The following is a 57,522-nucleotide window of genomic DNA, read 5'->3' on the forward strand; positions in this document are numbered from 1 at the left end:
GATCAATGTTGTTGAAAATCGATATTTTTCCTCTATATTCAAAACTGACATTGGGTATTCCAAGGACCCCAGAGGGGTCAAACCTTTATAGGAATGTGAGACATCCCGGTTTAACGACCCAGCGGGGGTCGCACATTCTCCGCTAAAATTTGAAAACAATATGGCCAACACCTTTTCCCAAATGTATATCCACTTCGTCTTTGCCGTCCAGAACCGTGAAGCGTTGATTCAACCTTCATGGGAGGCGAGACTCCACAAATACATCACAGGAATCGTGCAGCAGCAAGGCCAAAAAATGTTGGCCATCAATGGCATGCCCGACGACCTTCATTTCCTTATCGGAATGAAACCAGATTGTCGCCCATCTGATTTGGTGCGCGATGTTAAGAAATCCATAGCACATTCATCAAAGACGAGCGATTGTCCAATTTCCAGTTTAGATGGCAGGAAGGATACAGGTGTATTTTCTTCAGCCATTCACTTGGACAACATCGTAAAATATATTCTGAACCAAAAGGAGCATCACAAGAAAATGACATTCAAACAAGAGTATTTGGGGGTTTTTGAAGAAATATGAAATCGAATTCAAGGAGGAGTATGTTTTCAATTGGATTTCGGATGAATTGTGAGGATCGGTTGAAGGTGCAAGGTTCGACCCCGCTGGGGTCGAGTCATTGTGGGCGCTGGTTTTCTATAAAGGTGAGACCCCTCTGGGGTCCTAGGAGCGCTGCCTACATGCCCAATACGAACACAAAATGGTTCATCGAACCCAAATTCGACGCACCCTTCCATTTCGAAAACGGTACAGCAGATGTCCTCTACTACGGCCAACGAAGAAAAATCAATGAGAATCTTCAGATCAGCGAAGCTAAAGGAGAGTTTGTGGAATGAATCGGTCAGATAATGAATTCACTGCTTGCACCAAAGCTGACATTCTCCCTCTCCCTGAAAAGTAGAACAATTTCAAAAAAGGTAGATCATTGAATATGGAAATCGATATCTTTCTTCTATCTTTCAGATTACCATAGGGTATTCCAAGGACCCCAGAGGGGTCAAACCTTTATAGAAAAGTGAAACATCCCGATTTAACGACCCCAGCGGGGTCGCACATTCTCCGCTAAAATCTGAAAACAATATGGCCAACACCTTTTCCCAAATGTATATCCACTTCGTCTTTGCCGTCCAAAACCGTGAAGCGTTGATTCAACCTTCATGGGAGGCGAGACTCCACAAATACATCACAGGAATCGTGCAGCAGCAAGGCCAAAAAATGTTGGCCATCAATGGCATGCCCGACCACCTTCATTTCCTCATCGGAATGAAACCAGATTGTCGCCCATCAGATTTGGTGCGCGATGTTAAGAAATCCAGTAGCGCATTCATCAAAGACGAGCGATTGTCCAATTTCCAGTTTAGATGGCAGGAAGGATACGGTGTATTTTCATACAGGCATTCACACCTGCAGAACATCGTACAATATATCCTGAACCAGAAGGAGCATCACAAGAAAATGACATTCAATTATGAAATCGAATTCAAGGAGGAGTATGTTTTCAGTTGGATTTCGGATGAATTGTGAGGATCGGTTGGAGGTGCAAGGTTCGACCCCGCTGGGGTCGAGAAATTGTGGGCGCTGGTTTTCTATAAAGGTGAGACCCCTCTGGGGTCCTAGGAGCTGCCTACATGCCCAATACGAACACAAAATGGCTCATCGAACCCAAATTCGACGCACCCTTCCATTTCGAAAACGGTACAGCAGATGTCCTCTACTACGGCCAACGAAGAAAAATCAATGAGAATCTTCAGATCAGCGAAGCTAAAGGAGAGTTTGTGGAATGAATCGGTCAGATAATGAATTCACTGCTTGCACCAAAGCTGACATTCTCCCTCTCCCTGAAAAGTAGAACAATTTCAAAAAGGTAGATCATTGAATATGAAAATCTATATTTTTCCTCTATATTCAAAACTAACATTGGGTATTCCAAGGACCCCAGAGGGGTCAAACCTTTATAGAAATGTGAGACATCCCGATTTGACGATCCGCCGTGGCGGATCGCACATTCTTCGCTAGAATCTGAAAACAATATGGCCAACACCTTTTCCCAAATGTATATCCACTTCGTCTTTGCCGTCCAGAACCGTGAAGCGTTGATTCAACCTTCATGGGAGGCGAGACTCCACAAATACATCACAGGAATCGTGCAGCAGCAAGGCCAAAAAATGTTGGCCATCAATGGCATGCCCGACCACCTTCATTTCCTCATCGGAATGAAACCAGATTGTCGCCCATCAGATTTGGTGCGCGATGTTAAGAAATCCAGTAGCACATTCATCAAAGACGAGCGATTGTCCAATTTCCAGTTTAGATGGCAGGAAGGATACGGTGTATTTTCTTACAGCCATTCACACCTGGACAACATCGTAAAATATATCCTGAACCAGAAGGAGCATCACAAGAAAATGACATTCAAACAAGAGTATTTGGGGTTTTTGAAGAAATATGAAATCGAATTCAAGGAGGAGTATGTTTTCAATTGGATTTCGGATGAATTGTGAGGATCGGTTGAAGGTGCAAGGTTCGACCCCGCTGGGGTCGAGTCATTGTGGGCGCTGGTTTTCTATAAAGGTGAGACCCCTCTGGGGTCCTTGGAGCGGTGAATGGAGCATCGTCACTGTTGCTATGGTGATCATTGACAATCATGACCATCGGCTTATTCCACCCAATTACGATGCCTCGTTCAAATTCAAGGACGGCACTGCCGACGTCATCTACCACTGCCAAAAGCGCAAGATCAATGAGAATCTTCAGATCAGCGAAGCTAAAGGAGAGTTTGTGGAATGAAGAACCCTTCTGAGAAATGGATGTTGCCCTTGTTTTCATTGGTTTTAGCATGTTGTCTGCGGAGCACTACCTTTTCCCAATGTGCCAGTATTGAACCTCGAGCCGAATTCCCATCGGAGCCATCGCGCTACCAATGGCATTTCAGCGATCCTGCGAAAGATGCTTGGGTCTATAATGGGATCAAATGGAAAAAGGTGACCATCGCTTTTTGCGATAGTCTCTTCCGTTGTGGACAATTTATGGTCACCAAAGAAAGAAGGGCATTGTCTGCAAAGAGCCGAGTGTATATCTATGATACCACTGGCAAGACCTTACTGTCAAATATTGATACGTATGTTGTTGGGGAAGGCTATGCTTTGGCTTGGAGAAGAATGGCAATAGGTTTCTTGATTGCGGCGAATGGCGATACCCTTGCTACTTTTTCTGGTTGCTATGCAGGGCCTCCAGAAATCGTGGATGGTAGGTTGGCTGTCTCTGTGGCAGACCTCCCGAAGGAACTGCCAGGTACGCTTTGCTGGGAGCTCACAACTTGGGGCATGATTGATGAAGTTGGTCATTGGGTGATCCCCCCGAAATTCGACGGCCCATTCCACTTCCAAAATGGATTTGCAGAGGTGATCTACTACGGCCAAAAGCGCAAAATCAATGAGAAAGGAGAGTTTGTGGAATGAAATTGAATCGCCGCAATCTGGGACTAATGTGTGTCTGGATGATCTTACATGGTCTGGCATTCAGTCAGGCGGATCCTCTCATCCTCTTGGGCAGCGGCAAACCAGCCGTGAAACGTGGTGCTGAACCTTGGTATCTGGACACCTTGAATCAAATCGCCTGGCGCCGCGAGGGCCGCGCTTGGACACAAGTTTCCGAGGATACGGTTCAAGAAATGCTGCCCTGCCATGGATTCCTGCATATCCGCAGTGGTGGGATCGGCACGATCTGGGACGCCTCTGGCAAAGTCGCCACCGAATATCACCATTGTTCTTGCAGCGATTCCTTGCGGATTGTGTGGTATTCAGGCATTACCGTATTCTATGAGCCCGATGGAGCAACATTGCATGCAACGCATTGTGGCGCCAATTGGAAAGCCCATGATTCAATCCAAGGCATGGCGTGTTTCTGCCTGCCGCAACGGGAAGCCACTGGGAATCAGATGCTGGACTGTGAAGAAATCAGACAATGGGGCATGCTGGGTGCCAATGGGAAATGGCTCATCGAACCCCGATTTGACGGGCCATTCCGTTTCCAAAATGGATTTGCAGCGGTACTGTATTACGGCCAAAAGCGCAAGATCAATGAGAAAGGAGAATTCGTAGAATGAAAACAACAGGAAAACAGTCTTTTTGCACTTTTTTGGGCGCTTTGATTGCCGTTGTGTTGACTTTCGCTGCATCTCCGTCCTACTCCCAAGGGCCCATTCACCTTGCCGAAGGCAAGAAGTTGCCCAATTCGGCAGCGGAAAATGATTGGTTTTTGAACACCAAAGATCAACGTATTTTCCGCTACACCAATGCAAAATGGTCGATGTTTCGCGTTGCACGTTGCACCCGCACGGCCATTTGTCACAAGTTTTTGCTGCTGCATTTTGAAGATGGCAGTATGGAACTTGTCAAAGCCAACGGCAAATCCGCAAAGCCCAATTATCAAGCTCGGTTTCAGTTTCAATGTTATGATTCGATTTCCACCATGGAAGTCGGCGACAATTTCATTCTTTTTGACCACCAAGGAAGAACGTTGGCCGAGATCGATATGCGAATGTGCAAGGGCCAAAAAATCATTGAATTTCAAGGAAAAATCGCATTCTGCGTCCCTGAATTCGTAAATTCCTTCGAATCTGGCCCGATCCCCTGTAGCGAACTCAAAAACTGGGGCATGATGGATACGGACGGTAAATGGCGAATTGAGCCCAAATTTGATGCATTTTTCCAATTCATCAACGGTACCGCAGATGTCCTGTACTACGGCCAACGCAAAAAGATCAACGAATCAGGAGAATTCGTAGATTAGGACAGTGAGACGAAATCCGTGGAATAGCGCCTTCAGGAATTGGGTCAGTGGAATCTGTCTCTTGCTCGTATTATGGACCTGTGGCATTGAAGTTAAGGCACAGCAACCCAAGCCCTCCCCCGAATTTCCCAAGCATCCCAAAGAAGGCGAATGGCTGTTCAGCAGGGAAGCCCATGGCGTTTGGATTTTCCAAAATGAAGATTGGAAACGCTTGGACATCAAGGATTGCCGTTCTTTTGTGCAATGCAACAACCATGTCATCATCAAAGACGGGAGCACTTACCTGCTCGCGGATTTACAAGGCAATATTTTGTCCAGCAAAAGCCCGGACATTCGGTGCTTCCATGATTTTATCATCGTCGGTGGACGTAGCCATCTGGACTACTTGCTCAATGACCGCGGCGACACGCTCACTCCCATGGTGAACAATTGTAAAATTTTTGCAGATACTTTGGCGGGCGAACCCGTTTTCTGCTTTCCCGCCTACAGTCCCGGCTTGGAAAACTATTCCTGCCTGGAACTCCGCAACTGGGGAATGATGGATGTCAAAGGCAAATGGGTGATCGAGCCAAGATTCGACCGCCCCTTCAACTTTCAAAATGGCAAAGCGGAAGTCAAAGAAAAGGGAATTTACCGCTGGATCGATGAAAACGGAGAAACAATGGAGAATTAATAATGGAAAATGGAGAATCGAAGATCGGCGAAGCCAATTGCGAAGCAATCATGCAGAAAACCCGAACGGTTCAGCGCAGCTAATCGAGTGCCCCGAAGCGCTTATCAACGTTCCTTTGGGAAATTTGCTGATAAGGAATTTCCGACCTCTATGTCACCCAGAGTTGTCTCGATAATTGCTATTTTTCATTAGCTTCGCTGATTTACTCAGTGTTGTCTTTTTTGAAAGGTCTTCGTGATGTGCTGCGCAGTTGCTTCGCAGTTCTCAATTTTGAATTCTCAATTCTCAATTCTCAATTCTCAATTCAATAGGATGGTTTCTAAACAAGATATGTTGTCGGCCCACGCGCGCATCGCGCCGCTGATTCATCGCACGCCGGTGATGACATCGACTTTGGTCAATGCGACGTTGGGCGCGGAATTGTTTTTCAAATGCGAGAATTTGCAGAAAATCGGCGCATTTAAGATTCGGGGAGCGACGAATGCTTTGCGTTCCTTGTCGGCGGAGGAATTGCGCGGAGGGGCCTGCACGCATAGCTCGGGCAATCACGCGCAGGCGGTCGCGTATGCAGCGCGCGCACTTGGAATTCCTGCTTATATTGTGATGCCGAGCACGAGTTCGGCAGTCAAAAAGGCTGCTGTGGCAGCCTACGGTGCCCAAATCTTCGAATGTGAACCCAATCAAGCCGCCCGCGAAGCGATGGCTGCAAAAGTCATGGCAGAGACCGGGGCGGCCTTCGTGCATCCTTACGACGATGACCGCATCATCGCCGGTCAAGGCACTGCAGCCATGGAATTGATGGAGGATCAGCCTGATTTGGATTTCATCCTCGCCCCGATTGGCGGCGGCGGATTGATGGGCGGGACTGCCTTGGCAGCGGCCTATTTTTCACCAACGACCAAGGCAATTGCCTGCGAACCCGACGGCGCCGACGATGCCTTCCGTTCGTTTCGGGACCGCGTTCCGTATCCCAGCCAAAATCCCAAGACCCTCGCCGATGGCTTGCTCACCTCCGTCGGCGAACGCAACCGGGAAATTCTGTTTCAGTATGTCGATCAGGTGATTACCTGTTCCGAAGAAGCCATGGTGCAAGCCATGCGTCTCGTTTGGGAACGCATGAAAATCGTGATCGAACCGAGTTCGGCGGTGCCTTTAGCTTGTTTGCTGGAGGGAAAGCTTGATGTCAAAGGCAAACGTGTCGGCATCATCATATCTGGCGGGAATGTGGATTTGTCTCGGTTGCCGTTTTGAGCAACCCCAAAAGGCACCTACTCCTCCAACAACTGCAGCAAATACGCTTCAAGGTTCACAATCAGTGTGCGCCCCGAACAACCAATTTTCTTTTTTTCTTTTTTCTGGCGTTTAACTTGGTCCCCCTCTAGGAACACCCCTTTTCTTTCGGGTTGTTTTTTCAGATGAGCCATGAAGTTCAAATCAGCCCCCGAATCTACAACTGTTTGTGGATTTTCAATGCAACATCTCGTAGCTTGCAAAGCGGGGAAATTCATCGTCCTTGACCCGGTTGCCGATCAGGAGCTCCTTTGGATGGGCCGAATTGGTGACTTCGAAAAACACTTCGGCAAAAGGTTCATTCAGTCCCATTTCGATCTCGGTTTCTACATCAAGTTTGCCGAAGTCCTTGTCATAGAGCATTCTCGGAAACGCATGGTACATCTCCGATGTGATGCTGATTTCAGACTTTGGCGCTTTCCTCCCGTAAACTATGCGAATCGAACGTACACCGTCCAAAACAAGCAAACGTCGCAATTGGCTCAGTTTTCGCACCGTTTTCCCACCATAAGCCGAAATATAATCTCCCCAGGCTTGGAGTACATTCGGCCCCATGTATTTTTCTATTAAATCAGGGTCGCTTGTCCTGATTCGGACTTCAATCGCAGAAAACAAGCCCAAGCCCAGCAACGAACTGACTTCGATATTTCCCTTGTATTGCGGAATCAAGGTTTCCAACGTCGCAAAGACATTTCGAATGACTTGTAAATCCTTGCCATGCGCGAGGTTGTAGGCCATTTCGGAACCGATGTCCATCATGGGCATGTAGGCGCCTTCCCAATTGCCCCATTCCAGCAGAGGATCAATGTAGCGTTTCGTCCATTCAGGAGAATGGTCACAAATCGCTTTCAGAATGATTTGATCGGTCGTCATTCAAGAATTTGCGCTACGTATTTTCTGGTTGATACCAAAGCCTGGTAAAGGCGAATTAGGAAAGATTGACCCTGTTAAGACGAGTTGCTTTGGAAATATTTCAGTGAATGGAGGCTGCCAGCTCTGAATTTCCAGTTTACCGATCCGTTTTTCAAAGACAAGCATCCCAGCCACCCTTTCGAAGCTTGACGATCAAGGGTTTTTGCCTATTGAATTCATTTCCAGAATGATGCCCCAAAGAAACCTGCGTTGCAAGTGAGCTAGCGTACGGATTCCAGCACCTGCCCAGCCTTCCAAAAAGTCAGCAAACAGTTCTTTGAGCGTGGCCCCATCCACGACAGAATAGCATCGGGATTTTTTCCGTTTTGTGTCGGACGCCGCCCATCAGCGCTATTGCATCCGATCTTTTTGAAAGGTGACTTGGTGCAAGGCTTTGGCGTGGCATCACTTTTCCAGATCTTCCTTTGCCCTAAGCAATAGATCACTACGACCACAATCGCCGTCCACTCAGAGAATGCTCACAATCGCTTTCAGAAGATTGGCCACATTCGGAGAATTCGAACCTGCGAAACGCAGACTTTGGAGTCAAATTTTGCTATTGAAACTGCACCGATCGGGCTGCCTTGTGTTCGCCGGCACGGACTTCCAAAATGTAGACACCCGCGGCAAGTTTCAATTTTGCGCCATCCACCAAAATGGATTGTCTTCCTTTTTGGAGTATTCCTTCGAAGACCAACAAACTTTTTCCGGTCGCATCGGTCAACCGAATGGCGGTATTTGCAGGCTCAGCAAGCTCAAAATTTACCTTCGTCGTGTTGGTAAACGGATTCGGGCCTACGGTCATATCCATTGCCGGTTCCGGAACTTCGGCCGTTACAGGACCAAAGGTTTTGAGGATGGTGAAGTGGTCAATGACATTGCCATTCATGTCGATATGCCTGCCATCCAGGCGGTTACTGTCGACGTCGAGGATGAAGGATCCCGCACAAGTATCGCAGCCATATTCGGCGACCATGTAGGGGTGGGTAAAGCCAGGCGCATCATCGACGCTCGCCGAATTGCCCTGTACCACATAGACTGTTCCAGTATTTGCGCCCGGACCTTGGGTATATTTTGTATAGGCTTCGCCAATCGAATCCACGCCGCTTGTGCCTTGGATGATATTGGCTTGTGTGATTTGAGAGGCATCGCTGTATGCGCCTTTAACCAAATAACTGCGTTCGTAGACGTGCGAGTGTCCGCAAAGGACCAAATCCACACCATATTGCTCCCAAATCTCAGCGAAATTTTCGCGCATCGCTTGCATGAAAACTTCCCAAAACGAGCCTGCATCATGTGAACCGTCGGTATAAGGTGGCTGATGGAAATAAACGACGGTCCAAGGTTTCGTATTGGCCGTCAGATCCTGATGGAGCCATTGCGTCATCGGAGAACCATTGAAGCTGCCGAAAAGATAAATTCCGATCCAATCATCTGCCGAATTAAAAAGAGAACCCAATTCGGAGTTGAGCGAGACAAAGTGGACATCGCCGTAATCGTAGGAATAGAACAATTCGTGGCCGGAAGCGACGCCACCGGCTTCAGCATTTTGATACACATCCACCAAGTCATAATAAGGCCCCGAATGCGTCAACGGCGGGGTAGGGGACTGCACGGGAGAAATCGTATTGTAGTCGTGATTTCCTGGGCATGGTTCGAACGGAAGCCGTTTCATCATGTGTTGATATCCCCAAACGGAGTCAAAAACCTTAGTCAGGTACTCGGATTCGAGGCCGTCGTCATAGACATTGTCGCCCATCCAAAGCCACAAGTCGGTTTCTTCCGTTTGATTGGCTTCGAATGAAAGATAGGAATCACGTACACGCTGCTGCTTGTCGTTTCCTTTGCCAAAGTCGCCGATGACCCATGCGCGTACGTGCTCGTCGCTGCCCGATGTCGGGAAAGTCCTGAATGTGTGCTCCAAATCACCGCCTTCCGCGAAGGTCGTATCGTTGTAAATCGCGTAATAATAGCGCGTTGCAGGCGACAACCCCGTGACGGTAACGGTATGCCAAGTGGTTGAGGCGGGATCGGTTGCAGTTTGGGTAAGGCTCGTAGGCGAAGTTCCGTACATCACCTTGGAGGTCGCCGCCACATCACTGCGCCACTTGATCTTGATCGAATTTGGCGTGGGCGATTGAAGGTAAGGACCGACGGTGACCACCGTCTGTGCGCCAAGCAGGAGGCAAGCGAAGAGAAACCAAAACAGCAGGACAAATTTTCTCATAACCCAGTATTTTCGAGCACTAAGATATGGAAAACCAGTGAAATTCGACACATTTGTATGTTAACGGCATAAGAATGAAACATGTACTGCTGCTTTTCTTCCTTGTTTTGATGAATTGTTTGCCAGCCCAAGTAGTTCTTCATTCGTTCGGCAATGGCGAATTCATTGGACGGGACTATCAATGGTCCATGGTCTTGGATTGGCACGACCTTTCGCCCACCTATTTTTACTCGGTGCAATATGTGACGGCGGATTCCGGTGCCTTTGGAGCTTACGATGCGATCATCATGGATGTCAATGGCGGACCGCATCAGGTTTTAGTGGATACCGCATTTCCGCATATGGCCAAACTCTTGAGCGTGGGGGACACCGTCGGCCCCAATAGCGGCTATTGGGCGACCAATCCAGACAACCCACTTTGGGGCGCCATACGTTACGAAGGATCAAATTATGCAAGCTACAATGCACAACCATTTGATTGTAAGTACGTTTGTTTGCGATATGCCACTTTCAGTGAGACGTATTATGCTTGGGTGAGTGTAGAAAGCGACACAGTGGGTGCAATGAAACTCAAACTGAAGGCCTATACCTTCCAAGCGACCGATGGCGTGCCAGTCCTCATCGATGAAAACTGCACCGTTCTAGGAGGAAACGAGGACGCTCGGGCAGCAGATGTATCGATTTCGCCCAATCCATTTCAGGACGAGTTGTGGATCGATCTTCGGGATTTGAAGGGCAAAGTGACTGTGGAACTGTACGATATGATGGGGCGCTTGCTCCATTCGGAATCCACACACGGAAATTCGGAATGGCACTTTGAAATGGGAAACTTCGAAGCTTCTGTCTATTTTGTCGTGATTCAAAACGCGGGAAAGCGGATGGTCAAAAGGGTGGTTCGGCAATAGTGATCGATACCTTGGTGAAAGAGCGAATCGTGTAAAGCTCTGTGGATTCGTGCTTTGATATATCCGCGGAGTTCATTAGTTTTGAATTTGCAAATTGCGAATTGATATGAGAAAGCACAACGGAATGCGACCGCAGGACATCGTGATCTTATTGAAGATTATGGCTTTGAACGTTCCAGATTGGAAAATGAAGGATATCGCATTGAGTTTGGCGATCAGCCCTAGCGAAGTTACAGAGTCGTTGGAGCGGAGTTCACTTGCAGGCTTGATCGCAAAGGACAAGCGACGCGTGATGCGTGACAATGTCCTCGAGTTCTTGGTGCATGGCTTGAAATATGTTTTTCCAGCCGTTTTTGGCCCTTCTGCTGGCGGAATTTCCACAGCGCATTCTGCACCTCCTTTAGACAGCTTGGTTGCGAGCAATGTGGTTTATGTTTGGCAATACCCAGATGGAACAAAGTTTGGCCCTTCCATTATTCCGCTAATCCCATCTGTGCCACAAGCAGCGATGAGAGATTCGAAGTTGTACGAATTGCTCGCGCTTGTCGAGTCTTTGCGTGTTGGACAGGTCCGAGAAAGAAACCTCGCGGCTCAAATCCTAGAAAAAGTGATATGGAACATCCCAACCATCGCATGATTTTGAGGGTTTTGGATGCTCTTGGTAGCCTCGCAAATAGCGTTGTGCTCGTTGGAGGAGCGGTAGTGGAATTGTATTGCGACCGAACGCTTTCACATCAGGAGATACGGCCAACGAGGGATGTCGACATTGTTATGCATGCAATAACCTTTGGTGAGCTCGACGCCTTTGCAAACGAATTATTTCGAAATGGATTCTACCAATCCATGGAGGATGACGTCGTTTGCAGGTTTAGATTGGATGAAGTGATTGTAGATGTGTTGTCAACAAATGCCATTGGTTGGGCTCCAAGCAACCGATGGTTAGCATTGGGTTATCCGCGAGCTGAACTAAAGGAAGCGTATGGTCGCCAATTTAGAATTCTTGAATTTCCATATTTCCTTGCGGCCAAATTCGCAGCTTTCATTGACCGAGGAATGAAGGATCCCAGACTTAGCCATGATCTTGAAGATATTGTTACGATGCTCGATAGTCGTTCAGATTGGCCAGAATTGGTCCTCTCTGCAGAAGATGAGGTACGCGAATATTTGACGGGACGGTTCTTTTCAATCTTGAACGATATTCGGCTTCAAGATGCGATGATTGGAAATCTTCCCTATTCCGACCAAATGAGCCGTTTTAGCCGAATTATCGCAGGTGCTAGGAGGGTATGTTCGGTTGAAAAGTGACTTTGGATTACCTAATTGGTTCGAATGAGAATGGTACTCATTTAGTTTCTGTTGCCGAATTGATCCAAGCCTATATGAGCTTTGGTCCATTTATTTTTCACCCATCAATTTGGTCAAGCCTTCTGGTGAAATGACATTAATACCTCCGTTTGGCGACTGAAGCACGGCTACCTTAGTGAACTTGCCATCGAAATACCAAAAATAATCTGGAGAAATACCTTGTGGGTGATCCTTATAAGAGGCTTGAATCACAGGCATCGTTTTCTGAATGAAGTTGACAAAGTCCACAGGTACTTGAGGGCTGATTTTGCAAACGTTGACGAGCCCTTTGTTAGGAATTGCGACTACCGATCCCCATTCTCCCACCAACTCCGGCATGGTATGCACAAGGTCCAGTGCAAAGCTTGCTGCGTAGTCCTCGTTGCCGAGGAGAGTCATTTCAAATGCTGCACCATTGTTATCGAAGGTTTTAGTGACCTTGTCAATTTGCTTTTCGTTGACATGTCCTTGGGCAATTTCAAATGCTGTGTCTGCCGATTCTTTCCATTCTACAAATGTCTTTTGCATGACAGGCGCGAAAGTCGTCGGTAAATCCAACATCAACAAGGTATATGTTCCTTCCAAATCCACTCGCGTCACGAAAAGGGATGGACCTCCACGCGAATCTATCCAAAGCTTTGGGTAAATTCGCAAGCTGAGATGTGGCTTCATGGACTCAAAGTCTGTCAAATTCAATGCATTCTGATTGTCAAGCGATGCGAATCCTTGCTCAAAATGCGTTTGGACAATGGCCTTCCATTGATTCCTATCGGTTTCGGCAACACATTTCAAAACTAAATTGTCAAGATTGATTGCCTGAAGGGCCTGGCCTGGTTTGAGCGTAATCGTTCCGCCTTTCAAACTCTTGATTTCAAATCGTTTCGTAATGATCGGAAGGGCGAGTTCAGCAATTGTTTGATAGTCCTTTTTACTGACTTCGCCTTTGCAGCTCGGGGGAATCGAATACTCAAGCGTTTGAGCCACCATTTGAATCGGAATTATCAGAAGGAAAATCAAAAATGGGCAAAGTAATCGCATCTTGTGAATTTTTATATTGCTCTGAAATTTAGTCCAAAACCACCCCAAACACCTTCTCCATCGCCGTTTTCGTCGATACAAATTCATCGATTTTGCCATAGTTGCTGTTGACGGCATAGACGATCGTGGTGCTGTCTGCCGGGAAATGAACCATGTTGGCGTAATACCCGATGGCATCGCCACTGTGTAGGTAGGCTTCTCCCCTAGGGGTGTCGATTTTGAAGATGCCAAGTCCGTAGGAAATGGGAAAGAAGGCCGGATCAAGGTCCTTGGGTGCTGTCCATGTCATCATTTCCTGCATGGTAGTCGGACTGAGCAAAGCTCCACTTGTAACTGCTTGTAAAAACAGGTTCATTTCGTACGGATTTGAAATCAAGCCACCGTCGGCGGTATAATAATCCCATCCGCTGAAATAGGTGCTTTCAATGACTTGGAGATTGCTGTAAAAGTCCACATAGCCACGGGCAATGCCGTCGGGAACAGGATCTTTGGCTGCGAAACGCGTTTGGTACATGCCAAGCGGCGCGAAGATTTTTTCTTCGAAGACATCGCCAAATGGCTTTCCTTCAATGGCTTCGATCAGCATTCCCAGCATAATATATCCCGTGTTCGAGTACCGCACATCCTCGCCGGGGGCAAAGTAGGCGGATTGACCGTAGGCATAATGCAGCAGGTCCTCCGGTTGCCATTCGCGGATCAGGTCATTGAGCGATGCCGTCTGAAACGTCAGATTCTGAATGTAATTGTAGATCCCGCTCGAATGGTTGAGCAATTGTCGGATCGTCGCTTGATCTGCATTTTCAATTTTGTCGATGACGTCTCCCTGCAAATAGTCCGAGATTTTGTCGTCTAGCCCCAATTTCCCCTCTTCCATCAGCATCAAAACCGTCACGGCCGTCACCATTTTTACTGTCGAACCCACGCGCAAGCGATTGCAGGGTTGTAGCGCGACGTCATTGTGCAAGTCAGCTTTGCCGCTGCTGCCGGTCCACATACCCGTTTGCGGTTGATACACTGCCATCGAAATTCCGACGACGCCTTGCGCTGCAATGTCGTCCAGAAGTGCCTGATATTGAATGTGGGAGGGATGAACTTGGCTGCTGTCTGCAAAACCCAATTGGCATTCGTAGAAATCAGGTTGAAGGTCTTCGCCCTTTTCGCAGGAGGCCAAAACCAACAAGCTTACCAATAGGAGTAAGAGGTACTTATTCATGGGAATTGGCTTTGGAGAACAGGAAAAATTTGGCTCCCAAATGCAGGTTGATATGGGTCATCACGGGAATGAAGCCCGGCGAATACGGAAATTCCACCCAAGACTGATAGCGCAAGAATATTTTGGGCGAATGGACATTTTCTTTTTGCAAATAATACCCAATATCCATTGACAATGAAGGATATAGCCGCGCACTTCCCGCGTCTTTTTTGGTGACATATTCACCATTGACGAAATCAAATTCCGGTGCTGTGCGAAAAGAATGCATGTAGCCGATTCCCAACATTCCTTGAAGGGCAATCCCCGGTTTGAAACGGTATTCATACGCCAATTCGCTATGAACGCCGACGGCTTGGGCTAGGTGGCGGTGGTAGAAATAAAAGACATTCGCAGTTTGGAAAAGCCTTCCATGTGCGCCCTGTTTGTAGTTCCATTCGGTACCCAATTGAATCCCAGGATGAATGGGCGTCGTGAAAAACCGCGTAAAGGGGAGGGCGGTGGCTTCATTGAACACCGAAATGGTGACGGGAATTGGCTTGGACTGGGCGAATGTCGGTTGGGGCATCGAAAAAATGGCCATCAGAAGCGAAGCGATCGCTGCATTCAGCAAAGGTCTTCTCCCCAGTTCCTTGATTTTTCCAAAGCATTTCATCATGCAAGTTTCGGTAACAATCGGTCGAGGTGCAAACTGTTGAAAGTGAGCGTCATTTTCTATGTAGAGGTCTAACGAATCCTTTCACCATGAACGCGATGTCCCTCTTGCCATCCATTACCCCCCATTCCGAAATCGAAATTCACAATATCTATTCCAAGAAAGGTTCCGCCAAATGTACTGTGGTTACCGCACATGAATTCGGGATATTTTAGAATGCCATCAGGTTGAACCGTGGGATGAATAAATGCATCAACAGGTGCGTTAGGGCACGGTATTCGACCATTTCCAGATCGGTAACGGATCTTTAAAAGGCTGCCCAATCTTTCCAATTTGGAGATTGTTCCAATGTAGGTCACTGTATCTCCGAAGTAGTAATTGCCCTCGGAGGTAATCCAAGGACAGGAAGTAAAGACAAAATCCCCACAAAATTTGCTGCGGAAATCCTCGACCGGAATGATCGTGGTATCGGGTGGAACGATAGGTGTTTCTTTCGGAATAAACGGAGCCTCTTCCAATTCGCAAGAAGCAAAAGTCGTCAAAGCAAGCAAAAGCAAAGTCAGATAGGCAATTCGATTCATTCCAAACAAGTTAATAAACCCGATTGAATTTACCAATCAAAATTTCCGGATGGCAAAATGCGCAAGCCTTAATTTTTAATTCTCAATTCTGAATTATCTCAATTCATAACAGCGCTCCGCACATCGCTCCCCATCCATCGCCGCCGACATGATCCCGCCCGCATAACCGGCGCCTTCGCCGCAAGGAAACAAGCCCCGCACCTGCGGATGCATCAGCGTCTCCGCATCCCGCGGGATGCGCACCGGCGAACTCGTACGCGACTCGGTTGCTACCACAACGGCTTCATTGGTCAGATAACCGCGCATTTTGCGGCCAAATTCGCGGAAGCCTTCCTTGAGTCGCAAACTGATTTCTTTGGGCAAAACATCCTCCAATTTTGCGGCATTCAAACCCGGCAAATAGCTGCAATCGGGCAATAAAGACGAGGCTTTTCCGCTGACGAAGTCTTGCAATCTTTGTGCAGGTGCCACTTGTTTTCCGCCACCCGCGACAAAACAGGCCTTTTCGACCATCGATTGGAACTCCATGGCTGCCAAGGGATTGTCGGTGCCAAATTGTTTCCAGTCCTCCGGCGTGACCTCTACTACCATCCCCGAATTGGCAAAGGGCGAATCGCGTTTGCTGGGAGACCAGCCATTCACCACCAATTCGTCATTGGCTGTGGAAGCCGGACAGATAATTCCACCCGGACACATACAAAAGGAATACACGCCGCGACTGTAAGCCTGCGTACTCAGCGCATAAGCAGCCGCAGGCAAGCCATCCGGCCGCACATCACAATGATATTGCAGGCTGTCAATCAACGGTTGCGGATGTTCGACCCGCAAACCCAAGGCAAATGGCTTGGCGAATATTTCAAGTTTCTTGTCGGCCAGCATTTTGAAAATATCCCGTGCGCTATGCCCTGTCGCAAGGATCACGGATTTGGCCGCAATCGTTTCACCCGAATGCAATTTGACGCCTTCGACTTGCCCGTCGGTGATTACAATATCCTCGACCCGCTTCTCGAAATGCACTTCGCCGCCATGCGCTAGAATCGTTTCGCGAATCGAACTGATGATTTGCGGCAATTTGTTGGTGCCGATATGCGGATGCGCGTCGATCAAAATTTCACGTGTGGCGCCGTGCTGCACCAAATTTCGAGGATGCGACTTGTATCGCCGCGTTTTTTGCTGCGGGTGTACAATTTTCCGTCGGAGAATGTACCTGCACCACCTTCCCCGAAACAATAATTGCTGTCGGCGTCCACAAATCCTTCCTTGTTGATGGCTGCAAGGTCGCGCCGCCGCGCACGTACTTCTTTGCCGCGTTCGATGACGATCGGTTTGAGCCCCAGCTCGATCAAACGCAAGGCCGCAAACATTCCGCCGGGTCCGAATCCAACGATCACCACAGGTGCAGCATTCGTCACATCCTGCAGCGGAAAGTCCCACAAAGGCTCCGGTTCAGGCTTTTCATCCACCCAAACCTTAAATTGCAGCAGGTACATCGGCGGACGTTTGCGCGCGTCGATCGAGCGGCGCACGAGTTCGATGCCGGAGATTTGTTTTGCCGGAATGCCGAGTTTTCTGCTGATCAATTGCAGGTGAACGGCAGCCAAATCGACTTCCTGTGCTGCAACATTGATTTCAATTGTATGAAACATGCTGCGAAGCTACGGTTTTTGAGGCTGGATTTTCCTTCGAATGTCTTCATCCGCAAGGCTTGGACCTCAAATTTGTGGACATCTTCGTGGTTTTTCCAGAATCGAGGGCTTTGATATGCCGCAAAATTTCGACAGCTTCGCAGAAGGAAAGTCTAAAAGCCAAAATTGCGATGAAAGGTTCGACCGGTAAGATCAGTCAGCTCAAAAAGCCCGAAAACAAGGAGCCTGAGACCACAGGTGGTAAAACGATGACGCCACCCGCGTTTTCGTTGAAAGCAGGTGGTGCGGAAGGGGAGGGCAATGCGCCCGTCGCCAAACTCAAATTGCATTCGGATACGGAAACGGTTGATCGTACAAAATTGACGTTCAGTGAATTGCAAAATGCGCAGGTGGGTCACTCGTGGGTGAGTCTGGAATACAACGATCCGACGGCTGTGCCAGATGAAATTAATCCGCTGACAAAAGCATTGTTGCAGGCTGGCTACGCTTCCTTCGGATTTTGGCCTTTGATCAACCGCACCGGCGATATGACCTATCCCGACGACAGCCAACAGCGCGTCGACGCCGGATTGACGCCGGGCAACGGCACGAGCAACGATACTGCACACCGGGGATTTTCCTTGAATCCTTTTAAATGGGTTCCTGGTCGTGTGGAAGAGCCCGATTTGGCGCACGCACCGAAAGGCACCGTGGAGTATTCCTTGAATTTGCAGGAACTCAAAAACATGTTGGCCTACGTCGAAGGCAAAAAGAACGCAGATTACAATTTGTACCGTTTCAATTGCACAACCTTCGCTGTGGATGCTGTGAAAGCTGCCGGCAAGAGTGCACCGGGCGGTTCGATGATGGGCGTATGCTTGCCAAATGCCTTGTACGCCGACATGGACAAAATGAGCAAAAAAGGGGACAAAAGCGTGACGCTCGCACCCGAGGAACCCGCCAAGGAGGTCAAAAAGCCCGAGGTTGCAGGAAATTGATTCCCTTTTGCCGTTGAGCCCTTTTCTTCGAATGAAATCCAAAATTTGGGTGGTACTTGGCGCAATCACCGCATGGGCTGGATGCCATTCGCAGCGATCACCCCAATCACAAATGCCTGACAATCGCATATTTACCGTCACCGCAGAGGTTGTCGGCTTTCGGCAACATGACCTCAGTAAAATGAAGGGCAGGGTGCTGATGTACAGTTACATCGACCTGCATGTGAAGTCCGCCATCAACAAATCCGATCCCAAAATCACATTCTTGGGCGACACCATTTCCATTACCCGCCCGGCAGAGAAAGGCGATGAAAACCTGAAGGTCGGCATGGTTTTGCAAGCTGAAATCGGCGTCGACAAATTGGAGGACCCGCGGCAATTTTACTGGATGCGGCGGATCGAATAGAATTTTCTCGCTTCTGATAGGATTAGATACCCACATTCCTTGCCTTCTTCCTTCGAATCGTTATCTTTAGCCATTCATCAGTCTAAAAATGTCTATTTGCCATGGAAAAAGATAAGTTGCAGCCCGTTCTGACTTCGAATGACAACAATAGCCTTATGTGTACGCCCGAAAATGCCGGCCAATCAATGGCCCCACCTGCATTTTCGTTGACGGCGGAACCGGAAATGAGCATGGCCGCCGAACCTGAAGCGGCGGCAGCTGAGACCGAAACATTGACGATCAAGCCGGGAGAATTGACGACGACGGGCGAGGGCAGCGATGCAGCGACCAAGTATATCCATTGGCCGGGAACCGACGCCTCGGGCGTGACCTTGGGCAAGGGCTATGACATTGGGAGCCGTACGGAAGCCGACGTCGTTACTGAATTAACCGCAGCCGGCATGGGCGTCGACCAAGCCACCAAAATCTCCAAAGGCTATGGCAAGAAAGGTGCCGCGGCCGGGACATTCGTCACCGACAACAAAGACGACATCGGCGAAATCGCGACGGACGTTCAATACGCCTTGCTCGCCACGATGCTCGACGACTACGAAGCCAAGGCCAAGGACATGGCTACCAACACCGTAGCCGCAAGTGACAATTCGAATGCCGCTGCGCGTGAGGTCAAAGACGGCGTCGAAGCGGGTACCTACGTGATGACTGAGGCGCAATGGACGGGCTTGCATCCTGCGATGATCGAATTGCTCACCGACCTCAAATACCAAGGCGGATATTATGCCTTTGACCGCGTCGCCCAAATCAACAAAGTCCTCATCGAAAACGACGGCAACCACCTTGAGCAATTCAAGGCTGTGGCCGCCCTGTTTGAGAAAGGCGACGAGACGCAGAGTTACATGGACAAATACGGCAAAGCCATCGGCGAAGGCACCGGCAACACCGAATTGTTTTACGGTCAAACGACCGATGATATCGCGGGCGCTACGACCCGCAGGAACCGCGTGCGTTTGGCCTATTTGAAGCAAATCATCACCGCCTTGGAAGCAGGAAGCACCGTGACGATGGCGATTCCAGAGAATACGGAGGGGTAAGAACAGCAGGACTGGGATTTTTGGGATTGCTGGGATTCCTTCTGCGAATCAGAATGTTATTGCTGTAGAATTGGCATTCGAAGCTATTCGTTTGGCTTGAATTTCTTGTTGGTGAGTCAATGAAACTGTAGGCTTGGGCCACCGAATTTGAGTAGCATCCCGATTTCGATGTTGTTGGCTTCCAAGTAATTGATGGCCCGAATGCCTTGGCCAGGGATTGACCTACGGAGTCTTGTTCAGGTAGAGCTTCCAATCGTCCCAAAAAACGGAAAGCTCCTTGTTTGCAGCATTCATGTAAGCGATATTATCCTCGGATGTATACATTTTCATGGCTTCAAAATGGGTGAATCCATCTGGACAATTTTCGTCAGGATGTTGGGTAGTATTTTGGATATCCAATAGGACAGTTTTCGTTCCGTTTTCTGGCGTTACTGCCATGTAGAATCTGCCGTTGTTTGCATCGCCTTCCTTGATGTATAATTCGATCTCCATCCATTCACCGTACACCAGTGGAAATGAAGTCGCGGTTTGTCCCCAAACCTCTTTCCATTCGCAAGTGCGACAATTTTGATAATCCGATTTAGCCCTGAAATTGAGTGGGCTGCCACTACCTTCTGATTTGTTGACGTTGACGGTGACTCGAAAAGCATTCTTCTCCTTGGTCCAGGCACCGTTGTTCCAGAATTCAAAAAGCGTAAACCAATAAATACGCTCAGACCATTGCTCAAAATAAACCAAGTCGGGATGCAGTTTCAACTTAACAGTCTGATAGATTTCTTTGATGCAATTGTTGTCATGTACACTCAACTGTATACGGCCTTTGCGCTTGGTGCCCTCCCTGATATGGGCTTCAAAGAGCTGGAACTTCAAAACATTGTTTCCCGCGCTATCGGGATCCTCCACGATCGAGGCTTTGCGTTGGCTATCATCGCCAGCCTCATAACCGATCTCTACAAAACCGATTTTTGAATGGGATTGGAAATCGTTCCAATCATTGTTGGTGAGCAAATCTGAATCGGTTCCAGCGAAGGCGACGTTTTCAAAATCCCCATTGGTCAGTGTCGTGTTCTTGAACCCAGTTTGAAACAATAGCTCCTCCGTCTGGGTGGCGCATTCGATGTCGCAATTCACACTGTCCTTTCGGCACGAAACCAATACCATGACGCATAATAGGCACAGAGAAAATGATAGGGTTGATGCGCTTCTCATTTGACCGAAGATTAAATTTCAATGCATTGCCAAACTATCTAAAGATAGCAAAATTTCGAGCGAGGAGAAGTCTAAAATTTCCATTTCACCAGACAAAAAAAGGCCATCCCTTTCGAGACGGCCTTTCATTATTTTCACTTCAACTAAGATCAGATGCCAAACGCCACCTTCACCTTGTCCACGTAGTCCAGCAATTCCCAACCGAAGAATTGGACTTTCTTCTTTTGGAAGGTGCGGATTTCCTTGCGGACGCCGTTGTTTTCTTCGATGGTCACGTAGGCGACTTCGACTTCTTTCAATTCAGGGGTGCGACCCATGTGACCGTAGCTTGCAGTCTCCGAGTAGATCGGGTTGAGCAAGTCAAAACGCTGCACGATGGCTTTCGGACGCATGTCGAAGATCGCCTCGACTTTTTTGCCGATTTCGATGTCGCTCATTTTCACCTTGGCGGTGCCATAGGTGTTGACGTTGATCGAAACAGGGCGTGCGATGCCGATCGCATAGGCCACTTGCACCAACACTTCGTCAGCCACACCTGCAGCGACAAGGTTTTTGGCGATGTGACGGGTTGCGTAGGCAGCCGAACGGTCCACTTTGCTTGGATCTTTGCCGGAGAAGGCACCACCACCGTGCGCGCCTTTGCCACCGTAGGTGTCCACGATGATTTTGCGACCGGTAAGGCCGGCGTCGCCGTGAGGACCACCGATCACAAACTTCCCGGTTGGGTTGATGTGATAAATGGTATTGCTGTCGAGCAATTCGGCAGGAATCACGCGGGTCACCAGAATGCTCTTGACATCCTTGGCGATGGTGCTCAGCATCAGCTGATCACGCTCTGCTGGGCTCAAATCCGGATGGGTTTTGGCAGTCACGAATTCGTCGTGCTGTGTGGAAACGACGACGGTGTGCACGCGCATCGGCTTGCCGTTGTCATCATATTCGATGGTCACCTGTGCCTTGCTGTCAGGGCGGAGGTAAGGCATCAGGCTCAGTTCATTCTTGCGAATGTTAGCCAATTCCTTGAGGAGGCGGTGGCTGAATGCCAAGGCCATGGGCATGTATTCGGGGGTTTCTGCAGTCGCATAACCAAACATCATGCCTTGGTCGCCTGCACCTTGGTCGAGGTCGAGGCCCTTGCCTTCGTCCACGCCTTGAGCGATGTCGGGGGATTGGCTGTGAAAGGAAGCCAAAACGCCGCAGCTGTCTGCGTCAAAGCGATAATCGTCGTGGTTGTAGCCGATGCGGTGAATCGTTTCACGCACAACCTCAGGTACTTCCACGTAAGCTTTGGTAGTGACTTCGCCAGCCACGACAACGAGGCCGGTGGTAACCATGGTCTCGCATGCAACGCGTGAATTTGGATCCTGCTTGAGCATGGCATCCAAAATGGCGTCTGAAATCTGATCAGCAATCTTATCAGGGTGCCCTTCGGATACGGACTCGGATGTGAACAAATAAGGCATAGCTGTATTTCTCCTTTTAAATGAATTCTCAGTGAAAAAACGAGGCAAAGTTAGCAGCAATTCATTAGAATGAAAGTGTTTGGACGTGATTTCTGGGAGCATCGCCGAATGCCATAGAAAATTTTGTTTGGCGATTGGTCTGGCCTGCAAAACAATAGACTGTTTGGCGGGAAACAACGGCCGACCTTGTATATTTGCAGCCATGGGAAGAAACAAGCTGGTAAAGCTCGAAGAATTCAGCACGGCTCCGAATTGCATCTTTGGCAAGGACGGATTGGCCGGCACTTGGCATGCCCACTTCGGGAATGACAATCCGATCATCCTCGAACTCGGCTGCGGCAAGGGAGACCTTTGCGTCGGATTGGCGCGCCGGCATCCTGACTTCAACTACATCGGCGTCGATCTGAAAGGTGTGCGGATGTGGACAGGGGCGCAAACGGCTTTGCAGGAAGGCTTGAAGAATGTCGCTTTTCTCAGAGCCGACATTCACGGCGTGGCACACTTTTTCGCGCCAGGCGAGGTTGCAGGGATTTGGATCACCTTCCCCGATCCGTTTCCCCGCATGAAGCAGAGCAAAAAACGCATGACGAATGAGAAGTTCCTCAAGAACTACGTTCAAATGCTGCCTGCAAATGGCGATGTCTGGTTCAAAACGGACAACAATTCTCTGTTTGAGTACACTTTGGCGCATTTTGCAGAATTGAATGAGAAGCAAGTGTTTGCCATCGAAGTGCTCGCCCAAACCCGAAATCTGCACGCCTCCGAATTGAAAAACGACGACAACGGCATCACCACCGACTACGAAAGGCGCTTTCAGGGCATGGGAAAACCCACGAACTACATGCACTTCCGCATCTCTGCCGGCCCGAATATCGGTTCGGTTCCTGCTTGCGAGCGCGTGGCTTTGGATGCCGATGAGCGCGCGCCTCGGTTGAGGTGAGATTTGGAAATTGGGGATGGAATTTGCAAATTTGCTGGCATCAAAAGCCTCATTTTTCAAAATTCAATCCTATGAAAGCAACAGATTCACAGCAAGTTCAGGCAAAAGCTCCCGTAAGCTCAGATTCTGCATTTGACCAAGAAGTTGGTGGGAAGACGATGGCCCCGCCCAAGTTTGGCTTGGAAGCAAGTGGGGGAGAAGCCGCGCATGCGGCTGATGGCGGCGGACAAATGCCGGATGATGAGTTTGAGGCTTTGTTTTGGAAGATTGTCGCGAAGGCGAAGGAAACCGGGAGTGATAACTACCTTTGTAATGCGGTTGGTGTTGTCATGGACAATTACGGCTGGAATCGGGAAATGGTAACCATCAAAGTCGAAAGGGGTCAGAAGGATTGGGGAATTACGAATGGAAAAGCAAATCCTGAAGCGCACCAAACCATCGTTTTTAGCAAGTCTCTTTTTCGCAAGGACTTCGGATTAATTGTGCGAACTATAGGACATGAGTATCAACATGTTTTGGACAATATTGGCGATCATCCATCAAAAGACATATACGATGCAGAATTCCGTGCCTATTACTGGGAAATTACAAACTCTGATGTGATCCAACATCGAAAAATTCGAAATGTTAAGATCGCGATTTACAATGCGAAGAAATACTACCAGTTTTTAAACAGCGCACTCCAAGAAAAGTATAAAGAACAGTACCGAGAAATTTTGAACGTGGAAGCAAAGTTGTAACGATCTACCCATGCTTCGTCGGAAGATTCATTTTGTATTTTCAGTGCTTTCCATCGTTTTGTGGACGATTTTCTCAACTACAAGGGCTCAGACCGTCCCCGAAAGGCAAATCAAACTCATTGGTTTATTGGCTCCTGACACCGTGCGTGTCCAACGAGGACAAAAAATTCCGTTGCAAGTTTCTTTGCTTCATGTTGGAGGTGTGAAAATTCGAGTAATGAAGGATCCTCAACTCGAGCGAATCGAAACACTTTATGTAAGTTGGATTTGCGAAATTGTAAAAGATGGGCTCATTTATGATGATTGGAAGGATTTTCGGCATTTTGTTTCTCCATACCACAGAAGGAGGACCCACACAAGGACGTTGAAAAAGGGGAAATCCATGTCAAAGAACTTTGATCTACAGGAGCTATACCCTCTGGATTCTCTTGGCACCTACCAAGTTCGCGCCGTTTACGTGCAGCGTCCATTCCCGGAAATCGGCATCATCGAAGTCCCCCCCGTCTACTCCAACTGGATCACCGTGATCGTAGAGTAGCCACTTCCACCGTTCCAAGCCGCATTCTTCGAATTCTTTCCTCCGATTCTTTGAGATTTGCCCTATCTTCGTTCCTTCAAAGGGCGGTTTGCGCTGAAACATTCGCATCACCCGATGGTTGTAAAGCGATCAAAGCATTGAAAAAGGAAGCGTATGGACAGCTACTATAAGCCCGAAGACCTCAAGAAATTCGGCAACATCGGCGAGTTTGACAAGACCTTGGCCGACAAGTTTTTCAATTACTACGGCGAAGTCTTCAAAGAAGGCGCCTTGACTGCGCGTGAAAAAGCGCTGATCGCGCTTGCCGTTGCCCATACCGTGCAATGCCCGTATTGCATCGACGCCTATACCCACGACACCCTCGAAAAGGGCTGTACGGAGGAGCAGTTGATGGAAGCGGTGCACGTCGCAGCAGCCATTCGCGGAGGATCCTCACTCGTGCACGCGACACAAATGATGGGTCACGCGAAAAAGGTGTTGATGTAATGAAGTCATTGCTTGCGCAGGGCCACCTGTTTTCCAACAGCAACGCCCAGTTGGAGAAGCTCAATGCAGATGGCGGCGAGAAGTTTGCCCATAAGCTTCAGGCCATTGGGCTAAACCCTTTGAAGCCAACGGGAATCGACATTTTCCAGATGAACATGGGGAAAATGTGCAATCAGGTTTGCAAGCATTGCCATGTCGATGCAGGGCCTGACCGCAAGGAAATCATGACCCACGAGACAATGCAACTTTGTCTCGATGTTTTGGCACAGCATCCTGAAATCCAAGTAGTTGACTTGACGGGCGGTGCGCCCGAAATGAATCCGGAATTCAGGTGGTTTGTCGAAGAAGCGAGCACACTCGGCAAGCACATTATCGTGCGTTGCAACCTCACGATCATTCTGGCCAACAAAAAATACCACGACCTCCCCGAGTTTTTTGCCAAGCACAAAATCGAAGTCGTTTCTTCATTGCCGCATTACACGGCAGGCCGCACCGACCGTCAGCGTGGCGATGGCGTCTTTGAAAAGTCGATCAAAGCCCTGCAAATGCTCAACGAGGTGGGCTATGGCAAGGAAGGTACCGGCCTGAAGCTCAATCTGGTTTACAATCCGACAGGCGCGATGATGCCAGGTCCACAAGGCGAATTGGAATCGGACTACAAAAAAGCACTCCTGGCGAATTTCGGGATCGTCTTCAATAGCCTTTATGTGATCACCAACATGCCCATTAGCCGGTTTTTGGACTATTTGATCAGCAGCGGCAACTACGACGACTACATGCAAAAGCTGATCGAGGCCTTCAATCCCGGGGCAGCGCTCGGCGTCATGTGCCGGAATACACTTTCCATCGGCTGGGACGGCTATCTCTACGACTGCGACTTCAATCAAATGCTCGACATCAAGGTGGCAAGCAAGTCGCAACACCTCAAAGACTTCGATTTTGCCAGTTTGATGAAACGTGCAATCGTGGTCGATCAGCATTGCTATGGCTGCACTGCAGGTCTTGGGTCGAGTTGCGGCGGTCAAGTGGTTTGAGTCCAACTATTCTGGTATTTTTGCCGAATTGCTAAATAAAACTACATTGTTCACCTCGAAAATTTGTATTTAGCAAATTCTGTTTGTATTTTTGCTTCATTAACTCAAAGCCCAAGCGGGAGAAAGGAAAAGTGGAGCATGGAAAGCAACAAGGAACAGCATGCAATTTTGTTTGAGCAACACGCCATCCGGCGCGTGTATGACAAGGAAACCGACTCGTGGTGGTTTTCTGTGGTGGATATCATTCAGATTTTGGTTCAGAGTGCAGATTATCAGGCTGCAAGGAATTATTGGAAGGTCCTCAAGAATCGGCTCAAGAAGGAAGGCAGTGAGTCGGTTACAAATTGTAACCAACTGAAAATGGCCTCCGCGGATGGTAAAATGTATCAAACTGATGCAGGCACGGCAGAAACGATCCTCCGCATCATCCAATCCGTTCCAAGTCCCAAAGCCGAACCGATCAAATTATGGCTCGCCAAGGTCGGGTATGAGCGGATGCAAGAGCTTGGAAATCCCGAGCTAGCAGTTGCACGCGCACGAGAAACCTGGGAAAAACATGGTCGAACCGAAAACTGGATCAAACATCGTTTGATGGGACTGGAAACGAGAATCCGGCTTACGGACTATTGGGCCTCTCATGAGATCAAGCCGGGAAGTGAATTTGCGATTCTCACCAATGTGATCCATGAAGAATGGTCCGAGCTATCGGTAAAAGCGCACAAGGAATTGAAGGGTCTCGAACAACAAAACCTGCGCGACCACATGACGGAAGGCGAATTGATCTTCACTGCATTGGCCGAGCTTTCCACGCGACAAATTGCAGAAAAGGTTGATGCAAAAGGATTTGAAGAAAACCATCAAGCTGCCAAGTCGGGCGGTGGAATCGCCAAGAATGCAAGACTTGCCTTGGAGGAAAAGACGGGACAACCTGTCGTGAGCCGAGAAAATTCTCTTCCCAAATTGGTACAAGCGACCTTGGACGGGCTTGGAAGCGAAGACGGATAATCAAGAATTTCAATCTCTGGCTTTGCGCGTTCATGGAATTTGGTGCGCTCTTCGCTTGAACGGGTCAAAATCGCTGTGGCAATGGCCTTGTCGGAATAGCTTTTGAGGAAGTATTCGACCTTAATCTGTTGGTCAGAGACGCGGGAAACAACCACTTCCACATTTTGGTCACATTTGTCAAGTCCGTAGGTGAGCAATTCGCGCAGATCGGCACCATTCTCGGTCTTGTTGACCATTTTCCATTTGCCGCCACAGTCGAGATCAGGGTAATCGATTTGGATCTTGCAAAGCTTGGTTGCATCGAGGGAGACTTCCCAAGTTTGTCCGTCGACTTGGTTTCCAGTGCCTTGCCATGTTCCTTTCATCCATTTTGGTGCAGCGGCGCAGCCTGAAAGGCTGATCAAAAGCGTCAACAGGACCCAGAATTGGACCTTAACGAGATGCGAAAATGTACCTTTTTTCATGATCAGAATTTTAGAAGCAAACGCAATTGAGTTGAAAGGATACAGGTAATGTACCAATTTGAGCCTTTGACTGTGCAAGGGACGAACGAATTTTTTCGAACGCCAATAAACCATTGGATTTTTTGCGGGTCTTTGCTACATTCATCTTAGAATCAATTCATCCACAATGAAAATCAATACGCGCTTTCTACTTTTCCTTGCCTTGCTTTTGACTTTTGCAAGCTGCAAGAAGGACAAGACCATTGGCTTTGACATCGGAAAGAACCGTTTTACCACCGTGGTTGACGGCGATGACCGCGAATACTACGTCCATGTCCCGGAAAGCTATGATCCAGACGTGCCAATTCCTGTTGTTTTCATGTTGCATGGAACGAGCGGCGACGGACTCAAATTTTACAACATTTCGGGATGGAAAGAGCTCGGTGAAACGGAGAATATTCTGACCATTTTCCCATCCTCGTGGCGCTACTGCATCATTGAGGACGGAAACACCCAAAACATTACCAAATGGAATTGTTTTCCGGGGGCATTCAGCTTCTGCAGTGGTGAAACTCCGCGTGACGATGTCAAATTTTTGAGGCAGATCTTAACCGATCTCGGCGAAAAATTCACCTTGGACGATGGGCAGGTTTATATGGTAGGCTTCTCCAACGGCGGCCAAATGGCTACTAGATGCTCCGTCGAGATGAGTGATGTCATTGCTGCTGTCGTGGAATCAGCCGGTTCATTTTCAAACGATACATTGGTGAATCCATTGAACAAGATTCCTGTTTGGTATGAGATTGGAAATGTGGATGATAGACTGCTCACCGATTCCACGACCAATATTCCAATGCGGGATTTTGAGCTTTTTATGAATGTTTCAGCGTATGGCTCCAAGGTGGTCAGTGCCAATATCAATTCGTTTGGATGCGATTCCAATTATGTGTTGACGGGCGACTCCAATGTGGCCTTGTTGGCGACATACCCGGGATTGACGGCGACACCGCCCCACGAATTTCGGTTCATGTTGATCAAGGGTTTGGAGCACGAATATCCCAATGGAACCAACCACCCGTTTAACGGGCCTGTCGAGCATTGGGCTTGGTTTCAGCAGTATAGGGTGCATTGAAGTCTGGGTTGTCGCTGTGAATTTTGCCACCTATCAGGGTGCTGTGAATTTTGCCACAAAGACACGTAGCAGGGTGCTGTGAATTTTGCCACAAAGACACGAAGGCGCCAAGGTGGATGTTGTGAATTTTGCCACGAAGGCACCAAGCTGGATGCTGTGAATTTTGCTACAAAGGCACCAAGTTGGATGCAGCAAGTCGGCGTGAAAGTCAGAAAAGTCCCGGAATCAGCCTGTATTTGACCTTTTCCTTGTAGAGTTTCCAGTATTCGCCGTACTTGGCTTGACATTTTTCGTCGTCGCGGTAGGTGCGTTGCACGAGCAAAATGCAGAGGAAAAGGAAGTAAAACCATGGCAAAAACCAGCCAAATCCCGCGGTGCAGGACCAGAAAGCAGCCGCTGCCAATTCGGGAATGTAGTGAAAATGCCTTGCGAGGCCCCAAAAGCCGGAGGTGAGCAGGAGGTTTTCCTTTTCTTCGCCCGCGCCGGTCACATATTTCGCCTTGATAAACGTCGCTGGCTTGCCCCAAATATTGATCTTCCCATTTGCTTTGCGGAATGCCTGCCGCTGATAATCAGCCCAGTAATTCATCCAGATGCTGATCGCTCCCAAAATGAAAATGACCACGGCCGCCCAAGCAGGTAGAATGTCGTGGTGGCCGACCATGAAAAAGGCAGGGGAGGAGTAAACCGCAGGTACCCAGACCAAGCAACCCCAGCAGATATAGTAGCCGGCACGGTCCGTGATGATGTCCGTTGAGCGCATATAGCCTGATTCCCAGATGTAAAACTTGGTCAGGTACATCACGAGCAGGCCCGACGTAACCAGTTGCGCTGGATCAAAATGACCGATGAGTTCCTTTTGGGCGAAAGCAAATGAAATCGCGGCCAAGGCCCAACCGGTCATGCCGATACGGCAATTGGTCAGCATTTTGACGTCGATTCCCCAAAATCGAGGATACAATTCAGTGCCCCAGTAATAGTCAAAGATCACGTTGCCCGAGGTGCTGGAATCGGTCGAAGAGGGAGCAAAGCGGCCCTTGAAATAAAGCAACAGGCAGAAGGTCAACGCAAAAATATTCAGTGCTGCCAGCAATTCGCCCATGGTATTGTACATGATGGAGGCTGGAAACCAGCCCATCCCTTCGGAAGCACCCAGAAACAATCCGATCGAAAGCACAAAGGAAAGGAGGCCATTGTCCTTGTATTTCGGAATGTTGCCCATGGGCGTGACAGGGCCTTCGTAGGGTTTGCCGGGCAGGACCTTCATCATCAGGATTTGAATCGGAATGTAGATGCCCAGGATCTTCCATGCCGTCACACTCCCCCAAAAGTGGTCGAACCAAGCCTTTTCAAACACTTCCATGGGACCTTTGTCCACAAATGCCTGAAAAAGGGCCGTGATCGAGCCGTCCAAATGAAACAACGTGTACCAAATCAGCATCGCCGAGGTCGGCGTCGCGAGCATCAGAAAAAGTGCAAACAACGATTTCCCGATTCCCGGTTTCGCATGCGTAAATTGAACCTCAGTGCCTTTCATGCCGAATTCTTCTTCTGAAGCCCATTTTTTCAGCTCCGAATGCCGAAGATATTCAATTTTTCCAAGAATTCGGCAACGGGAAAGCTGCCGAAAAGGAAAGCCTGAATCCTTGGTTTGGTTGGAATTCGCTAGTTTTGGCAAGCCTTCTGCAAAGTTGTCGAAGGTAGCCCGCGGTGAACTTTTCTACTGCCGGGCCTAGGTTTGGGTGAATGGAGGCCGGCCAAGCTGGTTCAGAATATGGAAGAAGAACGCATTTCAGTGGCGGATTGGTGGCAGAAGCAACGCACCAATTATGTCTATGTTGCCATGGCGGCTGGAATCCTTTGTTTTCTCGCGTTTGCCTCCATTTGGGAGACTTTTTATGGCACTCACGACAAGACTGACACGCCCCTGCAAGTGCTGGGAAGCATTTTTCTCCTGATGCTACGCCACCTCGCGATTTGGGTGCCTTTTCTCTTCCTCGAAATTTGGGCCTACCGCTTCATTCCCCGCCTTGAGCAGCGTTTCAATCCCAAAGGCAGCAAGGAAATTCGCATGCAAATCCTGATTGCCGCCTGCGTGGCAGTATGTTTGTTGCCCTTGTTGGTCCCCGCGATTTTGGTTTGGGTGCATGGGTGAGACGCATCACCGCCGATACCGCCTTTCGCTTGGGCAAATACTTTGGCAATGGTTCAAAGAATTTGCAACGCTGCAACTTTTGCTTACTTTTGCCGTTACTAACGTATCGCGTCAATGATCCAGAGTTTCGGTTCAAAGGAGACAGAAATGGTATGGAGAGGGGAACGGGTAACCAAATGGCCGCTCGAAATGCAGCAGGCAGGAAGAAGAAAACTGAGAATGCTGCACAACTCCCAGAGCACCCACGATTTGCGGGTGCCGCCTTCTAATCGTTTGGAAAAACTTTCTGGAGATTTGCAGGAGTTTTACAGCATTCGGATCAATTCCCAGTGGAGAATCATTTTCCAATGGGATGGCAGAAATGCCTCTGAGGTTGAGATTATGGATTATCATTAACACTGAAGAGATGGCAAGTTTGAACAACATCCACCCCGGCGAAGTCCTGAATGAGGAGTTTCTCAAACCGATGTTAATTTCCGCCTACCGGCTCTCCAAAGATCTTGGCATCCCCCAAACGCGCGTCAGCGAAATCATCAAGGGCCGTCGACGTATCACTGCTGATACGGCATTACGTCTCGGCAAGTACTTTGGCAACAGTGCCCATTTCTGGCTCGGATTGCAAACCGATTTTGACCTCGAAGACGAGCAAATCGCCATTCAAGCCGAATTGGATGCCATCCCGCAGGTGATTCCCAACCAAGATTGATCCGCAGCCTTTTTCCCGAATTTTCCCTATCTTCGCCCTGCAAGAATTAGGGGTGCCTCTCGCATTGCGGGAGACTGAGATCATACCCTTCCCACCGGAACCAGGTCATGCTGGCGTCGGGAAATTCGGAAGCGGTCTCCTTTGCCCTTTTTTCAGCGTTGTTTTGGACTAAATCGGCCTTTTGGGCCCTGAAAAAAGCGTTATGATCAAGGAAAACGGTTCTCATTCTGTCGAAAATAAAGGCAAGGAATTCAAGCCTGTACAGGTCAATGGCATCACCACTGGACCTATCGCCGGTTCAGAAAAGGTCTATGTTGGCGAATTGCAGGTGCCCATGCGCAAGATTTCTCAGTCCGATTCGCCTGCAAGCTTCTCGCAAAACGGCAAAGGCGAGGCCAATCCTCCCATTTATGTGTACGATTGTTCGGGCCCCTACACCGATTCGAAGGCTGAAATTGACATCTACAAAGGCCTGAAACCCCTCCGTCAACGATGGATCGAAGGCCGTGGCGACGTCGAACGTTTGAAGGGCCATTCTTCCGAATTCACCAACAAACGTGCATCCGATCCCAAGGTGGATGCCATTCGCTTTCCACAGATTCCCAATCCCTTGCGCGCCAAGGCGGGCAAGAACGTGTCGCAGATGCACTACGCACGCAAGGGCATCATCACGCCCGAGATGGAATTTGTGGCGATCCGCGAAAACCAGAAAATCGATGCCTACAACGCCGAATTGCTCAAGCAGCATCCCGGTCACAATTACGGCGCAGCCACGCCCAAGCACCACATCACCGCCGAATTCGTGCGCGACGAAATCGCCCGCGGCCGCGCCATCATCCCCAACAACATCAACCACCCGGAAAGCGAGCCGATGATCATCGGCCGCAATTTCCTCGTGAAAATCAATGCCAACATCGGCAACTCGGCCGTGAGCAGCAGCATCGAGGAAGAGGTCGAAAAGATGGTCTGGGGCATCCGTTGGGGCGCCGACACCATCATGGACCTCAGCACGGGCAAAAACATCCACGAAACCCGCGAATGGATCATCCGTAATTCGCCGGTTCCCGTCGGCACGGTTCCCATTTACCAAGCCCTCGAAAAGGTCAATGGCAAAGCCGAAAACCTCACGTGGGAGATTTTCAGGGACACTTTGATTGAGCAAGCTGAGCAAGGCGTCGACTATTTTACGATTCACGCCGGTGTGCTCCTCCGCTACGTGCCGCTGACCGCAAACCGTGTGACGGGCATCGTTTCGCGCGGCGGTTCGATCATGGCCAAATGGTGCCTTGCGCATCACAAGGAGAGCTTTTTGTACACGCATTTCGAGGAGATTTGCGAGATCATGAAGGCCTATGACGTGGCATTTTCGCTTGGGGACGGCTTGCGGCCGGGTTCGATTGCCGATGCCAACGACGCAGCCCAATTCGCGGAGCTCGAAACCCTTGGCGAACTGACCAAAATCGCTTGGGAGCACGACGTGCAAGTGATGATCGAAGGTCCGGGTCACGTGCCGATGCACATGATCAAGGAAAACATGGAAAAGCAGCTCGAAATCTGCCATGAAGCGCCATTCTATACGTTGGGCCCACTCACAACCGACATTGCGCCGGGCTACGACCATATCACAAGCGGCATCGGCGCGGCCATGATCGGCTGGTTTGGGACTGCGATGCTCTGTTACGTGACGCCCAAGGAACACCTCGGGCTTCCGAACCGCGAAGACGTGAAATATGGCGTCATTACCTATAAAATCGCTGCCCACGCAGCTGATCTTGCCAAGGGACATCCTGGCGCACAAGTCCGCGACAACGCGATGAGCAAGGCAAGATTCGAATTCCGCTGGGAAGACCAGTTCAACCTCGGACTCGATCCCGATACCGCACGTAGCTACCACGACGAAACCTTGCCTTCGGAAAACGCCAAGGTCGCCCACTTCTGCAGCATGTGCGGCCCGCATTTCTGTTCGATGAAAATCACGCAGGATGTCCGTGACTACGCCAAAGCCCAAGGCATCGCCGAGGCAGGCGTTTTGGCCAAAGGAATGGAGGAAAAGGCGAAGGAGTTTGTGGAGTTGGGGAGCGAAGTGTACGTAAAAAGTTGATCTTTAAACACAGAGTACCAGATCGATGAACGGAGCAAATCTTGATGATTCTGAAGGCCAGGCCTTGGACAAAATCCAACGTTTGACGGATGCCATTCAGCAGCAATGCGATGCGCAAGATTTTGAGGCGGCAATCCGGTTGTTGATGGAACAGGCGACAATCTTGGAAGCGCTGGGAGACAAATTGTCACTTGGAAATAACTATGAGCAGCAGGCCGATATCGAGGACAACCATACCTACGATCTCGAACGGTCCGGTTGGTTGCGCGAAAAAGCTGAAATCCTCAAGTTTGAAGCAGGCGACAAGGCCACAATCGCGGCGAGATTGGGGGCTTACGCAATGATGCAGAAGCTTTCCGGGAAAAAGGAGGCCGCGCAGGAAATACTCAAGCAACAGGAACTATACCTTCGGGAACTCAACAATCATTTGGGTTTGGTGCCTTGTTTGAAAGACCAAGCGGAATTGCTTTTTGAAACGGGTTACAATGCGCTTGCCCTGAAATTGATTGTTGAAGCCGAGCAACTGATTTACCAATACGGTGTTGGTCATGAAACCATTCGGCTTTGTAATCTCCTGACTTTCAAGGCTAAGCTGCTGGAAGAAGAGGAGGATCTCGAGGGCGCATTGGCGGTGCTGAAGGAAGCGCAACCTTTGGCAAAGGCCTCGACTTCGCGCAGTTTGGCAGCCGAGAACTTGGCAGACCAAGCGATGCTCTACTACAAATTGGGACAGACAGCAATGGCAATTGAGCTGTTTTCCCAATCAGCCGCCGACTTCAGCACCATCAAGATGGACTACATGTTGCCCGAAATTTTGGACCGGCATGCACAAATGAGGTTGGAAATTGGGGACTTGGAGGCTGCGCTGAATCTCCAATGTGAATGCGAGAAGGTAGCCTTAAAATGGGAAGATACATTTCAGGTGAAGCGCAGCCTTTATGCACAAGCGCAAATATGCCTGCGGATGGGAAACCGAGACCAAGCTTCGGAATTGGTGCAGAAGGGGAGAGCTTATACGGGAATGCGTATGCTATCTTTAGAATCGGAAAAGCTGCTGCGCAATCGTTTCCCTGAATTGCTTTGAGATGTTGGCCACAATTCTCTGTGAGTAGCAGGGGTCAATAATTGAGCACCTTCTTGCGTCCATGCCAATAACTGAGGATCGCATTGTAATAGAAGCTGCCCTCCACCTTGGACTTGAGCCATAGGTTGAGTTTCAGCAGGTCGCGCCATTCGGTTTCGATGGTTTGAAGGTCTTGAAGGGAGAATGACTTTTTGGCGAGGAATTTCTGAAGCATGTCCAGGAATAACCTTAAATGGCTCCATTTTTTGCCATCAATGCTTTTCCGCAATAAGGTACGCAGTTTTTGGAGCCGCACAAGCGCCTCTTCACGGTTGTTCAATCCCACGGCAATGAGCAATTCGACAAGTTTTGCCTGCGGATCGAGGTCCAGCTTTGGAATACGTTCCATCATTTCGACCACGGTTTCGGCGGCATTGCGGTGAAGGGTCGCTGCAATCTGAATGTGGATTTTGTAGAAATAATAACGTGTGAGCTCCTCCGTCGTCGAATCCTCCAACTTGATCAATTCGCTGATTTCCTTTTGCGCCAGCGGCAAATCGTTTTCGTAGAAATGATAGATGCTACTCAGTTCCAGGAATTTGGGAAGGAAATTCTTGCGTAGCGCCGGCGTAAGCTGATCCAGTTCCTTTTCGGTTTTGTAGATCAATCCGTTAATGAGCAGAAAATCCCCGCATTCCAACGAACTTTCCATCAAGAGATTGACGGCCTGCAAACGCACTTCACGCGGATAATTTTCCTTGACCGCTTGCTTCTCCAACTGAACAAGTCTGCGGTGCAATTCGAATTTATCCTCAAATGCCTTGCTGAATCGGTATTCCGACCAAAATGCAGCCGTGTTGCTCGCATTGCTGGGCTGCGCGGTCGCAATTTCCCTGATGTCGGACTTCACCTTTTCGGCCAGTTGTTTCAATTCTTGTGCTGAACCGGTGCCGTTGTGATGGCTTGCAATGAGCACATCCATTTTTTGCAGCAAGGTGTTGAGCGTCAGGGTTGACTGTACTTCGGATTCCAGCGTTTCGATGCGGTCGAGCGCTTTGGAATAGGCTTTCCAATCGGCATTGGGGCTTTGCGCGAGCGTATCGCGGTAGTCTTCGAGCAGGCGCAACGTCTCTTTGGGATTTTCCAATTTCTCGGAAGACTCGATGGCGGACTGGATATAGTCCAGCGCTTGGTCGTGGAAACCTTTGTAATTCAGGACTTCGTACTTGGCCCGGTACTTAAAGATGTTGAATTCGTCTTGGCTTGAATTGCTGTATTCGAGCAAAACAGCCAAAATATCGTCGAGAAGGGCATTTTTCTGCATCGAATAAAACGCCTTGCTGAAGCTTGCAAAGTGCTTTTGGTAGATGTCGCGGTCTAGATTTTTGTTGTATTCGGTCACCGTGAGGTAACCTTTGTAAATCTGCGTAAAGCGACTATTCCGGCCGTGGAGGTTGTAGAGCCTCTTTTCCTCCTTGGCCATTCCGTGGATCAATTCAAACAGCGCCTGCATAATTCAGAGCTTACTAAGTTGCCAATTTTTCGTCCAACGCTCGGCTACCCAACGGGTCAGAAAAGTCCAAATTCAAGCCGATTCAACAACAACGCAATTCGAAGATATAAAATAAATCCACATTCACCAAGTCAATAGGCTATATTTCAATGTTATGTGAATGTGAACTTGTTTTTAGCTGCTTAAGTTCGTCGAGATGATGCCCTAGCGGTCATCGCATACGCCTACGCAAAGCCAGTTTGAAATCAAATTCCCATTCGAATTCAACTCCCCGATCACACGATTTCCCCAAAGCAAGATTCCCAGCAAACCCATTCAAAATGAGCCCACTGGGAAATCAAAAAGAATCTATGTAACTTCTAGAACATCCAGAATTCAACCCAAGGCGTGATTCTGAAAATTCTGAGAATTCTGATCATGCGTCGATATTGGCATACTTCGCATTCTGCTCGATGAATTCGCGGCGAGGTGGGACTTCATCGCCCATCAACATCGAGAAGATCCAGTCGGCATCAGCAGCACTTTCCACCGTCACGAGTTGCAAGGTGCGGAACTCCGGATCCATCGTGGTTTCCCACAATTGCTCAGGGTTCATCTCACCAAGACCTTTGTAGCGCTGAATGGTCACTTTGTCCATTCCACCCATTTCCTCGACCAAAATTTCGCGTTCGGCTTCGGTCCAGCAGTACTTGGCCTGCTTGCCTTTGCGCACTTGATAGAGGGGAGGAGAGGCGATATAGAGGTAGCCCGATTCGATCAGGGCCTTCATGTAGCGGTAGAAAAACGTCAAAATCAGCGTGCGAATGTGCGAACCGTCGACGTCAGCATCCGTCATGATGATGATTTTGTGATAACGGAGGCGATCCATGTTCAGTTCTTCGCCAGCGCCGATCCCTGAAACCCCGAGGGCAGTGATCATGTTCTTGATCTCCTCGTTTTCGTAGATGCGCGAAGGATGGGCCTTCTCCACGTTCAAAATCTTACCACGCAACGGCAAAATGGCCTGAAAGAAGCGGTTACGACCTTGCTTGGCCGAACCACCTGCGGAGTCACCTTCCACGAGGTACAATTCGCATTCCTCGGGTTTGCGGCTGCTGCAGTCGGCGAGCTTTCCAGGAAGGCCACCACCCACAAGTGTGTTTTTGCGTTGCACAAGTTCGCGGGCCTTCTTGGCCGCGTTCCGCGCTTCTGCACTCAAAATCACCTTTTGGATGATCACGGCAGCTACCTTCGGATTTTCCTCGAGGTATTCGTTGAGCGCTTTATAGACGATGGTTTCGACAAAACTGCCGACGTCGCTGTTGCCGAGTTTGGTCTTCGTCTGCCCTTCGAATTGAGGCTCAGGCACTTTGACCGAAATCACGCAAGTCAAACCTTCGCGGAAGTCATCGCCCGAAATTTCGAATTTGAGCTTCGAAGTCGCACCGGTTTTGTCGGCGTAGTTTTTCATGCTGCGCGTCATGGCCTTTTTGAAGCCGGAAACGTGCGTGCCCCCTTCGTGGGTGTTGATGTTGTTGACGTAGCTGTGCAGATTTTCCGTGTAGCTGCGGTTGTATTGCAGCGCAACTTCGACGGGAACCGTACCTGCTTCATCGATGCCGCTGATAAAAATCGGCTCCGAATGCAAGGGTTCGCGGCTTTGGTCGAGGAATTGGACAAACTCCTTGATACCGCCTTCGCTGTGATAATGCTTCTGAAGCGGACCACTGTAGGTCACAACGCCGTTGTCATCTTTGATTTCGACTTCTTCGCGCTCGTCTGTGAGCGTGATGCGCACACCTGCATTCAGGAACGCGAGCTCACGCATACGTGCTGCGAGGGTGTCGAACTTGTATTCGGTCGTGGTGAAGATCGTGCCATCGGGCCAGAAAGTGGTTTCCGTGCCACGTTCGGTCGTTTCGCCGACAACTTTGACATCGTATTGCGGGATACCCCGTTTGTATTCCTGCTGATAGATTTTCCCGTCGCGGTGCACACGCACAAGACATGGATCGGAAAGCGCATTCACGCAGCTCACGCCCACACCGTGAAGACCACCGGAGACCTTGTAGGAGCTCTTGTCAAACTTGCCACCGGCGTGAAGCACGGTCATGACGACCTCGAGGGCGCTTTTGCCTTCCTTCTCGTGCATGTCCACCGGAATGCCACGGCCGTTGTCACGCACACGGATCGAATTGTCTGGCTGTATGAATACCTGAATGTCAGTGGCATAGCCACCCATCACTTCGTCGATCGAGTTGTCTACAACCTCATAGACCAAGTGGTGCAAACCACGTACGCCAATGTCGCCGATGTACATCGCCGGACGCATCCGCACTGCTTCCAAGCCTTCCAACACCTGAATATTGGAAGCATTATAATTGCTGTTGTCTTTGATTTCGTCGCTCATGCTCTTTGTGTCACTTCCTTGCTTTTGATCCGTCGAAATGAGGCCGCAAAGGATTCAATTTCAGCGAATTTTAAACAAGGAGTCATTTCAAACAATTAATCATTTCAGAAAGGTTAAAAATACGTCTAAATCGCCGAATTAACCCGATTTTGAAAGGGATTTTATCCACAGACGGGAGAATCGTCCCTGGTTTTTATTCAAGATTTAGTTCGCTGGATTGGAGGCTGAATTTCCAAATTAGGCACTGATAAACAGCACTTTATGAGTAATTTGTGCATTTGGCCTATTTGGCGGTTCGGATATTCCGAGAATCTGAACTAATTCTGAATGAAATATGCACAATCTTGGTTGTCGGAGACTGACTTTTTTGCAAAAGGATCAGTCGATCAGCTTCAGATTCAGGCTGAGGTCTCTGGTCGTATAGCAGGTTTCGTTGCAATTCGTTGTGGAATTATAGCTGAGCTTGCCACCATCGACCGCATACACCGTCGCGCCGCGTTGCCTGTATTTGACCACGAAGCTATACCGCTGCTCAATCGGCAAGACGTAACTCACGCTGCCGCCTGAAACCGTATCCCGAAAGTAAAGGCTGCTGTCGCTCGCATTTCCGAAATAGACGGAAAGCGGCACTGCCAGGTTTTCGGTGTCGTTGGTGATGGAAAGGTAGACGCTTGCTTCCGTGGGCCGAAACGTATTGCAAAACAGCGTCGGATCGCAATCGGAATCATTGTTGTTGAGGCAGGCCGAAAAAGGAACGGCAAGGAGAAAAAGCAGGCAAAATTGAAGGTAACGGCGCATAGTCAGTTGACGAGAATGGTGATGGTGAGGACAATGCGATGGTCAAATACGTTTTTCGTTTGCATCGGAAGGTATTGATAACCCAGCCTTGCAATGATGGCGCCAGGGTCGGAAATGTAGGGGCCTGCCTCGGCGCTCCAGGCAAATCCAGTGGAGGCCGCTGCCTTCGTACCGCGATAATCGCCAAATCCCAATCCGCCAAAGCCTGCAACGTAGGCCCCAAAATGGGTGGATTCGTCGAATTCGTTCAGCAAGAAGCGCTTTTCAGCTTGCAATCCGAGCAAATAGCGCCGCTCGCGGTATTGGAAATAGGTCTCGGGTGCTTCCCCTTCGATCATCACCCTTTTGGTGCCCAACCTGCCCTTAAAAGTGGCTGACAAGGAGGCGTTTGCGGTAGGGAAGGCAATCCCCGCCAATCCGCCCATCATCACGTCCGTATGATTGAAATTGAAGTCAATTCCCAATTCAGGCATTGGGCCGTCTGATTGGGCCTTGATTTGAGGTGCAGCAAGGACGCCAAACAGCAATGCTGCAAAGCAACTCAACGCGTTCCGGCGACCCTTCATTCCAATGTATTGCGCTAGGAGCATTGGCGGATTTCTTATTTTTTCATCAATGCATCAGCCTTTGCGCGGGCATCGGCCATTACCTTGTCCGCCTTGGCATTGGCTTCGCGTTCCACCTTGTTGGCGCTGTCGATGGCTTCTTTGCGCACAAGATCCGCAGCCTTTTTCTTGGCGATTTTCTCCAACGGATTTTTGGCGGATTTTTCCATGTCATCGGCCTTTTTATTGGCTTCGGATTTGATCTTGTCAGCCGCAGTTTTGCCGTCTGCGCGGATCTTCGCTGCTACCTTTTCAGCCTCAGCAATGAGCTTCGCAGCTTCCGCTTTGGCCTTCTCCTTGGCATCGTCGATTTTTTCCGTCACGACAGCTTTGACCGAATCCTTGACCACCTTCACAGTCTCTTCGATTTTCTCCTGAACCAATTCCGTTGCGGATTCGCCGTTGGCGTTCTTGACGTAGGTGATTTTCGGATTGTCGACGGTGCCGCCCAAGCCAACGCTCACTTTGAAATTCTGCCCTGCATCCATCGGCTTGCCGATGAGTCCGCCTACGGCGCTCATCGCAGCTTGTCCAGCGACGCCGACCGGCAGGTCGAATGCCAAATCATAGGCCATCGATTGATCCAAGCCATTGCTGCCCTTGACGGTCATTTTTCCATTTCCAATCGGAACGTCAAAAGGTTCGACGTTGATGCGGCCATTGGCCACTTTGAAGAAAATCTTGATGTCCTTGAGGTTGAGCTGCCGCAGTTTCTCGACCTTGATTTTGTCAGCCACCATGTCCAAGGCCTTGAAGCCCTTCAAGCTGCCATCGGTCACCGTTGCAATGCCGTCCGGGATATTGATCGAATTCAAATCCGGACTCATGTCGCCCAGCAATTTGCCGGTCATCGAGAAGCTCGTCCCGAATTTGCCGTTGACAAACTTGGCGATCGGAGCAAAGCTCTTGATGATCACAAAAGTCTCATAGGACTTCTTGATGTCCAGATTGTTGATCCCGACCGCGAAGTCCACCGCTGGCGCTTTGACATCCTTGGTATCATAGCCGCCACCCAGTTTGAAGTTGCCACCCAGTGTGTTGAATACGAGGTTGTTGAAGCTCACTTTGCGGTCACGCAAGAGCACTTGACCTGCCATGTTGTCCAACGTCAGGTTGTCGTAGAGCACCTTGGCAATGCTCGTATTGAACGTGAAGTCGATGTCGCCCGGCACTTCGTACACCTCCATCGGCACCTCCGGCGCGGCGGCTTGAGCGGAAGGGGCAGGGGTAGGCTCATCAACGATCCATTCGTTGACATCAAACTTGCTGGAGGTCAGGTTCATTTCTCCTTTGATGTTCTGATTGGGCAACAAGGCGTAGGCAAGGTAATTGTTCAGATAGCCGGTGATATTGACCGGGCTGTGGCCTACTTCGCCGATGTATTTCTCGATGTTGAGTTTCTCCGGTGTGAAGGTGATCCGTCCGGCGCTGATGGCGATTCCCTGGGGAACATCCGTCGAAACGTATTTCAGGCCGGTAACATTCAGCGAACCGCTTGTCGGCAGGTCGGCGTAACGCTCGGCTTCGATGTCGCTCATTTTGCCGCTTGTGGTCACGTCCAAGTCCAGCATTCCAGACATCGTCGTACCTTCGACGGGGTAAATTTTGGCCAGTTTTGTCAGGTTGAGCTTACCTTTTGCCGTGGCCGAATAGTTGACGTCGTCAAAGTTTCTTGCACTCAATGTGGCATCCAACGGTTCGCCGTCGATTTCCGCATGGAATTTGGTGACATTCAGAACCGCCTCTGCAATGTTGGTGCCAGGGCATTTCATGTCGGCAATCATGCTCATCTTGTCAATTGCCGAAGGGAAGTCCACCGTTTTGTAGTAGCCATTCTCCAACTTCATAATCGCATTCACCACTGGGAATAAACCTTTGTCGACGTTCACTGTCCCTTTGGCTGTGCCATCCACGGTGAATTTGCCTTTCATGTCCTGGCCTTCCATCGGGAACATTTTCAGGAGGTCCTCCAAATTCAAGCTGGCCTTGAGATAGGCATCAATGAACATGTTGGCCTTTGTGACGCCGGTAAGCAGCAACCGCGCATCGATCGGGGCCTTGCCAAACATTGCATGGAACTTCGGAAATTCGATTTTCAAGTTGTCGAGCGTAGGGCCGGGGCTTTCGGCTTTGAAGTCGAAGTTGATGTCTTTCACTTCCTCCGTCAGGTCAGGATATTTGAATCGGCCATTTTCCACGCCCAAATGCACCTTGAATCCCGGGATTGACTTTTCGTTGTAATTGCCTTTCACGCTGCCATCCAAGCTGAAAGTACCATCGGTGTCAATGTCGGAGAAGTCCTTTGTGTACATGCCCGGAACCATCGACAGGATGCTTTTGAAGGTATTCTCATTCGTCCCGAATTTGATATCCATGCCGATGTTGTCCCCCTTCATGGTCACCATGCCATCGAATTTCAACTCGATCTCGTTGAGGCCGATGCGGTTGTCTTTCAGCGTGTAAATGCCATTTTTGGTGTCAATGTTCACGGTCAAGTCCGCATCGATCTTGCCTTTGTTCAAGTAGTTGGTACCGCCCATTTTGAATGTGACGGTGTCGGCAGAGGTATATGTGTCAAAATCGTAGGCATCGTCCTGAAAGTCGCCGTTGCCTTTGTGGTTGAGGTTATCGATTTTAAGGTACATGTCGCCGGCACGGTCGTCATAGATGACCTGACCATTGTTGATGGCATACCCGCTCAATTGCAGCGAAAGGGCAGAGGAGGATGTATCCACTGCGGCGGTGTCCACGGCTAGCGTGTCCGTACTGGGTTTCATGATGTCCCAATTGGCCTTGCCGGCTTTGTTGACTTTGGCATGGATGCGCGGTGCGTCCAACGTGAGTTTGTTCACCTTGTATTTGTCTCCAAAGAGGCTAAACAGATCGACCACGACCCCAAAACGCTCGACATCCAAAAGGGTATCCCCCTTGAATTCGTCCTTGCCGATCACCCCGAATTTGTCCAAAGACACCGTCAAGTTGGGGAAGTTGCGGAAGATACCGATCCCGATGTCTTCAAAGTACACCGTTGCATTCACCTCCTTGTTGATGTAATCCTTGACGGCTTGTTTGATTTGTTTTCCAAAGATGAATGGAATGAGGATGAGGATGATCAACAGCACCCCAAGGGTAATGGCTGTGACCTTTAACGTTTTCTTCAGAAATTTTTTCATGATCGGGGTAGAGGCTGACAGAATTTTTTAAGCGCTGCAAATTTAGGGAAAAGTTGTTCCCCGAGAATCGACATTGCAACCTGAATTATGCACAACAATCGGGCCAGAACCATCGTTCCTAATGGATGCTATTTGCCTAAAGGGGAGCCGGTCAACGTTTACAGTTGAATTCCGAAGGCTGTCGCTGAAATTTGGCGAACAATGATTTCGAAGTCATCCGGTTTCACTTTCGTTCGGAGATGTGAATTGGGAATGACGTCTTTCACGCGAAAGAGACTGACAAGGTGTAGGCGAATTTCTCGATAAGGCTTATCCATTGGCATGGAAAGCATATCGTCAATCAACTGAAAGCTGAATTCATCGTCAATTTTTTGCGAGGTGATCATCACCGCGACGAACGCATCTTCCAATTCGATGGCATCGTCTGTGGAGAGGACCAAAGCAGGATGGTTTTGAATGCCTTGCGGCAGGTAGAACGGCAATTCTACGATTTCGCGTTGCCTGACTTTCATTTCCAGTGCGAGATCGAAATTGAAGTGGCCGATTTAGATTTTTCAGCCATTGCCTTGATCAACTCGGATCTCTTCGGATTCGTTTTAATCTTTTTCCCTACGAGTCTACGAAGCATTGCCTCCAAATCGTAAAATTCTATCAGAATGACCTTTGCAAGTTCGGTCAGTCCGGTGTCGACTTGATTCTCGTCATCAGCAAGAATTTGTTTGATTTTGCGAAAAGCGAGAATTTGCTCTCTGAGAGCGTCCAGAATTTCCTTTGTTTCCGCTCCCGATGGATTGGATTGAATACTGACCATTGTACCGAGCAACGTGAAATGCAATTCCTGCAACCGATCGACAATGGGATTGGTACCGAAATCTTGTTTTACTTTCAAATCCAATCCCTTCGCATGCGCACGACGATGTACGCCGTACGCCTTTTTGATCCGGCTAAGATTAGAATCAATAGGTTTTAAGGTCTTGACTAACATTTTGAAGTCGTTGAATCTGAACAAAAATGGTTCAAATCGAGGGAAAATGCAAATGATACATTGCACCTGTCACCCCAACAAAAAAGGGGCGAACCGAAGTCCACCCCTTGTATTTTCAATCACCAATGTGATCCCTTAAGCAAACATCAAATAGGAGAGAATCGCCACGACGCCCACCACAACCATCATGGCGTAGTTGCCGACTGCGCCCGTTTGGAGCAGTTTCAGGGTGTCCCCGAAGAACAACATCACGCTGCCCAAGCCGTTCACAAAACCGTCGATCACCCATTTGTCAAAGGCCATGATGACATTCTTGCCTGCAAAGACAAACGGATCAATGATGACTTTTTGGTAGAGTTCGTCCACGTAGAATTTGTTTTCCATGTGGGTGTAGAACTTGCCAAGGGTCTTTTTAACCATGGCATCGCCCTTGAGGCCATGCTTTTTGTAGAGATTCCAGGAGAACATGACCCCGCCTGCGGCGATGGCGATCGAAACCAAGATCAAGATGATCTCCAATCCGAAGCTCGCATGATGCTCCAATTCCTCGTAATGATGCATGGAAACGACACCTTCATGTCCGCCATGACCACCCAGCCAGTTGTTCAATGCGTGCGTGCCATGTCCGAAGACAGCAGGCAAACCCAAATAGCCGCCGACAATCGCCAATCCGGCCAAGATGTACAAAGGAATCGTCATCAACGGCGAACTCTCATGCGGTGCATGCACACCGTGATCGTGTCCATGACCATGATCGTCAGCACCGTGTGCATCTTTTGCATGGGCGTCCTTGCCATGTCCGTGGTCCTCATGTCCGTGTTTGCCAGCCTTGGGAAGTGCAAAACGCTCTTCACCGCGGAAGGTCAAGAAGTACACGCGGGTCATGTAGAATGCCGTCATCGCTGCCGTCGTCAAACCGATGACCCAAACAAACAGGTAAAACGATTGACCATTCATGAAGTTCATGAACGTCATCGTCAAGATTTCATCTTTGGAGAAAAAGCCAGCCAAACCGGGGATACCCGCGATGGCCAAGGTCGAAATGAAGAAGGTGATATGCGTTGCAGGCATATATTTCTTCAGATTGCCCATGGTGCGGATGTCTTGTGGATCCTTCACGGCATGCGTATGGTCCATCGCGTGAATCACGGAACCGGAACCCAAGAACAAACAGGCCTTGAAGAAGGCGTGCGTCATCACGTGGAAAATCGCCGTCGTGAAGGCGCCTGCACCCAATGCCATGAACATGAAGCCCAACTGCGACACGGTCGAGTAGGCGAGGACTTTCTTGATATCGTTTTGTGCGATGGCTATCATCGCCGCCATGATGGCCGTCGCAGCACCGCCGAAGGCGACAATCATCCGCACGGTTTCCGCTTCTTCGACCAAGAATGCAGTTCCCATCCTTGCAATCAAATAGATACCGGAGGTCACCATCGTCGCGGCGTGGATCAAAGCAGAGACCGGTGTCGGACCCGCCATAGCGTCAGGCAACCAGACAAACAATGGAATCTGAGCCGATTTACCCGTTGCAGCAATGAAGATCAACAAGGGCACCAACCAAGCTTCAGTTCCCTGCAAGTTGCCGAGTTGTTCGATCAAGCCGCCAATCACGGTACCGTCGGTCAGGGTCACGTCAAACAGGTTGAGCGTGTGGAAGTTGTTGTACAGAATCAACATCGCGACGATCATCGCAAAGTCACCGATACGGTTGGCCACAAATGCCTTCTGAGCAGCTTTGGCCTTCTCCATGTCTTCGTACCAGAAGCCGATGAGGAAGTAGGAGCAAGCTCCGACGCCTTCCCAACCCAGGAACAGCACCACCATGTTGTTGCCCAACACCAAGTTCAACATCGCGAAGATGAAGAGGTTCAGGTAGAGGAAAAACTTGTAGTAGCCACGATCGCCATGCATATAAGCGATCGAATAGATATGAATCAGCGCCCCGACACCTGTGACAATCAAGCCCATGGTGAGCGAAAGCTGATCCAGACGATAGTCAAAAAAGAGATTCAACCCGACACTCGAACTGCTCGAATACATCCACTGCAAGGAGTCGGACGAACCAAAAAGGCCGAAATGAATCGGTTCGTGGAAGTTGAAGAAGGCATAGAGAATGATAAAAAACGGAATGGCCACCATGAGGGTCGCCAAAAAGCCGATGCCTTTTTCATTCTTCCGGAAGCCCGGCGCAATGAACCCGCCTACACCGATCAGGAACGCTCCCAACATCGGAAGCAGCAGGATCAGGGAGAAAATGATTGGATTTTCCATTGATTCTGAGGCTCAGGCCCTTACCACTTAAAGAGGTTGAAATTGTTGATGTCGATGTTTTGCTTGTTGCGGAACATCGAGATGATGATCGCCAAGCCTACAACTGCCTCGGCAGCCGCCACACACATCACGAAGAAAACAAGCATGGAGCCGTCAGCATCGTTCATGAGGCGGGAAAAGGTGACCAAGCTCAAGTTCACGGCGTTGAGCATGAGCTCGACACACATAAAAATGACGATGGCGTTGCGCCGGGTGAGGACCCCGATCACGCCCAGCGAGAACATCGCCGCGCTGATGGCCAGATAATGAAATGCGGTAGGTTCCATATCAGTTTTCGTTCTCGTATCCGTAACGCTTGGCAACCACGATCGCACCCACGAGGGAGGCGATGAGCACCACGGAAATCATTTCGAATGGGAAAATGTACTTTGTCATCATCGCTGCCCCGACGGCTTCCACCGTTGCGCCCGCGAATTTCTCGGGCAGTTCGCCGCCGGTTTCACCCAAGGCATTTTTCAACACCACGATCATTTCGGCAACAAAGGCAAGGCCCAAGACCCAAGCCGCAACGCGGGCAAAGGTAAATGGACCCTCCGGCGCCTCTTTCGTGAGGTTGAGGAGCATGATCACAAAGAGGAAAAGCACCATGATCGCCCCGGCATACACCAGGATTTGGATCACGGCCAAGAACTCCGCCTGCAGCGACAGGTAAAGACCTGCGATGCTGAAGAAGTTGAGAATGAGGCTCAAAGCCGCATGAACTGGGTTCCTGTTCAGGATCAAGCCTATCCCTCCGGCCACGCCGAGGAGGGAAAACACCCAAAAGAGAATTGATTGAAGTTCCAAATGCTTCGAATTTTGAGGTATTTCAGGGTGCTAATTTGAAAACTTAAAATTAGAATGACAAACGGAATGCGATTCTCAAGCCAATCCGAGACCGGGAAATGTCCACATGTCTATGCACAGCGGTAGATTGCCCGGCGGATTCTCTTTCCGATGGCACCAAAATCCAAGGACTGTTTTGCTATCTTGCATTCAAAACCATCTCTGCATGAAATACTTCTTCCTGTCCTTCACCGAAACACCAACCCCTTTCCGCTTGGAGCCCGCCATGGATGAAGTCTTCAGCGAACCCGAAAAATTTGAAATCTACTTCAAGCCGATACTTGCCGTCGACCTTGCCCAGATCATTCCCGGGGAAGTCGGCACGCTGTTCTTCGTTTACACGACTTGCGCCTACAACGTGACCTTTGAGGTGGTGGATGGCAAGTATGAACTCCGGGACTATGAAGATGGAGAATACGTGCCCGTCGCAGACCCGGCAACCGTCCTGGACAGCGACGACATTCCCCTCGATGAGGACGAACCACTCAGTCAAATTGTCGTCAAGCCACCCTATCCTGCCAAGCCGAGTGCACGTTATGTCCAAATCCATCCTTTTGAATCCGACCTCAGCCCCGACGACGATGATTGGTACGATGCCGTGGAGCCGCTGAAAGAGGAGTTGCATCAGAAGGGAATCAGGATCAACACCGAAATCGGACATTTGGGCGGCCAACCCTGTTGGATGCAATGGGTGGATCAGGATACCATTGACTATGTCACCGGATTCGTCGGGCAACTGACTGCCAGCCGTTGGGGGGATTTTTACGGGGCGTGGATTTATATGCACCTGAATGAGCGGGATGGACGCTGTTTTGTATCCTTCACCTACCAGTACACTTGAGCAGACAGGACTTCCCGCGGAGTCATTTTTTCACAGTCACCGCCACAATGGGCCCGAAATCCCCGCCGAGATCCATCCGCTTGCTGGTTGGGAGGTACATCTGCGAGATGGCTCCGTCGAGGTAAAGTGCGTTATCGCAATGCAAGGCGTCCTTGAACAGCGTCGCAAAGTCGTGAAAATTCACCGGCCGGTCCGAGATCGCGAAGACCACCTGCTTGTCCCACGTGATGCCGACCCCACTCCTTATATTGGTGTTGTTGGAGCCTTTCGTGAATTTCGGATGGAGCTTGCCGTCGATCACCAACATTGGCCCCGATTGCGTGGCAAACTTGATTCCCTTGGCGGATTTTGGAAACTTCTCGGTTACCACCACCTTGGGGCCGTCGTTGCCAATGTAAAAAACACCGTTGGGCATCAGGAAGAAGTTCAATGATTGCCCCGCAGGGCCGCGACTCGTATCCATCGGAACCAACTCCTTTCCCTTCTCGATGAAGAGGCCTTGCGGCGAATTGTCCGGATTGTACATCCCGGCATTGGTAATCATCATCACCGTCTCGCCCTTCTTCTCCAAATCCTGCTTGAGCTTCTGAATCGAAATGTACTTTTCACCCCCTGCATTTTTCCAATGGAGGTGAATGTCCATCGCTGCCGGATTCACACGGATCGCAGAATAGGGCGCCCCCTGAAACCGGAATGAGGCCGCCGGCGAAAGTTTTTCGTCGATGTTCCGAATCTCCGCCACACGCACCAAGTCACGCAGCGACAGTTCCGCCTGCGTGACCAAACCTGAAAGCGAATCCAATTCAGCGATCCATTCCTTGCGGGTCGAATCATCTGCTGCGGTGTCCCGTGCGAAGGAAGCAGCCGTTGCCCGGTAACTGCGCGCCGCCGTCGCCCAAGCACCCAGGCTGCTGTCACGTCGGGCATCCGCAAACGCGGCCTGCTCCTCCAATACCGGATCGTGGGCAAGCGCATCCACCGCATCGATCTGCGCCAAAAGACGCGCCGATTGGTCTTTCAAATTCGCTTCCACCGGATTGCGCGCCACCACAACCCGCGGTTGGGTCGCGACCGAGTCTTGAACCGGCGTATAGTCCGGCGGGAAAACCGTGCAGGAGCCCGTCGCCAACAACATCAAGACAAACAGATAGCTTCTCATAGGATTTGCGATTACTTCTTGTAAAACAGCTTGATGGCCGAACTTTTTCCAATGTTGGAGGTCAGATCCAGAATTTTGGGCGGGGAAACGCCGTCATGAATCTCGATCGTCAGGGTATTCGTCGGCTTCCGTCCTTCGTTCCAAGCCTTCGATATCAAGTAATGAACCTTGTTGGGGCTGATGTCCAAATCTATGAAATGATTGTTTTCCAACACCTTCTTCTTCCCAAGAATCTTCTCATGGTCGACCAGCCAGTCGCCGTCAAAGTTCAAGGAAACCGTATCTCCGTCCTGATCATGGTTGTCATAGAAATAGATACGCACCTGCCGGGATTGGACCTTGATCATATCCTTTTGAAAGACAATCGAATCCCCTCCCAAGCGTGTCGGCAATTCCGGTTCCTTTGCGGTGACATGGACATTGAAACTGCAATTCGCGGTCAAGCCTGCCGCATCCCGCACCTCAAACGTCAATGTACTTGCCCCGATCGGAAAGAATTCTCCACTTTCAGGGCCCGCAACTTGGGTGAGTTTGCTTCCCGGACAATTGTCGGCGAAATCCGGTTGCTCAAAGGCATAATTGGCGCCGTCAGCTTGGAACTTGGCCTGCACGTGCACGTCGTTGGGGCAGGTGATCCGCGGCTCTTCCATGTCTTGCACTTTGATTTTGAAGCTGCATTCGGCCGATTTTCCCGAGGAATGCGATGCCGTGTAGGTGATAACATGACTTCCGATTCCAAGCCTCGAACCGCTCCGGGCACCGCCGGTTTGCGCCACTATGGCATCGCTCAGGTTACCGGTCACCGTTGCCGCACTGAAACCCACCGCCACCGAACAATCACCGGGATCGGCCGGCACCACCTTGTCTGAGGGGCAGCGAATCCCAAGGTTCCCTTCTTCCTTGGCCGCCTCGACCGTGACCGTGAAACTGCAAGTCGCCGAATTGCCCGCGGCATCCACCACTTGATACGTCATCGTCGTGGCGCCGACCGGGAAATTCGCGCCGTTTTGAAGGCCTTTGAGCTTGCTCAATTTGCTGCCTGCACAGTTGTCGGAATAACGCGGCGGCTCGAAACTCACTGAAGTCCCTTCCGCCTTGGACTGAACCTGCATATCATCGGGGCAGGTGATTTTGGGCTTTTCCATGTCTTTGACGGTGATGGCGAAGCTGCAATCCGCAGATTTTCCCGAAGGATGGCTTGCCGTGAACAGAATTTCCTCGGTTCCAACGGCAAATTGTTCGCCGCTTTTCAATCCGCCCGTTTGCGTCACGGTGGCGTCTTTGAGATTACCGGTGAGGGTGGCGGCCTTGAAATTGACGATGGCAGCACAGTCGCCGGGATCGGTGGAGACCACCTTGTTTTCAGGGCAAACAATTCCCAATTCGTCTGTGACTGCAACCGTCACCACAAAGCTGCAAGTCGCCGTAAGGCCTGCGGCATCCTTGACTTGGTACGTGAGCGTCGAGGCGCCCACCGGGAAACGTGCGCCACTTTGCGGACCTTTTAATTTGCTGAGGATGCTGCCCGGGCAATTGTCCCCGTATTCTGGAGCATCATAGTTGACGATGGCGCCCGTCGTGCCGGCATCCGCCTCGACTTGCAGGTCTTGCGGGCACGTGATCGTGGGCTTTTCAGTGTCCTTGACCGTGATCGTAAAGCTGCATTCTGCCGTTTTGCCGGAGGCGTCCGTGACGCGGTACGTTTGTTTGCTGATGCCCTTGGGGAATGCAAATCCGCTTTCTTCACCCAAAATGCGTTCCAGCGTCGGATCTCCGCAGGCGCCCTTGCCGGTGGGATCAGCATATTGCACCACTGCATCACATGCTCCCGGATCGCAATTCACGACCATCGACGCCGGACATTGGATCGTGGGAACGCTGTTGTCTTGCACGGTGACCTTGAAGCTGCATTCGGCCGAGCTGCCCTTGGCCGCCGTAGCACGGTAGGTCACCGTTGTCTCTCCGATCGGGAAAAACGATTCGCTCGCCAAGCCTGCGACAAGTTGCACATTTGCCGTTCCGCAATCCACCGTCGCCGTCGGTTCCAGATAATTCACAGGAATCCCGCATTTCCCTACGATGGCCGTCTTCGTAATATCCGCCGGGCATTCGATCGCCACCGCCGCGGTTTTCCCTTTGGCAGATTTGTCCTGGTAAAGTGCCGTAATCTCGGAGAGGGAAAGCGCACGGTCAAAAATGCGCAGATCGTCCATGATCCCGCAATAAAATTCCATTCCGCCCGGTACGTCCCTTCCAATTTCTAGCGGCATATCGTTGGGAGTGAATGGCTTTGCGTAGGCGAAGGAAAATGCGGCCTTCCCATCAATATAGGCATTCACCTGCACACCGTCATAACGCACGACGTAGAAGAACCATTGGCCAAGCAGGAGATTTTCATTGGCGGGCTCGGTGAAATCCGTGTTCATTGAGACCGTATTGTAGCCCCGCGCGTCGTCTTGCATGGATTGCACACGAAATTGCGGACTGTTGACGGTCTCCATTTGGATATCGGATTTACAGCAGACAGTGAGCCACTTGCGGGTCGGGCTTGTCGGATTTTGCTCCATTTTGACCCAAACCGCCACTGTATAGGCAGAAACTGGGCTTTTGAGGGAAACCGAACTCGGTACGCTGAGGTAGCCGGTAGAGCCATCAAATTTCAGGGCACCGCAAGCATTTCCAAAACGGTCGGCTGCAGTTTGCACCCCGCCGATCATCGCGCCGTCGTTTTTGTTGTTGCTCTGATCCACGGCGTTGCCATCCATCGGCCAATGCGCAATGGCATCCGTTGGAATTTGTGCCAACACCGCCGACGAAAGGCATATCAGGTAAACAAGGAGGAGATTTTTCATTTCGAGTGATTGGATGAATACCTAGAATTGTGCTTCTATATTGTGGAGACCTGAGGACGCTGGGCAATTGTTGGACTTGCCTTCGTCGTTTGCCTCCTGTCAAGGGATTCCTTAGGAATATGTTTTTAATAAGATCCATGATGATGCGTAGGATTTTTGGTTCCTAGCAAGGCGCTTGAAACGAGTCGTAGCAGCGCTACGGCCGTTTTAAGCAACGCAGCGAGGGGCCGAAAAGACAAGCATAAGATTGGATGTTATTGAAAACTTATTCCTTAATTCAAGGAATAGCTCCATGCCACCAAATTCACCGCATTGGCGACGGGGACGGGACCGGTGGGTTCGGTGACTTTAAAGCCATAATCATTGTAGACCTCGAGGATGTCTTCGGCGCCGGTATCGAGGTTCAGCATGGCCACGACATTGAGCCCGCGTTCCTGATTGGCATAGCGCAATACATTGGAAGCAGCGTCGCCGAGGTATTCCGAGGTGGTGATATTGTAAATCAGGTGGAGGATTTCCCCCATTGCGTTTTTGGCAATCACGAGCAACCGACGCTGCGCAGGCGAGGTCCGAGCCTTGCTCACATCAAGTTTTAATGTGTTGTCATATGCCAGCAATTGCGTCTGGAATACGGTCGCCCTTTCCTGCGCGGCCCAATTGATGAAGCCCTGCAAATCGCGGTAGGAGCGCAAATCAGCGACGGTTTCCGGACTGCCATAGCGCAAATTTCCGTCCTCCAGATTGGAGACGGCGATTCCACCGTTGGGATAAACCACCACCAATCCGTCCATTTTGGTGTCAACGAGTTTGTTGACCAATTTGCCGCCATCGATGGTGATGCCCATGGGCGTCTCATAATCGTTGGTAAATGCCCCGCTACAAACAAGGACCACGTCGTTGTAGGGCCGCCATTCGGTATAATTCGAAACCGCATTCGTGGCAAAATATTTCGCTTTGATTCTTCCTGATTTGCGTTTGAATTCGATTTCATGGCCGTAGGGCGTCAGTCCGGCAGCCAAGGGTGTGACGGCGACGCTGTTGTTGCGGTAATATTGGGTCTTACCGATTCCATAGTCGGCGGTGGCTGTGGAGATTTTAATGTCTTCGGACATCGGTGGATGGGATTCTGTACCCACAAGCAGGAGAATGCCCAAGAGGAGAAATTTCGAGAGATGTGCCATAAGATTTCACAGTTGATTTTTGGAAGAAGCAGGAGAATGAAATTGTTGACGCGCGCCAAAGAACCTTTTCTTGAGGAGGCGCAAGAGGGGACCCGAAAGGAATAGCAGGTTCATTGCCAATGAGATGGCAAGGACCGTATCCTTCAAATACCGCGTCTTGAACCGGTCCCAGATATAAGCCCAGTCGCCGTTCTTGACATGTGTAACCAGTTTTTCGGAATTGCTCGCCGGGATATTAGGGGCATAATGGCTGCTGCGTAGCAGCTCAAACACCTCCCCAAACACCTTAGCATCTTTGTCTACCAATCCATTTGCGTAACCTTCCTCAATGTGGTAGGCTGCCGAACTGAAAAAGCGGTCGCCGATGCTCTGCGTGAGGAAGTTGAGGGCGGAATCTGTCGGGGAATGGAAATCCAGAAATTGCTTCGCCAGGAGCAATTGCGCCTTGAGGACATGCAGGTCTGTCACATCGATGGGGGTGGCTTTCAAGTAATAATCTGTGGCTCCGAAGAGGAGAGGATCTGCGACTTCTTTGCGTCCGCTTGCCTCTAAAACGCCCCTGTCACGCAGCAATTGCGGCAGGGGATCCACGAGCGCGGTCGCGAGGTAGTCTTCGTAGGGAAATGTCTCGAAAAACGCATCGTCAGACAGCTTTTGTTGGGCTGTGCAATGTGTAACGAGATCAAACGCCTTGCATTCGGTCACGGCAAAAACGACCATGCAGGCCATGAAGATGGCACTCAATTTTTTCATATTTTTCACGGGTTGGTAGGTTAGTTACGGTGGGATTTACCGTTTAGTTTTCTATACGTTTCAAATTTGTTTTCGAGGCCGTTCCTGAATCGAATTAGCAGCTGGAAAAGGGTTGAAAATTTTTTTTGTGATTGTCGGGGGGAAATCCTTCTAGAATCGGAAGCAGTCTGCCCAACTTGATGGACGGCCCAATGTCCTGCTGCTTGGTCGCGAACGATTGTCAGCTTAGCTATCGATTAGCAGCGTACTACATGAGACCGTTATTAGCAATAGGTACTGAGCACTTGCCAATGAATGCAAACCTCACTCCTTGAGAAATTTCCGCGATTGGTTGCCCACTTGAAGCGTGTAGAAGCCAGGTAGGAGAAGGCTCACATCAATTGGCTGTCCCGAGATCACCATTCCCCGCCCGATTTCCTTTCCCAAAACATCGAAAATCATATAGGCTGATTCCGCCGCGAGGTGGTCCACCACCAATTGCGAAACCACCGGATTGGGATGGATCGCCAATTCGGTTTGGGGTTGCGGAGCCAAAACGCCGACCGCAAGCGATTGGTTGAGCAAGGTTTCCATCGCCCAACCTTGCGCGTTGCCGCCATAGAATTTCCCTTGGGTCCAACCGATCGTAGGCAAAGCAAGCAAAACAAAGAGTATAAATCGTTTCATTTTCGTGGGATGATTTAGTTGGCACTGCGGACAAAACGTCCTCCATCGTCGTTGATCACCGTGTTCCAGTAGGCAGAAGCTACCCTGCGGCTGCTCACACGGGCATTGTGTTCCAAATTCGGATTCGGATAGGCCAAGCCCCCACCGCGGTAACCCACGCCTACATTGCTTTCGACGGTGCTGCCGGAAAACGACCCGGGCCATTGGTTCACATCGGCATAGCCGTTGGGGCTGAGATTGCCGTCACCATGCAAGCCAGTGTATTTCCGCCCTTCCGGATGACCGACGCTCACCGCACGCTCCCAAGCCATGCCGCTCATTTCCATGATGCCCCAAACCGTTGCCCCGGAAGTTACGCGATTGAAATTCTGTGGATACGCTGCAAAAATGCCAACCCGGGCCAAATTGGGCATTGTTTGGCCACCCGTGCGAATCCAGCAATTGCCGATGCTCCCGTTGGTATTGAAGCCTTGGTCGATGCCCTCATTGTCCTGATCCACATTCAGCAGGGTGAAGTCGTCGAAAAGATCCAAACTTGCATTCCCCCAAGCATATTCGTTCAACACGGGAGCATCTAGGCCGCGGCAAGCCTTCTCAAATTCCAATTCCGTCATCGGGCGAAGTGCGGCCCAATCCGCAAATGCTGCGCCTTTGATCCAATCCATGAAGATCATGGGCACATGCGGCGTTGCGGTTGAATAAACCCCCGCCGTTTCAGTGATGCCGTAGCGGTTGTCCAAAAAGGTGCCTTGAATGTAGAAATTGCTCGTTTGGTCGAGGTAGGTCGATTGTTGTGTCAGCGTAAGACAATTCAGCATGTCGACATATTGTTGCTGCGTCAATTCGTATTTCATGCAGTAAAATCCGTTGAATCCTTTGGGGAAAGCGGCCGGCAAGGACTGCTCCATAGATCCGTTGAAATCGTCGCCACTGCCGCCGAGACATCCGTCATTGCTGCAATCGAAGGTGAGTCCGCCACCGCCATTGGCATATTGGTTGATGCGCTGATTGTTGCCCAACGATCCCGCATTGATTCCGCCCAAAGTCAGGCTGTCTTCCGAAGTGATTGCCAATGGCAAGCCCGTAAGGCCGTCTTCGAAATTGCCATAGACCTCCTGATAATTCGTTTGTCCATCCCCGACAAAGAAGGAGCCTTGTGGCACATACACCATTTCCAAGGCAAATGCCTTTAAATCAACGCTGTCCAAGGACGTCAGCCCATCCGCCCCGAAATTCCATCGAAGGCGCATTCCGCCAAACGAGACATAACCACCGCCCAGCGAATTTCTGCGCAAAAACACACCTTTCCCATCCGGCGAAGTATCCACAAGACCATTCGAAGGAAGGGTATGGCCAGTCGGATTCAAGGTTGCATGTCCCCACGCGGTCGTCGTTCCCACGCGGCGGTATTTGAGAAAGATCCAAGCTGCATCGTGGTTGATTCCATCGTCCCAACTATTGTCCCAACGCACGTCGACCGCCACTTCGGCATATTGATTTAGGCTATTGATCGAGGCGATGCTCAGCGAAACGATCTGAATTTCATTGGCCCAGAGTGGAACTGAAAACAAGGCAAAAGCAAAGAAAGCAAGCAGTGTTCTGAAAATCGATTTTCTCATTTCATTCAATAACAAACTATTGGCACGACCAAGGGATTCAACCAAGCCTTCTCCCGGGGCTTGCCAGCCAACATAGGACCAATATGGTGATTGCGGGTGAAATTTGCAAATGCCAGATAGTTTGCCACCACCACGGTTCACTTTGATTTGCAGCTTGCTGTGAATATCTTTGAAAGATGAAGAACAGTTTACTATTCGCGCTTTTGTTGTTGTTGGTAACGCCAACCTTCGGTCAAACTTTGGATTGGAGCAAAACGATGGGTTCTACCGGCAGCGATGTGAATCGGGCAATGGCGGTCGACGCGGCAGGCAATGTCTATACCACAGGAACATTTGCGGGCACAGTCGATTTTGACCCTGGAGCGGGAAATTTTCCGCTTACCGCCTCTGGAGTCAGCAATATTTATGTACAAAAGTTGACTCCTGCCGGTGATTTTATCTGGGCAAAAGCGATGACGGGTCCTGAAATCAGCCGTCCCTATTCCATGGCGGTGGATGCAGCCGGCAATGTCTATTCGACGGGCTTTTATGCTGGTGCAGTCGATTTTGATCCAGGAGCGGGCTCACGTATTTTGGATACTGGTTCGGCAATCTGGCGCGATTATTATGTGCAAAAGCTGGATCCGAATGGTGACTTGTTGTGGGCCCATGGCTTTGGCGGCGTCAACGAGGACATTGCCTACGGCATCACGCTCACACCCACGGGAGACGTGCTGATCACTGGCGGATTTGAGGGCACCGCGGACTTTGATCCGGGGGTTGGAGTGACTTCGCTGACCGCAATTTCATCCGATATCTTCGTCCACAAATTGGATGCGAATGGCAATTTCCTTTGGGTGAAGACCATGACGACCGGCACTTCGGGAGGCGACGACTATGGTGCAGCCATCGACACCGATGCCTCAGGCAACATTTTCCTCACCGGAATTTTTGGTGGCGTGGTTGATTTCGACCCAGGTGCAGGAGTCAACAACTTGACGACTTTATCCGGCTTCAATGGCTTTATTGAGAAATTG

The 57,522-nt window shown here is 49.9% G+C and carries 56 protein-coding genes, 2 pseudogenes and 1 riboswitch (1 of these 59 only partly in view); of the genes and pseudogenes, 31 read left to right on the plus strand and 27 right to left on the minus strand.

The window, feature by feature from the left end; all coding sequences use genetic code 11:
- Nucleotides 1–160: 160 nt before the first annotated feature.
- The 11 genes and pseudogenes from tnpA (IPN95_23475) (at nt 161) to IPN95_23525 (ending at nt 6,770) form a co-directional block, all read left to right on the plus strand.
- A pseudogene (gene tnpA, locus IPN95_23475) lies at nt 161–629 on the plus strand (IS200/IS605 family transposase).
- 106 nt (nt 630–735) lie between these two features.
- Entirely contained in the window at nt 736–891 is a 156-nt protein-coding gene (locus tag IPN95_23480) for a hypothetical protein (GenBank protein ID MBK9452327.1), read from the plus strand.
- Between the two features lie 244 nt (nt 892–1,135).
- Nucleotides 1,136–1,579: an IS200/IS605 family transposase gene (gene tnpA / locus IPN95_23485; protein ID MBK9452328.1), complete on the plus strand. Its 444-nt coding sequence runs from the start codon at nt 1,136–1,138 to the stop codon at nt 1,577–1,579.
- A 104-nt stretch (nt 1,580–1,683) separates the two neighbouring features.
- On the plus strand, nt 1,684–1,839 hold the full coding sequence (locus tag IPN95_23490; GenBank protein ID MBK9452329.1) for a hypothetical protein: 156 nt from the start codon (nt 1,684–1,686) through the stop codon (nt 1,837–1,839).
- Between the two features lie 246 nt (nt 1,840–2,085).
- Nucleotides 2,086–2,556, plus strand: coding sequence for an IS200/IS605 family transposase (tnpA, locus tag IPN95_23495; GenBank protein MBK9452330.1), 471 nt, complete (start codon nt 2,086–2,088; stop codon nt 2,554–2,556).
- Between the two features lie 70 nt (nt 2,557–2,626).
- Complete coding sequence (locus IPN95_23500; GenBank protein MBK9452331.1) at nt 2,627–2,842, plus strand: hypothetical protein; 216 nt, start codon at nt 2,627–2,629, stop codon at nt 2,840–2,842.
- Between the two features lie 29 nt (nt 2,843–2,871).
- Nucleotides 2,872–3,513: a WG repeat-containing protein gene (locus tag IPN95_23505; GenBank protein ID MBK9452332.1), complete on the plus strand. Its 642-nt coding sequence runs from the start codon at nt 2,872–2,874 to the stop codon at nt 3,511–3,513.
- A complete protein-coding gene (locus IPN95_23510; GenBank protein MBK9452333.1) occupies nt 3,510–4,160 on the plus strand; it encodes a WG repeat-containing protein in 651 nt (216 codons plus the stop codon). The genes IPN95_23505 and IPN95_23510 overlap by 4 nt, the downstream gene beginning before the upstream one ends.
- Nucleotides 4,157–4,846 carry a WG repeat-containing protein gene (locus IPN95_23515; protein MBK9452334.1) on the plus strand — a complete coding sequence of 230 codons (690 nt, stop codon included), beginning with the start codon at nt 4,157–4,159 and terminating at the stop codon, nt 4,844–4,846. Before IPN95_23510 ends, IPN95_23515 begins: the two co-directional genes overlap by 4 nt.
- A gap of 4 nt (nt 4,847–4,850) precedes the next feature.
- On the plus strand, nt 4,851–5,519 hold the full coding sequence (locus tag IPN95_23520) for a WG repeat-containing protein (GenBank protein ID MBK9452335.1): 669 nt from the start codon (nt 4,851–4,853) through the stop codon (nt 5,517–5,519).
- Between the two features lie 312 nt (nt 5,520–5,831).
- The gene (locus IPN95_23525; GenBank protein ID MBK9452336.1) at nt 5,832–6,770 is read left to right on the plus strand and encodes a pyridoxal-phosphate dependent enzyme; all 939 of its coding nucleotides are present in this window, start codon (nt 5,832–5,834) and stop codon (nt 6,768–6,770) included.
- A gap of 17 nt (nt 6,771–6,787) precedes the next feature.
- Here IPN95_23525 and IPN95_23530 read toward each other — a convergent pair whose 3' ends face one another.
- The 3 genes from IPN95_23530 to IPN95_23540 all read right to left on the minus strand — a co-directional run bounded on the left by IPN95_23530 (nt 6,788) and on the right by IPN95_23540 (nt 9,948).
- Entirely contained in the window at nt 6,788–6,943 is a 156-nt protein-coding gene (locus IPN95_23530) for a hypothetical protein (protein ID MBK9452337.1), read from the minus strand.
- Between the two features lie 43 nt (nt 6,944–6,986).
- The gene (locus IPN95_23535) at nt 6,987–7,682 is read right to left on the minus strand and encodes a hypothetical protein (GenBank protein ID MBK9452338.1); all 696 of its coding nucleotides are present in this window, start codon (nt 7,680–7,682) and stop codon (nt 6,987–6,989) included.
- Nucleotides 7,683–8,277: 595 nt separating this feature from the next.
- Nucleotides 8,278–9,948, minus strand: a complete 1,671-nt coding sequence (locus IPN95_23540; GenBank protein ID MBK9452339.1) for a metallophosphoesterase — start codon at nt 9,946–9,948, stop codon at nt 8,278–8,280.
- Nucleotides 9,949–10,022: 74 nt separating this feature from the next.
- On the opposite strand from IPN95_23540, the gene IPN95_23545 reads away from it, so the two are divergent.
- The 3 genes from IPN95_23545 to IPN95_23555 all read left to right on the plus strand — a co-directional run bounded on the left by IPN95_23545 (nt 10,023) and on the right by IPN95_23555 (nt 12,158).
- Nucleotides 10,023–10,853 (plus strand): T9SS type A sorting domain-containing protein, encoded by an 831-nt coding sequence (locus tag IPN95_23545; GenBank protein ID MBK9452340.1) that lies wholly within the window; start codon nt 10,023–10,025, stop codon nt 10,851–10,853.
- Nucleotides 10,854–10,959: 106 nt separating this feature from the next.
- Nucleotides 10,960–11,490, plus strand: coding sequence for a hypothetical protein (locus IPN95_23550; GenBank protein MBK9452341.1), 531 nt, complete (start codon nt 10,960–10,962; stop codon nt 11,488–11,490).
- Nucleotides 11,466–12,158: a hypothetical protein gene (locus IPN95_23555; GenBank protein MBK9452342.1), complete on the plus strand. Its 693-nt coding sequence runs from the start codon at nt 11,466–11,468 to the stop codon at nt 12,156–12,158. Before IPN95_23550 ends, IPN95_23555 begins: the two co-directional genes overlap by 25 nt.
- A gap of 90 nt (nt 12,159–12,248) precedes the next feature.
- Here the strand turns inward: IPN95_23555 and IPN95_23560 are convergent, their stop codons facing one another.
- From IPN95_23560 to IPN95_23580, 5 genes and pseudogenes are all read right to left on the minus strand, one after another.
- Complete coding sequence (locus IPN95_23560) at nt 12,249–13,352, minus strand: hypothetical protein (protein MBK9452343.1); 1,104 nt, start codon at nt 13,350–13,352, stop codon at nt 12,249–12,251.
- Entirely contained in the window at nt 13,264–14,448 is a 1,185-nt protein-coding gene (locus IPN95_23565) for a beta-lactamase family protein (protein MBK9452344.1), read from the minus strand. The genes IPN95_23560 and IPN95_23565 overlap by 89 nt, the downstream gene beginning before the upstream one ends.
- The gene (locus IPN95_23570) at nt 14,441–15,100 is read right to left on the minus strand and encodes a hypothetical protein (GenBank protein ID MBK9452345.1); all 660 of its coding nucleotides are present in this window, start codon (nt 15,098–15,100) and stop codon (nt 14,441–14,443) included. Before IPN95_23570 ends, IPN95_23565 begins: the two co-directional genes overlap by 8 nt.
- 71 nt (nt 15,101–15,171) lie before the next feature.
- Nucleotides 15,172–15,681, minus strand: coding sequence for a hypothetical protein (locus tag IPN95_23575; protein MBK9452346.1), 510 nt, complete (start codon nt 15,679–15,681; stop codon nt 15,172–15,174).
- Nucleotides 15,682–15,774: 93 nt separating this feature from the next.
- Nucleotides 15,775–17,327, minus strand: a pseudogene (locus tag IPN95_23580) (FAD-dependent oxidoreductase).
- Between IPN95_23580 and IPN95_23585 the strand changes: the two are divergent.
- From IPN95_23585 to IPN95_23595, 3 genes are all read left to right on the plus strand, one after another.
- Nucleotides 17,315–18,304, plus strand: coding sequence for a hypothetical protein (locus IPN95_23585; protein MBK9452347.1), 990 nt, complete (start codon nt 17,315–17,317; stop codon nt 18,302–18,304). The pseudogene IPN95_23580 and the gene IPN95_23585 overlap by 13 nt on opposite strands.
- Before the next feature lie 31 nt (nt 18,305–18,335).
- Nucleotides 18,336–18,710 carry a hypothetical protein gene (locus IPN95_23590; protein MBK9452348.1) on the plus strand — a complete coding sequence of 125 codons (375 nt, stop codon included), beginning with the start codon at nt 18,336–18,338 and terminating at the stop codon, nt 18,708–18,710.
- A 101-nt stretch (nt 18,711–18,811) separates the two neighbouring features.
- Nucleotides 18,812–19,798 (plus strand): hypothetical protein, encoded by a 987-nt coding sequence (locus IPN95_23595; GenBank protein MBK9452349.1) that lies wholly within the window; start codon nt 18,812–18,814, stop codon nt 19,796–19,798.
- A gap of 222 nt (nt 19,799–20,020) precedes the next feature.
- On the opposite strand, the gene IPN95_23600 is transcribed toward IPN95_23595, so the two are convergent.
- Together IPN95_23600 and IPN95_23605 are read right to left on the minus strand one after the other, a co-directional pair.
- Nucleotides 20,021–20,959 (minus strand): hypothetical protein, encoded by a 939-nt coding sequence (locus tag IPN95_23600; protein ID MBK9452350.1) that lies wholly within the window; start codon nt 20,957–20,959, stop codon nt 20,021–20,023.
- Nucleotides 20,960–21,156: 197 nt separating this feature from the next.
- Nucleotides 21,157–22,470, minus strand: coding sequence for a methionine adenosyltransferase (locus IPN95_23605; GenBank protein MBK9452351.1), 1,314 nt, complete (start codon nt 22,468–22,470; stop codon nt 21,157–21,159).
- Nucleotides 22,471–22,672: 202 nt separating this feature from the next.
- Here IPN95_23605 and trmB point away from each other — a divergent pair, with 202 nt between their 5' ends.
- From trmB to IPN95_23640, 7 genes are all read left to right on the plus strand, one after another.
- Nucleotides 22,673–23,410 (plus strand): tRNA (guanosine(46)-N7)-methyltransferase TrmB, encoded by a 738-nt coding sequence (gene trmB, locus IPN95_23610; protein ID MBK9452352.1) that lies wholly within the window; start codon nt 22,673–22,675, stop codon nt 23,408–23,410.
- A gap of 71 nt (nt 23,411–23,481) precedes the next feature.
- Nucleotides 23,482–24,150, plus strand: coding sequence for a hypothetical protein (locus IPN95_23615; GenBank protein ID MBK9452353.1), 669 nt, complete (start codon nt 23,482–23,484; stop codon nt 24,148–24,150).
- Between the two features lie 10 nt (nt 24,151–24,160).
- Nucleotides 24,161–24,688: a hypothetical protein gene (locus tag IPN95_23620; GenBank protein ID MBK9452354.1), complete on the plus strand. Its 528-nt coding sequence runs from the start codon at nt 24,161–24,163 to the stop codon at nt 24,686–24,688.
- A 153-nt stretch (nt 24,689–24,841) separates the two neighbouring features.
- Nucleotides 24,842–25,174: a carboxymuconolactone decarboxylase family protein gene (locus IPN95_23625; protein MBK9452355.1), complete on the plus strand. Its 333-nt coding sequence runs from the start codon at nt 24,842–24,844 to the stop codon at nt 25,172–25,174.
- Nucleotides 25,174–26,208 carry an arsenosugar biosynthesis radical SAM protein ArsS gene (gene arsS / locus IPN95_23630; GenBank protein ID MBK9452356.1) on the plus strand — a complete coding sequence of 345 codons (1,035 nt, stop codon included), beginning with the start codon at nt 25,174–25,176 and terminating at the stop codon, nt 26,206–26,208. The genes IPN95_23625 and arsS overlap by 1 nt, the downstream gene beginning before the upstream one ends.
- Before the next feature lie 138 nt (nt 26,209–26,346).
- A complete protein-coding gene (locus IPN95_23635; GenBank protein ID MBK9452357.1) occupies nt 26,347–27,213 on the plus strand; it encodes a hypothetical protein in 867 nt (288 codons plus the stop codon).
- A gap of 630 nt (nt 27,214–27,843) precedes the next feature.
- Complete coding sequence (locus tag IPN95_23640; protein MBK9452358.1) at nt 27,844–28,788, plus strand: hypothetical protein; 945 nt, start codon at nt 27,844–27,846, stop codon at nt 28,786–28,788.
- A 208-nt stretch (nt 28,789–28,996) separates the two neighbouring features.
- Here IPN95_23640 and IPN95_23645 read toward each other — a convergent pair whose 3' ends face one another.
- A complete protein-coding gene (locus tag IPN95_23645; GenBank protein MBK9452359.1) occupies nt 28,997–30,325 on the minus strand; it encodes a 7-dehydrocholesterol reductase in 1,329 nt (442 codons plus the stop codon).
- Nucleotides 30,326–30,562: 237 nt separating this feature from the next.
- Here IPN95_23645 and IPN95_23650 point away from each other — a divergent pair, with 237 nt between their 5' ends.
- From IPN95_23650 to IPN95_23670, 5 genes are all read left to right on the plus strand, one after another.
- Complete coding sequence (locus tag IPN95_23650; GenBank protein ID MBK9452360.1) at nt 30,563–30,943, plus strand: hypothetical protein; 381 nt, start codon at nt 30,563–30,565, stop codon at nt 30,941–30,943.
- Nucleotides 30,944–31,057: 114 nt separating this feature from the next.
- Nucleotides 31,058–31,339, plus strand: coding sequence for a type II toxin-antitoxin system RelE/ParE family toxin (locus IPN95_23655; GenBank protein MBK9452361.1), 282 nt, complete (start codon nt 31,058–31,060; stop codon nt 31,337–31,339).
- Between the two features lie 10 nt (nt 31,340–31,349).
- Complete coding sequence (locus IPN95_23660) at nt 31,350–31,649, plus strand: HigA family addiction module antidote protein (GenBank protein MBK9452362.1); 300 nt, start codon at nt 31,350–31,352, stop codon at nt 31,647–31,649.
- 38 nt (nt 31,650–31,687) lie between these two features.
- Nucleotides 31,688–31,788: riboswitch (TPP riboswitch) on the plus strand.
- Between the two features lie 63 nt (nt 31,789–31,851).
- The gene (thiC, locus tag IPN95_23665) at nt 31,852–33,750 is read left to right on the plus strand and encodes a phosphomethylpyrimidine synthase ThiC (GenBank protein ID MBK9452363.1); all 1,899 of its coding nucleotides are present in this window, start codon (nt 31,852–31,854) and stop codon (nt 33,748–33,750) included.
- Between the two features lie 25 nt (nt 33,751–33,775).
- Entirely contained in the window at nt 33,776–34,834 is a 1,059-nt protein-coding gene (locus IPN95_23670; GenBank protein ID MBK9452364.1) for a hypothetical protein, read from the plus strand.
- Nucleotides 34,835–34,868: 34 nt separating this feature from the next.
- On the opposite strand, the gene IPN95_23675 is transcribed toward IPN95_23670, so the two are convergent.
- The 10 genes from IPN95_23675 to IPN95_23720 all read right to left on the minus strand — a co-directional run bounded on the left by IPN95_23675 (nt 34,869) and on the right by IPN95_23720 (nt 47,396).
- A complete protein-coding gene (locus IPN95_23675) occupies nt 34,869–36,326 on the minus strand; it encodes a hypothetical protein (protein MBK9452365.1) in 1,458 nt (485 codons plus the stop codon).
- A 415-nt stretch (nt 36,327–36,741) separates the two neighbouring features.
- Nucleotides 36,742–38,715 (minus strand): DNA topoisomerase (ATP-hydrolyzing) subunit B, encoded by a 1,974-nt coding sequence (gyrB, locus tag IPN95_23680; protein MBK9452366.1) that lies wholly within the window; start codon nt 38,713–38,715, stop codon nt 36,742–36,744.
- 378 nt (nt 38,716–39,093) lie between these two features.
- Complete coding sequence (locus IPN95_23685) at nt 39,094–39,513, minus strand: hypothetical protein (protein ID MBK9452367.1); 420 nt, start codon at nt 39,511–39,513, stop codon at nt 39,094–39,096.
- A 2-nt stretch (nt 39,514–39,515) separates the two neighbouring features.
- A complete protein-coding gene (locus IPN95_23690; protein ID MBK9452368.1) occupies nt 39,516–40,079 on the minus strand; it encodes a hypothetical protein in 564 nt (187 codons plus the stop codon).
- 35 nt (nt 40,080–40,114) lie between these two features.
- Nucleotides 40,115–43,291 carry an AsmA family protein gene (locus tag IPN95_23695; GenBank protein MBK9452369.1) on the minus strand — a complete coding sequence of 1,059 codons (3,177 nt, stop codon included), beginning with the start codon at nt 43,289–43,291 and terminating at the stop codon, nt 40,115–40,117.
- A gap of 158 nt (nt 43,292–43,449) precedes the next feature.
- Nucleotides 43,450–43,803, minus strand: a complete 354-nt coding sequence (locus IPN95_23700) for a hypothetical protein (protein ID MBK9452370.1) — start codon at nt 43,801–43,803, stop codon at nt 43,450–43,452.
- Nucleotides 43,800–44,276: a hypothetical protein gene (locus tag IPN95_23705; protein ID MBK9452371.1), complete on the minus strand. Its 477-nt coding sequence runs from the start codon at nt 44,274–44,276 to the stop codon at nt 43,800–43,802. Before IPN95_23705 ends, IPN95_23700 begins: the two co-directional genes overlap by 4 nt.
- A gap of 135 nt (nt 44,277–44,411) precedes the next feature.
- Entirely contained in the window at nt 44,412–46,550 is a 2,139-nt protein-coding gene (gene nuoL / locus IPN95_23710; protein MBK9452372.1) for an NADH-quinone oxidoreductase subunit L, read from the minus strand.
- Nucleotides 46,551–46,570: 20 nt separating this feature from the next.
- Nucleotides 46,571–46,876 carry an NADH-quinone oxidoreductase subunit NuoK gene (gene nuoK / locus IPN95_23715; protein MBK9452373.1) on the minus strand — a complete coding sequence of 102 codons (306 nt, stop codon included), beginning with the start codon at nt 46,874–46,876 and terminating at the stop codon, nt 46,571–46,573.
- Between the two features lies 1 nt (nt 46,877).
- Complete coding sequence (locus IPN95_23720; GenBank protein ID MBK9452374.1) at nt 46,878–47,396, minus strand: NADH-quinone oxidoreductase subunit J; 519 nt, start codon at nt 47,394–47,396, stop codon at nt 46,878–46,880.
- 205 nt (nt 47,397–47,601) lie between these two features.
- Here IPN95_23720 and IPN95_23725 point away from each other — a divergent pair, with 205 nt between their 5' ends.
- Complete coding sequence (locus tag IPN95_23725; GenBank protein MBK9452375.1) at nt 47,602–48,276, plus strand: hypothetical protein; 675 nt, start codon at nt 47,602–47,604, stop codon at nt 48,274–48,276.
- A 22-nt stretch (nt 48,277–48,298) separates the two neighbouring features.
- Here the strand turns inward: IPN95_23725 and IPN95_23730 are convergent, their stop codons facing one another.
- The 6 genes from IPN95_23730 to IPN95_23755 form a co-directional block, all read right to left on the minus strand.
- Nucleotides 48,299–49,435 carry a phosphodiester glycosidase family protein gene (locus IPN95_23730; protein ID MBK9452376.1) on the minus strand — a complete coding sequence of 379 codons (1,137 nt, stop codon included), beginning with the start codon at nt 49,433–49,435 and terminating at the stop codon, nt 48,299–48,301.
- A gap of 11 nt (nt 49,436–49,446) precedes the next feature.
- Entirely contained in the window at nt 49,447–52,287 is a 2,841-nt protein-coding gene (locus tag IPN95_23735) for an HYR domain-containing protein (GenBank protein ID MBK9452377.1), read from the minus strand.
- Nucleotides 52,288–52,559: 272 nt separating this feature from the next.
- Complete coding sequence (locus IPN95_23740) at nt 52,560–53,468, minus strand: hypothetical protein (protein MBK9452378.1); 909 nt, start codon at nt 53,466–53,468, stop codon at nt 52,560–52,562.
- Nucleotides 53,469–53,474: 6 nt separating this feature from the next.
- Nucleotides 53,475–54,221, minus strand: coding sequence for a hypothetical protein (locus IPN95_23745; protein ID MBK9452379.1), 747 nt, complete (start codon nt 54,219–54,221; stop codon nt 53,475–53,477).
- A gap of 303 nt (nt 54,222–54,524) precedes the next feature.
- Nucleotides 54,525–54,887, minus strand: a complete 363-nt coding sequence (locus IPN95_23750) for a T9SS type A sorting domain-containing protein (protein ID MBK9452380.1) — start codon at nt 54,885–54,887, stop codon at nt 54,525–54,527.
- 14 nt (nt 54,888–54,901) lie between these two features.
- On the minus strand, nt 54,902–56,506 hold the full coding sequence (locus tag IPN95_23755; GenBank protein ID MBK9452381.1) for an SUMF1/EgtB/PvdO family nonheme iron enzyme: 1,605 nt from the start codon (nt 56,504–56,506) through the stop codon (nt 54,902–54,904).
- Between the two features lie 176 nt (nt 56,507–56,682).
- Here IPN95_23755 and IPN95_23760 point away from each other — a divergent pair, with 176 nt between their 5' ends.
- On the plus strand, nt 56,683–57,522 hold the start of the coding sequence (locus IPN95_23760) for a T9SS type A sorting domain-containing protein (GenBank protein ID MBK9452382.1). The gene runs 861 nt beyond the window's last position; only the first 840 of its 1,701 coding nucleotides appear in the window; its start codon is at nt 56,683–56,685; its stop codon lies beyond the right edge, outside the window.

The organism is Bacteroidota bacterium (assembly GCA_016718825.1).
Classification (GTDB): Bacteria; Bacteroidota; Bacteroidia; order J057; family JADKCL01; genus JADKCL01.

Coding starts and splice junctions, on each gene's coding strand:
- IPN95_23480 (MBK9452327.1), top strand. CDS start 736: ATGCCCAATACGAACACAAAATGGTTCATCGAACCCAAATTCGACGCA.
- tnpA (MBK9452328.1), top strand. CDS start 1,136: ATGGCCAACACCTTTTCCCAAATGTATATCCACTTCGTCTTTGCCGTC.
- IPN95_23490 (MBK9452329.1), top strand. CDS start 1,684: ATGCCCAATACGAACACAAAATGGCTCATCGAACCCAAATTCGACGCA.
- tnpA (MBK9452330.1), top strand. CDS start 2,086: ATGGCCAACACCTTTTCCCAAATGTATATCCACTTCGTCTTTGCCGTC.
- IPN95_23510 (MBK9452333.1), top strand. CDS start 3,510: ATGAAATTGAATCGCCGCAATCTGGGACTAATGTGTGTCTGGATGATC.
- IPN95_23515 (MBK9452334.1), top strand. CDS start 4,157: ATGAAAACAACAGGAAAACAGTCTTTTTGCACTTTTTTGGGCGCTTTG.
- IPN95_23525 (MBK9452336.1), top strand. CDS start 5,832: ATGGTTTCTAAACAAGATATGTTGTCGGCCCACGCGCGCATCGCGCCG.
- IPN95_23530 (MBK9452337.1), bottom strand. CDS start 6,943: ATGGCTCATCTGAAAAAACAACCCGAAAGAAAAGGGGTGTTCCTAGAG.
- IPN95_23535 (MBK9452338.1), bottom strand. CDS start 7,682: ATGACGACCGATCAAATCATTCTGAAAGCGATTTGTGACCATTCTCCT.
- IPN95_23540 (MBK9452339.1), bottom strand. CDS start 9,948: ATGAGAAAATTTGTCCTGCTGTTTTGGTTTCTCTTCGCTTGCCTCCTG.
- IPN95_23545 (MBK9452340.1), top strand. CDS start 10,023: ATGAAACATGTACTGCTGCTTTTCTTCCTTGTTTTGATGAATTGTTTG.
- IPN95_23550 (MBK9452341.1), top strand. CDS start 10,960: ATGAGAAAGCACAACGGAATGCGACCGCAGGACATCGTGATCTTATTG.
- IPN95_23555 (MBK9452342.1), top strand. CDS start 11,466: ATGGAACATCCCAACCATCGCATGATTTTGAGGGTTTTGGATGCTCTT.
- IPN95_23560 (MBK9452343.1), bottom strand. CDS start 13,352: ATGCCGTCAACAGCAACTATGGCAAAATCGATGAATTTGTATCGACGA.
- IPN95_23565 (MBK9452344.1), bottom strand. CDS start 14,448: ATGAATAAGTACCTCTTACTCCTATTGGTAAGCTTGTTGGTTTTGGCC.
- IPN95_23570 (MBK9452345.1), bottom strand. CDS start 15,100: ATGAAATGCTTTGGAAAAATCAAGGAACTGGGGAGAAGACCTTTGCTG.
- IPN95_23575 (MBK9452346.1), bottom strand. CDS start 15,681: ATGAATCGAATTGCCTATCTGACTTTGCTTTTGCTTGCTTTGACGACT.
- IPN95_23590 (MBK9452348.1), top strand. CDS start 18,336: ATGAAATCCAAAATTTGGGTGGTACTTGGCGCAATCACCGCATGGGCT.
- IPN95_23595 (MBK9452349.1), top strand. CDS start 18,812: ATGGAAAAAGATAAGTTGCAGCCCGTTCTGACTTCGAATGACAACAAT.
- IPN95_23600 (MBK9452350.1), bottom strand. CDS start 20,959: ATGGTATTGGTTTCGTGCCGAAAGGACAGTGTGAATTGCGACATCGAA.
- IPN95_23605 (MBK9452351.1), bottom strand. CDS start 22,470: ATGCCTTATTTGTTCACATCCGAGTCCGTATCCGAAGGGCACCCTGAT.
- trmB (MBK9452352.1), top strand. CDS start 22,673: ATGGGAAGAAACAAGCTGGTAAAGCTCGAAGAATTCAGCACGGCTCCG.
- IPN95_23615 (MBK9452353.1), top strand. CDS start 23,482: ATGAAAGCAACAGATTCACAGCAAGTTCAGGCAAAAGCTCCCGTAAGC.
- IPN95_23620 (MBK9452354.1), top strand. CDS start 24,161: ATGCTTCGTCGGAAGATTCATTTTGTATTTTCAGTGCTTTCCATCGTT.
- IPN95_23625 (MBK9452355.1), top strand. CDS start 24,842: ATGGACAGCTACTATAAGCCCGAAGACCTCAAGAAATTCGGCAACATC.
- arsS (MBK9452356.1), top strand. CDS start 25,174: ATGAAGTCATTGCTTGCGCAGGGCCACCTGTTTTCCAACAGCAACGCC.
- IPN95_23635 (MBK9452357.1), top strand. CDS start 26,347: ATGGAAAGCAACAAGGAACAGCATGCAATTTTGTTTGAGCAACACGCC.
- IPN95_23640 (MBK9452358.1), top strand. CDS start 27,844: ATGAAAATCAATACGCGCTTTCTACTTTTCCTTGCCTTGCTTTTGACT.
- IPN95_23645 (MBK9452359.1), bottom strand. CDS start 30,325: ATGAAAGGCACTGAGGTTCAATTTACGCATGCGAAACCGGGAATCGGG.
- IPN95_23650 (MBK9452360.1), top strand. CDS start 30,563: ATGGAAGAAGAACGCATTTCAGTGGCGGATTGGTGGCAGAAGCAACGC.
- IPN95_23655 (MBK9452361.1), top strand. CDS start 31,058: ATGATCCAGAGTTTCGGTTCAAAGGAGACAGAAATGGTATGGAGAGGG.
- IPN95_23660 (MBK9452362.1), top strand. CDS start 31,350: ATGGCAAGTTTGAACAACATCCACCCCGGCGAAGTCCTGAATGAGGAG.
- thiC (MBK9452363.1), top strand. CDS start 31,852: ATGATCAAGGAAAACGGTTCTCATTCTGTCGAAAATAAAGGCAAGGAA.
- IPN95_23670 (MBK9452364.1), top strand. CDS start 33,776: ATGAACGGAGCAAATCTTGATGATTCTGAAGGCCAGGCCTTGGACAAA.
- IPN95_23675 (MBK9452365.1), bottom strand. CDS start 36,326: ATGCAGGCGCTGTTTGAATTGATCCACGGAATGGCCAAGGAGGAAAAG.
- gyrB (MBK9452366.1), bottom strand. CDS start 38,715: ATGAGCGACGAAATCAAAGACAACAGCAATTATAATGCTTCCAATATT.
- IPN95_23685 (MBK9452367.1), bottom strand. CDS start 39,513: ATGCGCCGTTACCTTCAATTTTGCCTGCTTTTTCTCCTTGCCGTTCCT.
- IPN95_23690 (MBK9452368.1), bottom strand. CDS start 40,079: ATGAAGGGTCGCCGGAACGCGTTGAGTTGCTTTGCAGCATTGCTGTTT.
- IPN95_23695 (MBK9452369.1), bottom strand. CDS start 43,291: ATGAAAAAATTTCTGAAGAAAACGTTAAAGGTCACAGCCATTACCCTT.
- IPN95_23700 (MBK9452370.1), bottom strand. CDS start 43,803: ATGAAAGTCAGGCAACGCGAAATCGTAGAATTGCCGTTCTACCTGCCG.
- IPN95_23705 (MBK9452371.1), bottom strand. CDS start 44,276: ATGTTAGTCAAGACCTTAAAACCTATTGATTCTAATCTTAGCCGGATC.
- nuoL (MBK9452372.1), bottom strand. CDS start 46,550: ATGGAAAATCCAATCATTTTCTCCCTGATCCTGCTGCTTCCGATGTTG.
- nuoK (MBK9452373.1), bottom strand. CDS start 46,876: ATGGAACCTACCGCATTTCATTATCTGGCCATCAGCGCGGCGATGTTC.
- IPN95_23725 (MBK9452375.1), top strand. CDS start 47,602: ATGAAATACTTCTTCCTGTCCTTCACCGAAACACCAACCCCTTTCCGC.
- IPN95_23730 (MBK9452376.1), bottom strand. CDS start 49,435: ATGAGAAGCTATCTGTTTGTCTTGATGTTGTTGGCGACGGGCTCCTGC.
- IPN95_23735 (MBK9452377.1), bottom strand. CDS start 52,287: ATGAAAAATCTCCTCCTTGTTTACCTGATATGCCTTTCGTCGGCGGTG.
- IPN95_23740 (MBK9452378.1), bottom strand. CDS start 53,468: ATGGCACATCTCTCGAAATTTCTCCTCTTGGGCATTCTCCTGCTTGTG.
- IPN95_23745 (MBK9452379.1), bottom strand. CDS start 54,221: ATGAAAAAATTGAGTGCCATCTTCATGGCCTGCATGGTCGTTTTTGCC.
- IPN95_23750 (MBK9452380.1), bottom strand. CDS start 54,887: ATGAAACGATTTATACTCTTTGTTTTGCTTGCTTTGCCTACGATCGGT.
- IPN95_23755 (MBK9452381.1), bottom strand. CDS start 56,506: ATGAGAAAATCGATTTTCAGAACACTGCTTGCTTTCTTTGCTTTTGCC.